The organism is Amycolatopsis camponoti (assembly GCF_902497555.1).
GTDB classification, from domain to species: Bacteria; Actinomycetota; Actinomycetes; order Mycobacteriales; family Pseudonocardiaceae; genus Amycolatopsis; species Amycolatopsis camponoti.
This window is the reverse complement of record NZ_CABVGP010000003.1, coordinates 1-56,313: the sequence shown is the minus strand read 5'-3', so window position 1 is coordinate 56,313 and position 56,313 is coordinate 1. Positions and strand designations below refer to the sequence as shown.

56 protein-coding genes and 2 tRNA genes (1 of these 58 only partly in view) are annotated in these 56,313 nt (G+C 71.8%); 38 read left to right on the top strand and 20 right to left on the bottom strand.

Annotated elements, in window-relative coordinates; all coding sequences use genetic code 11:
• The 7 genes from AA23TX_RS36595 to AA23TX_RS36565 all read left to right on the top strand — a co-directional run.
• A protein-coding gene (locus AA23TX_RS36595) for an SEFIR domain-containing protein (RefSeq protein WP_155547583.1) crosses the window boundary here: on the top strand, positions 1-458 show its 3' portion. 268 nt of this gene lie to the left of the window's left edge; only the last 458 of its 726 coding nucleotides appear in the window; its start codon lies beyond the left edge, outside the window; it ends in the stop codon at positions 456-458.
• Between the two features lie 161 nt (positions 459-619).
• Positions 620-1,435, top strand: coding sequence for a CPBP family intramembrane glutamic endopeptidase (locus AA23TX_RS36590; protein ID WP_155547582.1), 816 nt, complete (start codon positions 620-622; stop codon positions 1,433-1,435).
• Positions 1,432-2,589 carry a sensor histidine kinase gene (locus AA23TX_RS36585; protein WP_155547581.1) on the top strand — a complete coding sequence of 386 codons (1,158 nt, stop codon included), beginning with the start codon at positions 1,432-1,434 and terminating at the stop codon, positions 2,587-2,589. The genes AA23TX_RS36590 and AA23TX_RS36585 overlap by 4 nt, the downstream gene beginning before the upstream one ends.
• On the top strand, positions 2,586-3,230 hold the full coding sequence (locus AA23TX_RS36580; protein WP_155547580.1) for a response regulator: 645 nt from the start codon (positions 2,586-2,588) through the stop codon (positions 3,228-3,230). Before AA23TX_RS36585 ends, AA23TX_RS36580 begins: the two co-directional genes overlap by 4 nt.
• 258 nt (positions 3,231-3,488) lie before the next feature.
• Positions 3,489-3,560 (top strand) — tRNA-Glu (locus tag AA23TX_RS36575).
• Between the two features lie 2 nt (positions 3,561-3,562).
• Positions 3,563-3,639, top strand: a tRNA-His gene (locus AA23TX_RS36570).
• 134 nt (positions 3,640-3,773) lie between these two features.
• A complete protein-coding gene (locus tag AA23TX_RS36565) occupies positions 3,774-4,625 on the top strand; it encodes an alpha/beta fold hydrolase (RefSeq protein ID WP_155547579.1) in 852 nt (283 codons plus the stop codon).
• Positions 4,626-4,636: 11 nt separating this feature from the next.
• Here AA23TX_RS36565 and AA23TX_RS36560 read toward each other — a convergent pair whose 3' ends face one another.
• Together AA23TX_RS36560 and AA23TX_RS36555 are read right to left on the bottom strand one after the other, a co-directional pair.
• On the bottom strand, positions 4,637-4,798 hold the full coding sequence (locus tag AA23TX_RS36560) for a hypothetical protein (protein ID WP_155547578.1): 162 nt from the start codon (positions 4,796-4,798) through the stop codon (positions 4,637-4,639).
• Between the two features lie 89 nt (positions 4,799-4,887).
• A complete protein-coding gene (locus tag AA23TX_RS36555; RefSeq protein ID WP_155547577.1) occupies positions 4,888-7,128 on the bottom strand; it encodes a helix-turn-helix domain-containing protein in 2,241 nt (746 codons plus the stop codon).
• A gap of 369 nt (positions 7,129-7,497) precedes the next feature.
• Between AA23TX_RS36555 and AA23TX_RS36550 the strand changes: the two genes are divergently transcribed.
• Complete coding sequence (locus tag AA23TX_RS36550; RefSeq protein WP_155547576.1) at positions 7,498-8,478, top strand: hypothetical protein; 981 nt, start codon at positions 7,498-7,500, stop codon at positions 8,476-8,478.
• A gap of 171 nt (positions 8,479-8,649) precedes the next feature.
• Positions 8,650-9,504: an ion transporter gene (locus AA23TX_RS36545; protein WP_155547575.1), complete on the top strand. Its 855-nt coding sequence runs from the start codon at positions 8,650-8,652 to the stop codon at positions 9,502-9,504.
• Here AA23TX_RS36545 and AA23TX_RS36540 read toward each other — a convergent pair.
• The gene (locus tag AA23TX_RS36540; RefSeq protein ID WP_196425910.1) at positions 9,493-10,182 is read right to left on the bottom strand and encodes a TioE family transcriptional regulator; all 690 of its coding nucleotides are present in this window, start codon (positions 10,180-10,182) and stop codon (positions 9,493-9,495) included. The two genes, AA23TX_RS36545 and AA23TX_RS36540, sit on opposite strands and share 12 nt — an antisense overlap.
• 29 nt (positions 10,183-10,211) lie before the next feature.
• Between AA23TX_RS36540 and AA23TX_RS36535 the strand changes: the two genes are divergently transcribed.
• Positions 10,212-11,177 carry an erythromycin esterase family protein gene (locus AA23TX_RS36535; RefSeq protein ID WP_155547573.1) on the top strand — a complete coding sequence of 322 codons (966 nt, stop codon included), beginning with the start codon at positions 10,212-10,214 and terminating at the stop codon, positions 11,175-11,177.
• 57 nt (positions 11,178-11,234) lie between these two features.
• On the opposite strand, the gene AA23TX_RS36530 is transcribed toward AA23TX_RS36535, so the two are convergent.
• On the bottom strand, positions 11,235-13,562 hold the full coding sequence (locus tag AA23TX_RS36530; protein ID WP_155547572.1) for a chitobiase/beta-hexosaminidase C-terminal domain-containing protein: 2,328 nt from the start codon (positions 13,560-13,562) through the stop codon (positions 11,235-11,237).
• Positions 13,563-13,829: 267 nt separating this feature from the next.
• Between AA23TX_RS36530 and AA23TX_RS36525 the strand changes: the two genes are divergently transcribed.
• Complete coding sequence (locus tag AA23TX_RS36525) at positions 13,830-15,059, top strand: S53 family peptidase (protein WP_155547571.1); 1,230 nt, start codon at positions 13,830-13,832, stop codon at positions 15,057-15,059.
• Here AA23TX_RS36525 and AA23TX_RS36520 read toward each other — a convergent pair.
• Positions 15,048-16,205 (bottom strand): DUF2716 domain-containing protein, encoded by a 1,158-nt coding sequence (locus AA23TX_RS36520; protein ID WP_230862985.1) that lies wholly within the window; start codon positions 16,203-16,205, stop codon positions 15,048-15,050. The two genes, AA23TX_RS36525 and AA23TX_RS36520, sit on opposite strands and share 12 nt — an antisense overlap.
• A 67-nt stretch (positions 16,206-16,272) precedes the next feature.
• Here AA23TX_RS36520 and AA23TX_RS36515 point away from each other — a divergent pair, with 67 nt between their 5' ends.
• The gene (locus tag AA23TX_RS36515; protein ID WP_155547569.1) at positions 16,273-16,896 is read left to right on the top strand and encodes a hypothetical protein; all 624 of its coding nucleotides are present in this window, start codon (positions 16,273-16,275) and stop codon (positions 16,894-16,896) included.
• Here the strand turns inward: AA23TX_RS36515 and AA23TX_RS36510 are convergent.
• Positions 16,885-19,698: an alpha-L-fucosidase gene (locus AA23TX_RS36510; RefSeq protein WP_155547568.1), complete on the bottom strand. Its 2,814-nt coding sequence runs from the start codon at positions 19,696-19,698 to the stop codon at positions 16,885-16,887. The genes AA23TX_RS36515 and AA23TX_RS36510 overlap by 12 nt on opposite strands.
• Before the next feature lie 152 nt (positions 19,699-19,850).
• On the opposite strand from AA23TX_RS36510, the gene AA23TX_RS36505 reads away from it, so the two are divergent.
• A complete protein-coding gene (locus AA23TX_RS36505; protein ID WP_155547567.1) occupies positions 19,851-20,732 on the top strand; it encodes a sigma-70 family RNA polymerase sigma factor in 882 nt (293 codons plus the stop codon).
• Between the two features lie 23 nt (positions 20,733-20,755).
• Here the strand turns inward: AA23TX_RS36505 and AA23TX_RS36500 are convergent, their stop codons facing one another.
• Positions 20,756-23,887, bottom strand: coding sequence for a SpvB/TcaC N-terminal domain-containing protein (locus AA23TX_RS36500; RefSeq protein WP_155547566.1), 3,132 nt, complete (start codon positions 23,885-23,887; stop codon positions 20,756-20,758).
• A 183-nt stretch (positions 23,888-24,070) separates the two neighbouring features.
• Here AA23TX_RS36500 and AA23TX_RS36495 point away from each other — a divergent pair, with 183 nt between their 5' ends.
• From AA23TX_RS36495 to AA23TX_RS36470, 6 genes are all read left to right on the top strand, one after another.
• The gene (locus AA23TX_RS36495; RefSeq protein WP_155547565.1) at positions 24,071-25,699 is read left to right on the top strand and encodes a S8 family serine peptidase; all 1,629 of its coding nucleotides are present in this window, start codon (positions 24,071-24,073) and stop codon (positions 25,697-25,699) included.
• Positions 25,696-26,271 carry an RNA polymerase sigma factor gene (locus AA23TX_RS36490; protein WP_155547564.1) on the top strand — a complete coding sequence of 192 codons (576 nt, stop codon included), beginning with the start codon at positions 25,696-25,698 and terminating at the stop codon, positions 26,269-26,271. The genes AA23TX_RS36495 and AA23TX_RS36490 overlap by 4 nt, the downstream gene beginning before the upstream one ends.
• Positions 26,268-26,753, top strand: a complete 486-nt coding sequence (locus AA23TX_RS36485) for a hypothetical protein (protein ID WP_155547563.1) — start codon at positions 26,268-26,270, stop codon at positions 26,751-26,753. Before AA23TX_RS36490 ends, AA23TX_RS36485 begins: the two co-directional genes overlap by 4 nt.
• Positions 26,754-26,957: 204 nt before the next feature.
• On the top strand, positions 26,958-29,474 hold the full coding sequence (locus AA23TX_RS36480) for a CHAT domain-containing protein (RefSeq protein WP_230862983.1): 2,517 nt from the start codon (positions 26,958-26,960) through the stop codon (positions 29,472-29,474).
• Between the two features lie 131 nt (positions 29,475-29,605).
• Entirely contained in the window at positions 29,606-30,097 is a 492-nt protein-coding gene (locus AA23TX_RS36475; protein WP_155547561.1) for a DUF4232 domain-containing protein, read from the top strand.
• Positions 30,098-30,116: 19 nt separating this feature from the next.
• Positions 30,117-30,719 carry a DUF4232 domain-containing protein gene (locus AA23TX_RS36470; RefSeq protein WP_155547560.1) on the top strand — a complete coding sequence of 201 codons (603 nt, stop codon included), beginning with the start codon at positions 30,117-30,119 and terminating at the stop codon, positions 30,717-30,719.
• A 131-nt stretch (positions 30,720-30,850) separates the two neighbouring features.
• On the opposite strand, the gene AA23TX_RS36465 is transcribed toward AA23TX_RS36470, so the two are convergent.
• Positions 30,851-32,179, bottom strand: a complete 1,329-nt coding sequence (locus AA23TX_RS36465; protein WP_155547559.1) for a DUF2079 domain-containing protein — start codon at positions 32,177-32,179, stop codon at positions 30,851-30,853.
• A gap of 56 nt (positions 32,180-32,235) precedes the next feature.
• A complete protein-coding gene (locus tag AA23TX_RS36460; protein ID WP_155547558.1) occupies positions 32,236-33,567 on the bottom strand; it encodes a sensor histidine kinase in 1,332 nt (443 codons plus the stop codon).
• A gap of 63 nt (positions 33,568-33,630) precedes the next feature.
• Between AA23TX_RS36460 and AA23TX_RS36455 the strand changes: the two genes are divergently transcribed.
• Entirely contained in the window at positions 33,631-34,467 is an 837-nt protein-coding gene (locus AA23TX_RS36455; RefSeq protein WP_155547557.1) for a maleylpyruvate isomerase family mycothiol-dependent enzyme, read from the top strand.
• Here the strand turns inward: AA23TX_RS36455 and AA23TX_RS36450 are convergent.
• Both AA23TX_RS36450 and AA23TX_RS36445 read right to left on the bottom strand, forming a co-directional pair.
• Positions 34,464-35,036 (bottom strand): dihydrofolate reductase family protein, encoded by a 573-nt coding sequence (locus AA23TX_RS36450; protein WP_230862982.1) that lies wholly within the window; start codon positions 35,034-35,036, stop codon positions 34,464-34,466. The genes AA23TX_RS36455 and AA23TX_RS36450 overlap by 4 nt on opposite strands.
• Positions 35,033-36,007, bottom strand: coding sequence for a small ribosomal subunit Rsm22 family protein (locus AA23TX_RS36445; RefSeq protein ID WP_155547556.1), 975 nt, complete (start codon positions 36,005-36,007; stop codon positions 35,033-35,035). Before AA23TX_RS36445 ends, AA23TX_RS36450 begins: the two co-directional genes overlap by 4 nt.
• Positions 36,008-36,152: 145 nt before the next feature.
• Between AA23TX_RS36445 and AA23TX_RS36440 the strand changes: the two genes are divergently transcribed.
• From AA23TX_RS36440 to AA23TX_RS36425, 4 genes are read left to right on the top strand one after another with little or no spacing between them, the layout of a single operon-like run.
• A complete protein-coding gene (locus AA23TX_RS36440) occupies positions 36,153-36,578 on the top strand; it encodes a YciI family protein (protein WP_155547555.1) in 426 nt (141 codons plus the stop codon).
• Positions 36,578-36,928 (top strand): YciI family protein, encoded by a 351-nt coding sequence (locus tag AA23TX_RS36435; RefSeq protein ID WP_155547554.1) that lies wholly within the window; start codon positions 36,578-36,580, stop codon positions 36,926-36,928. The genes AA23TX_RS36440 and AA23TX_RS36435 overlap by 1 nt, the downstream gene beginning before the upstream one ends.
• 39 nt (positions 36,929-36,967) lie before the next feature.
• Entirely contained in the window at positions 36,968-38,233 is a 1,266-nt protein-coding gene (locus tag AA23TX_RS36430) for an RNA polymerase sigma factor (protein ID WP_155547553.1), read from the top strand.
• 4 nt (positions 38,234-38,237) lie between these two features.
• Positions 38,238-39,038: a hypothetical protein gene (locus AA23TX_RS36425; RefSeq protein WP_155547552.1), complete on the top strand. Its 801-nt coding sequence runs from the start codon at positions 38,238-38,240 to the stop codon at positions 39,036-39,038.
• Here the strand turns inward: AA23TX_RS36425 and AA23TX_RS36420 are convergent.
• From AA23TX_RS36420 to AA23TX_RS36410, 3 genes are read right to left on the bottom strand one after another with little or no spacing between them, the layout of a single operon-like run.
• Complete coding sequence (locus tag AA23TX_RS36420) at positions 39,012-39,566, bottom strand: HD domain-containing protein (protein WP_155547551.1); 555 nt, start codon at positions 39,564-39,566, stop codon at positions 39,012-39,014. The two genes, AA23TX_RS36425 and AA23TX_RS36420, sit on opposite strands and share 27 nt — an antisense overlap.
• Positions 39,567-39,575: 9 nt before the next feature.
• Positions 39,576-41,261, bottom strand: a complete 1,686-nt coding sequence (locus tag AA23TX_RS36415; RefSeq protein WP_155547550.1) for an L-lactate permease — start codon at positions 41,259-41,261, stop codon at positions 39,576-39,578.
• A complete protein-coding gene (locus tag AA23TX_RS36410) occupies positions 41,258-42,040 on the bottom strand; it encodes an IclR family transcriptional regulator (protein WP_155547549.1) in 783 nt (260 codons plus the stop codon). The genes AA23TX_RS36415 and AA23TX_RS36410 overlap by 4 nt, the downstream gene beginning before the upstream one ends.
• A 458-nt stretch (positions 42,041-42,498) precedes the next feature.
• On the opposite strand from AA23TX_RS36410, the gene AA23TX_RS36405 reads away from it, so the two are divergent.
• The 12 genes from AA23TX_RS36405 to AA23TX_RS36350 all read left to right on the top strand — a co-directional run bounded on the left by AA23TX_RS36405 (position 42,499) and on the right by AA23TX_RS36350 (position 49,960).
• Positions 42,499-43,728: a Mur ligase family protein gene (locus tag AA23TX_RS36405; RefSeq protein ID WP_196425735.1), complete on the top strand. Its 1,230-nt coding sequence runs from the start codon at positions 42,499-42,501 to the stop codon at positions 43,726-43,728.
• Positions 43,721-44,434, top strand: a complete 714-nt coding sequence (locus AA23TX_RS36400; RefSeq protein ID WP_155547548.1) for a type 1 glutamine amidotransferase — start codon at positions 43,721-43,723, stop codon at positions 44,432-44,434. The genes AA23TX_RS36405 and AA23TX_RS36400 overlap by 8 nt, the downstream gene beginning before the upstream one ends.
• Positions 44,435-44,463: 29 nt before the next feature.
• Entirely contained in the window at positions 44,464-45,852 is a 1,389-nt protein-coding gene (locus tag AA23TX_RS36395) for a sensor histidine kinase (protein ID WP_230862981.1), read from the top strand.
• Complete coding sequence (locus AA23TX_RS36390) at positions 45,852-46,532, top strand: response regulator transcription factor (RefSeq protein WP_155547547.1); 681 nt, start codon at positions 45,852-45,854, stop codon at positions 46,530-46,532. Before AA23TX_RS36395 ends, AA23TX_RS36390 begins: the two co-directional genes overlap by 1 nt.
• A gap of 183 nt (positions 46,533-46,715) precedes the next feature.
• Entirely contained in the window at positions 46,716-47,045 is a 330-nt protein-coding gene (locus AA23TX_RS36385; RefSeq protein WP_155547546.1) for a gas vesicle protein GvpO, read from the top strand.
• A gap of 8 nt (positions 47,046-47,053) precedes the next feature.
• Entirely contained in the window at positions 47,054-47,371 is a 318-nt protein-coding gene (locus AA23TX_RS36380; RefSeq protein ID WP_230862980.1) for a gas vesicle protein, read from the top strand.
• Entirely contained in the window at positions 47,368-48,099 is a 732-nt protein-coding gene (locus tag AA23TX_RS36375) for a GvpL/GvpF family gas vesicle protein (protein ID WP_155547545.1), read from the top strand. Before AA23TX_RS36380 ends, AA23TX_RS36375 begins: the two co-directional genes overlap by 4 nt.
• A complete protein-coding gene (gene gvpJ / locus AA23TX_RS36370) occupies positions 48,092-48,271 on the top strand; it encodes a gas vesicle protein GvpJ (protein ID WP_155547544.1) in 180 nt (59 codons plus the stop codon). Before AA23TX_RS36375 ends, gvpJ (AA23TX_RS36370) begins: the two co-directional genes overlap by 8 nt.
• On the top strand, positions 48,268-48,483 hold the full coding sequence (gene gvpK / locus AA23TX_RS36365; RefSeq protein ID WP_155547543.1) for a gas vesicle protein GvpK: 216 nt from the start codon (positions 48,268-48,270) through the stop codon (positions 48,481-48,483). Before gvpJ (AA23TX_RS36370) ends, gvpK begins: the two co-directional genes overlap by 4 nt.
• Positions 48,484-48,801, top strand: a complete 318-nt coding sequence (gene gvpJ, locus AA23TX_RS36360; RefSeq protein ID WP_155547542.1) for a gas vesicle protein GvpJ — start codon at positions 48,484-48,486, stop codon at positions 48,799-48,801.
• Positions 48,798-49,358, top strand: coding sequence for a GvpL/GvpF family gas vesicle protein (locus tag AA23TX_RS36355; RefSeq protein WP_155547541.1), 561 nt, complete (start codon positions 48,798-48,800; stop codon positions 49,356-49,358). The genes gvpJ (AA23TX_RS36360) and AA23TX_RS36355 overlap by 4 nt, the downstream gene beginning before the upstream one ends.
• A 74-nt stretch (positions 49,359-49,432) precedes the next feature.
• Entirely contained in the window at positions 49,433-49,960 is a 528-nt protein-coding gene (locus AA23TX_RS36350) for an NHL repeat-containing protein (RefSeq protein WP_155547540.1), read from the top strand.
• Here AA23TX_RS36350 and AA23TX_RS36345 read toward each other — a convergent pair.
• The 4 genes from AA23TX_RS36345 to AA23TX_RS36330 are packed head-to-tail and all read right to left on the bottom strand — an operon-like array spanning position 49,957 to position 52,288.
• Complete coding sequence (locus AA23TX_RS36345; RefSeq protein WP_196425734.1) at positions 49,957-50,694, bottom strand: dienelactone hydrolase family protein; 738 nt, start codon at positions 50,692-50,694, stop codon at positions 49,957-49,959. The two genes, AA23TX_RS36350 and AA23TX_RS36345, sit on opposite strands and share 4 nt — an antisense overlap.
• 36 nt (positions 50,695-50,730) lie before the next feature.
• Entirely contained in the window at positions 50,731-51,132 is a 402-nt protein-coding gene (locus AA23TX_RS36340; RefSeq protein WP_155547539.1) for a CoA-binding protein, read from the bottom strand.
• A gap of 23 nt (positions 51,133-51,155) precedes the next feature.
• A complete protein-coding gene (locus AA23TX_RS36335; protein ID WP_155547538.1) occupies positions 51,156-51,728 on the bottom strand; it encodes a hypothetical protein in 573 nt (190 codons plus the stop codon).
• A gap of 56 nt (positions 51,729-51,784) precedes the next feature.
• Entirely contained in the window at positions 51,785-52,288 is a 504-nt protein-coding gene (locus AA23TX_RS36330) for a VOC family protein (RefSeq protein WP_196425733.1), read from the bottom strand.
• A 139-nt stretch (positions 52,289-52,427) separates the two neighbouring features.
• Between AA23TX_RS36330 and AA23TX_RS36325 the strand changes: the two genes are divergently transcribed.
• Positions 52,428-53,228, top strand: a complete 801-nt coding sequence (locus tag AA23TX_RS36325) for a 2-keto-4-pentenoate hydratase (protein ID WP_155547536.1) — start codon at positions 52,428-52,430, stop codon at positions 53,226-53,228.
• Positions 53,225-53,980: a 2-keto-4-pentenoate hydratase gene (locus AA23TX_RS36320; RefSeq protein ID WP_230862979.1), complete on the top strand. Its 756-nt coding sequence runs from the start codon at positions 53,225-53,227 to the stop codon at positions 53,978-53,980. The genes AA23TX_RS36325 and AA23TX_RS36320 overlap by 4 nt, the downstream gene beginning before the upstream one ends.
• A 56-nt stretch (positions 53,981-54,036) precedes the next feature.
• Here the strand turns inward: AA23TX_RS36320 and AA23TX_RS36315 are convergent, their stop codons facing one another.
• Both AA23TX_RS36315 and AA23TX_RS36310 read right to left on the bottom strand, forming a co-directional pair.
• A complete protein-coding gene (locus AA23TX_RS36315) occupies positions 54,037-54,921 on the bottom strand; it encodes an alpha/beta fold hydrolase (RefSeq protein ID WP_155547535.1) in 885 nt (294 codons plus the stop codon).
• Positions 54,921-56,313 (bottom strand): WS/DGAT/MGAT family O-acyltransferase (locus tag AA23TX_RS36310; RefSeq protein ID WP_155547534.1); only part of this gene is annotated, 1,393 nt, incomplete at its 5' end. The genes AA23TX_RS36315 and AA23TX_RS36310, both read right to left, overlap by 1 nt.

Genomic DNA, 56,313 nt, shown 5'->3' with positions numbered 1-56,313 from the left:
TGCGCGCCGACGTGGGAATCGACGTCCGGCTCGACCAATGGGCCGACGACGGTCGCCGGGACTGGTCGCTCTGGGCGATCGATCAGCTCGCCGAAGCGGATTTCGTGCTCGTGATCGCGTCCCCGGACTACAAGCGACGGGCGGAGGGCACCGAGGAACCGCACCGGGGGCGCGGTGCGCAGTTCGAGGCCGCGATGATCCGGGACAACATCACCCAGGACCTGCCCCGCGCCACCCGGCGGATCCTGCCCGTCGTGCTGCCGGGCCGACGGGTCGACGAGATCCCGTCGTTCCTCAACGCGCATTCCACCACGCACTACGAGATCAAGGAGTTCACGCCGGACGGCGTCGCGGAACTGCTGGTCGCGATCACCGGCGTGGCTCGCTTTTCGCTGCCCGATATCGGCACCTTCCCGGGCGTGCCGCCCGAAGCGACCGGGCGAAGCGGGTCTTGCTGACTTCCGTCGGTACACGGGTTCGAGGCCCGGCCGGCGTGCGGCGTATCCCCCTCGCGAGCTACACCCGACTGTCCTCTCCACGGTGACGTTTCCCGGCGCTGAAATCCCTAGCGTTTCCCTCGACCGCAGCACTTCCGCCGCGGGAATGCGAAGGAGTCGTCGTGCGACTGTTGTTGCAGCTCGTGACCGTGGCCGCCGTGGCCATGGCCGGCAGCCTGGCCGTCAGTGCCGTGCAGTGGAACACCCTGCTCACCCTCGTCCTCGGGCTCGGCACCGCCGTCCTCGCCGTGGTCGCCTACCGGTGGATCGTGCGGAAGACCGAGGACCGCGTTCCGGTCGAGATCGCGAAGAACCGCGCCGCGCTGGGGCGGGGCCTCGTGCTCGGGACCGGGTTGTTCGTGCTCGTCATCGCGGCCATCGCCCTGAGTGGTGGCTACGAGGTGCTCGGCTGGGGCTCGCTCGCCGGTGCCCTCGCGTTGTTCGGGTTCAGCGCCGCGGCCGCCGTCACCGAAGAGCTGGTCTTCCGGGGCATCCTCTTCCGGTTCGTCGAGGGACGCATCGGTACCTGGGCCGCGCTGACGCTGACCGGGCTGCTCTTCGGCCTTTCGCACCTCTTCAACGCCCACGCCACCCTCTGGGGTGCCATCGCCATCGCCGTCGAAGCCGGGGGCATGCTCGCCGCCGCCTACGCCGCCACCCGGAACCTCTGGGTGCCGATCGGGCTGCACTTCGCGTGGAACTTCGCCGAGGGCGGCCTCTTCGGCACCCAGGTCTCCGGCACCGACGCCCCGAAGGGCCTGCTGGACGGCGTCATGTCCGGTCCCACCGCGATCAGCGGGGGCGAGTTCGGGCCGGAGGGGAGCGTCTATTCGGTGCTGGCCGGGATCGTCGTCACGACCGTGTTCATGGTGCTCGCCCGCCGGCGCGGGAACATCGTTCCGCTCCGGCGTCGCGACGCCGCTACGCTCGTCCCGTGATCGACCACTGGCGGCGGCTCGACGTCACGGTCCGGGACCTCGCGCTGGGGCTGCTCCTCGCCGGCCTGGCGCTGATCCCCGCGCTGGGCGGGCACGGGACCCAGGTCGGGGACCTGCCGACGCGGCCCATGGACGCACTGGGCTTCGTGGTCATCGCCGTCGAATGCCTGCCGCTGGCCGTGCGGCGGCGGTGGCCGGCCGCGTGCCTCGCGCTCGTGTCGCTCGGCTTCGCCGTCGACCAGCTTTGGGGCTACCACACGGTTTCCGGCACCGCGTTGCCGATCGCGCTGCTGAGCGCGGCGGCCCACCTCGGGCGCTTCCGGTGGACGACGGTGGCCGTCGCGTCCGCGGCGTACGTCCCGCTGGCCTTCGCGCTCGCCCGGCGCGGATCGACCGAGGGCGTGACCGGCTTCGTCACGTTCTACCTGGCGCTGGCCCTCGCGTGGGGCATCGGCGCCTGGCTGCGGCAGACCCGCGCAGCCGAGGCGGAGCACCGCCGCTTCGTCGCCGAGAGCACCCGCACCGCGGAACGGACGCGCATCGCCCGCGAACTGCACGACGTCGTCACCCACCACGTGACGGCGATGGTCGTGCAGACCGAGGCGGCGCGCTACCTGACCGCCGCGCCGGAGCGGCTCGACCAGGCGCTGACCGCGGTCACCGACACCGGCCGGCTGGCCATCGCGGACCTGCGGCAGCTGCTCGACCTGCTCAACCCCGACCACGGCGCCGAACGGCTTCCCGTCGGGTCCCTGCGGACCCTGGTGGAGCAGACGCGGCGGTCCGGCCAGCCGATCGAGTTCACCGAGGCCGGTACGCCGGTCGCCGACGACGTCGTCTACCGCGTCGTGCAGGAGGCGCTGACGAACGCGCTCAAGCACGCGCACGGCCGCCACACCGAGGTCCGGGTGCGCCGCGGTGATGTGGACACCTTCGTCGAGGTGGCCACCGACGGCCCGAAACTGTCGGTGCCCGCCGGTAGCGTGGAAAACGGGGGCGCCCCCGGCGGCCCGGTGTCGTTGCGGGGGAGCGGGCGCGGCTTGGCCGGGCTCCGCGAACGCGTCAGCGCGCTCGGCGGCGAGTTCACCGCGGGCGATCGTGACGGCGGCGGGTTCGTCGTCCGGGCCCGGATTCCTGCGGAAAGGTCGTCGTGATCAAGGTTCTCGTCTGCGACGACCAAGCGCTGATCCGCACCGGGTTCGCGACGATCATCGACGCACAGCCCGACCTCGAGGTCGTCGCCGAGTGCGCGGACGGGCGCGCGGCGGTCGACCTCGCCGGGTCGCTGCGGCCGGACGTCGTGGTGATGGACGTCCGGATGCCGGTGCTGGACGGCATCGAGGCGACGCGCCTGCTCGCCGGCGCCGGCGTGGCGCAGCCGGTCAAGGTGCTGGTGGTGACGACGTTCAACCTCGACGAGTACGTCTACGAGGCGTTGCGCGCGGGGGCCAGCGGGTTCCTGCTCAAGGACGCGCCGCCGGCGCAGCTGCTGCACGGCATCCGGACCGTCGCGACCGGCGCGGCGCTGCTGGACCCGGAGGTGACGCGCCGGCTGGTCGGCCAGTACGCGGCGCGGATCCGGCCCGCCGCGTCCGGCGAAGTCGCATTGGCGCCACGGGAACTGGAGGTGCTGCGGCTGATCGCGGACGGGCTGTCGAACAGCGAGATCGCCGCGGCGCTGGTGATCAGCCAGGAGACGGTCAAGACGTACGTGTCGCGCATCCTGACGAAGCTGGACCTGCGCGATCGCGTGCAGGCGGTGGTCTACGCCTATCGCACCGGGCTCGTGCGTTAATGCGTTGACCCGCCTCGGCGGGGTGGGTGATGATGTTTTCACACGATCCCGACCGAGGAGTTGTCGTGACGCATATGCGGGAACACAATCTTCAGGGGCTCCCACCTGTGACGTAAATCGTCGTCACGCCACGGGAGCCGCCCATCGGGAAACCGAGCCGGGCGGTTTTTTCGTGCATTCTTTTTTCCCGCGCTCGTCTTCGTCGTACGGATACGGCGGACGCGAGTGCCCTCCCCGGTCGGTGCGACCGGGGACCACGGCGCGTTGGTCCAGCGGTACGGATCCCCGGTTCTCACCCGGGAGACCCGGGTTCGACTCCCGGACGCGCCACGGTGGCCGAAGCCGAAGGAGACGAGGCCCCGGGCTGTGACCCCGGGCGAAACCGGTGCGAGTCCGGTCGGCCGCCCCACGCGCGCGGTTCGGCAACCAGCGGGGTCTCATACGCCCCGCCCACGTGGATCGACACCACGGCGCGCGACCACGCGAAACTGTCGGTGCCCCGGTTTACGCTGCCCCCGAGACCCGGACCAGGGGGAGGAACCCATGACCATTCATACGCTGGAAACGCCCGAGGCCGACATCGTCTACGACGTCCACGGCACCGGCGAGGGCCCGCCGCTGCTCATGGTCGGGCAACCCATGGAAGCCGGCGGGTTCAGCACGCTCGCGTCCTACTTCCCCGACCGGACCGTCGTCACCTACGACCCGCGGGGGCTCGGGCGCAGCGTCCGCAAGGACGGCCGGGAAGACCACGTGCCCGCCACCCAGGCCGGCGACCTCCACGGCGTCATCCAGGCGCTCGGCGCCGGGCCGGTCGAGGTGTTCGGCAGCAGCGGGGGCGCCGTCACCGCGCTCGCGCTCGTCACCGCCCATCCCGATGACGTCAGCACCCTCGTCGCGCACGAACCGCCGCTCGTCGGGGTGCTGCCCGACGCCGCGGCGACCGAGCGGGCCGGGAAGGCCTTCCGGGACGTCTACCAGGCACGGGGCTTCGGCGCCGGCATGGCGGCCTTCATCGCGATGACGTCGTGGAAGGGCGAGTTCACCGACGACTACTTCGCGCTGCCCGCGCCGGACCCGGCCCAGTTCGGCATGCCGTCCGAAGACGACGGCCGCCGAGACGACCCGTTGCTGAGTGATCGCTCCTTGGCCATCACGGCGTACGAGCTGGACGTCGCCGCCCTGAACGCCGCGCCGACGCGGATCGTGATCGCGGTGGGCGAGGAGTCCCTCGACGTCATGAACGGACGCGCCGCGCTCGCCACCGCCGAGCGCCTCGGCCAGGAGGCGACGGTGTTCCCCAGTCACCACGGCGGTTTCCTCGGTGGCGAGTTCGGCTACGCCGGCCAGCCCGAAGCCTTCGCGCGCAAGCTGCGGGAGGTCCTCGAAGGCTGACCCGTCGTACATCAGTGCTCGACCGGTTCGCTGGTGGAGACGGCCGGGCCGCTCTGGCCGGGCGTGCTCGCCGGGGCGGCGGGCCCCGCCAGGGACACACCGGCGACCAGAGCCACCGCGACGATGAACAGCGCGGTGCGGAGGAGGGCGGAAAAAGAACAGACGACCATCATGGCAGGCTCCTCGGAAACGGGGGTTTCGCAATTCCGCGATTTCCGCGGAATTCGGGACTGCTTCAATGGTGCGCGCCGGAAGGGTGTTGCTACAAGGCGTTTCCGTTGCCCGAAGCGGCGGGAAACCCGTTCGCTTCCGCGCCGGCGAGCCGATTTCGGTACGCGGCCTCGCCGAGCACGGTGGGATCGAGCGTGACCCGGTACGCGGCGGCCTCCGCCCACCAGCGGGCCGCCGCCGGTCGGTCGCCGCGGCCGGCTGCCGTGTTGCCCAGGCCCGTCAAGGCCCGCGCGTGCTCGTACTCGTTGCCCGCGTCGTCCGCCAGTTCGGCCGCGCGGCGGTAACCGCGCTCCGCGTCGTCCCACTGCCCGGCGCGGAAGCGCACCCACGCCTCGCCGTTGACCGACATCGCCCGGTCGACCGGCAGCTGAGCGAGCTCGACGGCCTCGCGTGCGCTGGACAGCGCTTCGGGGAACCGATCGAGCGCCGCCGAAGCGAGAGCGATGCCGCGCAGGGCGATGACCTCGTTGCGCGTCCGTCCGGTCCGGCGGTAGACGTCCAGCACCGTCGTCAAATCGGCCAGCGTCGCTTCGGCTTCGCCGCGGTACAGGCGCGCCCAGGCCAGGCTGGACAGCGCGTCGATCGCGCCGCGGTCGTCGCGGGCCTGCGCGAAACACTCCTGCGCCTGCTGGTGGAACCGGACGGCCTCGTCGACGCGGCCCGACTCGATGTGGGCCATGCCCAGGTTGTTGAGGATCATCCCGGTCGCGCTGAGGTCGCCGGCCGCCCGCGCGGCCTCGAGCGCGCGCTCGTGCGTCCGGATCCACGGCTCGAACAGCTTCTCCCGGAAGAAGAACGCGCGGAGCACGAAAGCGAGCTGCCAGCAGCGGTCGTGAAGCCCGTGCCGGAACGCGGATTCGACGATCTCGGCCAGCGCCGGCCACTGCGCGGCGAGCCAGGTGAGCGCGCCGTCCGCGTCGGTGAACGGAACGCCCGCCGGAGCGGGGAGGCCGGTGGCGGGCCGGTACCGGTAGGGCTCCGCGAGCTCGTCGGCCGCGAGCGTCGTCATGAGCGCGTGGTCGACCAGGCGGCTCATGGCGACTTCGCGGTCGCCTGGCTCGACGTCGGGAAGCGCGTGCGTGGCGGCGAACATCCGCATCAGGTCGTGGAGCTCGACGTACCCGCGCTCGTCGCGGACGACCAGGTGGGCGTCGTGCAGCCGGTCCACAAGCCGATCCGCCTCGCCGGGGCCGAGGCCCGCGAGCGCTTCGACGGCGGCGATCTCCGCGGCGGTCGCGGGGTGGAGGGCCAGCAGGCCGAGCAGCCGCCGCTGGTCGCCGGGCAGGGACTCGTACGAGACGGTGAACGCCGTGGCGACGCTTCGCTCGCCGTCGTCCAGCGTGCCGAGGCGGGTCCGTTCGTCGGCGAGCCGGTCGCGCAACCTCGCCGCCGTCCAGCCGCCGGCGACGAACCGGGCGGCCACGATGCGGATCGCGAGCGGCAGCCGTCCGCAGTGCCGGACGAGCTCGGCCGCCACGCCGTCGTCGTCCGGTGCGTGTCCGCCCGCGACGGACCGCAGGAGCCGCACGGCGTCCTCGAGCGGCAGGACGTCGACCGGGAAGTGCCAGGCGTCGTCGAGCGCGGGGAGCCGGCCCCGGCTGGTCACCAGGATCCGGGACGCCGTCTCACCGGGGACGATCGCGCGGATCTGTTCGGCGGACCGCACGTTGTCCAGCACGAGGATCATCCGCCGGCCGCGCAGCTGGTCGCGGACCAGGTTGGCCAGGCCGTCCTCGTCGGTGGGCAGCTGGTCGGCCGAGACGTCCAGCAGCCTCAGCAGCCGGCCGAGGGCTTCGCCCGGCGAAAGCTCGGTCGCGCCCGGGGTGTGCCCGCGCAGGTCGAAGAAGAGGGAACCGTCCGGGAAGGCGTGCTCGACCCGGCGGGCCGCGGCGACGGCCAGCGTCGTCTTGCCCGCTCCCGCCATTCCGTGCACCACGCCGACGCGGGCGTCGTCCGGGTCCAGCAGCAGCGCGGAAAGCGCGTCGAGCTCGGTTTCCCGGCCGACGAACCAGCGCCCGCCGTCCGGGAGCCCGGCAATGCCGCCGGCGCTGCGGCGCGCGGGCGTTCCCGGTTCCGTGGCGAGGGCGAGCAGTTCTCCTCCGGCGCCGAGTGCTTGGTCGCAGGCCTTGGCCAGGTCCCGGTTCACCCGGGCTTTGCCGTTCTCCACTTTGCTGAGATAGCCCTTGGTGAAATGCACGGCGGTCGCGAGTCCGGTCAGTGACATACCGACCGACGTCCGGCGACGTTTCAATTCCGCTCCAAAGTCCGGCATAGGTCAATCATCCTGTATTCGGTGATCGGGGGGAAGGACGGCCGGCGGCCCGGGCCCGCCGGCCTGCAGCTGATCAGCCCAGCAGGGAGACCAGCTGGCCGAGCACGATGATGAGGTGCGTGTGCATCGTGTTCACCTTTCCGGATCGAATTGCTTGTTCTCGTCGAAGGATTTCGACGACCCAAGCTTCACCCGGTGAATTCGGTGATAACAGATGTTTCCCGTTGCCCGTCGAGAGGAAACGGTGCTGACCAGTTCGACCTGCGCTGTTTCCCGATTTCGGAAACAGGCGGGAAACGGGTGACCGCACCGCGGTGGGCGGGGACGATGAGTACACTTCCCCGCAGCGACCGAGACGGAGGTGGCGGCTTGGCTCAGGAGGCGGCCGAAGCGAAGATCAACGCTCTCTCAGTGGAGCTGAAACTGCTTCGCAAAGGCGTGGGCGTCCAAGCGAAGAACTTGCCCGGTGTCGTCGGCGAAGAACTGCGCGCGGTGTGCGGTGTCCGCGAAGACGACAACCCGGGAACCGTTCGCGCCAAGGTCCTCGCCGGACTGAGAGCCTTGATCGACAAGCTGCCCGAATCGCAGCGGAAAACGGCGCGGATCGTCCTGGGTTTCGGCACCGGCGCGGACCAGCGGTACACCGCGCGCCTCGAACTGCTGGGCACCGGCGCCGATCGCAACATCCGGACGATGCAGCGCCGCGCCGACGACGTCGTCTACCTGATCGCCGAGGCCGCGTACGAGACGCCGTCGGCGTCCGCGGGTTCGCTTGTGAGCAGCGAGGGACCGTGGCACACGTCGGCGCTCGCGGTCCGGCTGACCCTCAGCGGTGCCGCGGCCGAGGTCTTCGAAACGCGGCGGATCGTCAGCCACGTCGCCGGGCTCGAGGAGATCGAGCACGGGGTCTCCCTCGCGCGGCCGGTCAGCACGACCGGTGAGCCCGACCTCGACGGCCTCGGCATCGACGTCGTCTCCGGCGGGGAGGTGCATTCCGTGCGGATGGTCTCCTCGACCCGGGTGGCGTTCCGCCTGCGGCCGCCGCGGTCGCTGGACGCCGGTGAGCAGCACGAATTCTTCTTCCGCATCCGGCTGGAGGAGCTGCCGGCGCCGTTCTACTGCTGCACGCCGGAGTTCCCGTGCGAGAGCTTCGAGCTCAATGTCCGGTTCGACCGGCAGGAGCCACCGCAGCGGATCTGGCGCATCGACGGCGACCTCTCCAAGGACGCGGGCGATCCGGTGCCGGCCCGCAAGCCGCTCTTCCTCGACAACGCGGGCGAGGTGCACACCGGTTTCCACGACCTCCAGCCCGCGAGGTCCTACGGAGTGGGCTGGCAGCCGGCTCACTGACCGGCCGTGCGGGGTGCGCGCCATGCTCCTCCTCGCGTGAGCGCCTTCTTCCAGCGTGCCGTATCCGGCCGGGGAAAGCCGCGTCGAACCCACGACAAGAACACGACAGTTCCCCGCGCCCGAGCGGAGCGGTGAATCGGCTGACCAGCACCGTGCGTGCCATGATCGGGCATGGCCACCCTTCGCGACGCCCGCGAGCCGGAGCTCAACAGCGGGATCCTGCCCGGGAATGTGCGGGCCGACGACTGGATCATGCTCGTCCTCGCCGCCGGGTCGGTCGGGTTGCTCGGGTTCATGGTGCTGAGCCCGCCGGCGCGGGACGTCGGCCTCGTGATCTTCTACGTCGACTGCGGGATCTGCTCGATCTTTCTCCTCGAGTTCCTGTGGCGGTGGCGGAAACGCCGGTGGGCCAAGAAGTTCCTGGTGCGCAACTGGTACGAGCTGTTCGCGATGATCCCCGTCGCGCACCCCGCGATGCTCGCGCACAAGTTCGTCAGCGTCGTGCTGCTGCTGGTGCGGATCGGGCGGGCCGCGGACCGGGCGCTCGGGGAGCAGTTCACCTACCGGCTCGTCGACAAGCTGTCCGAGCCGATCGTCAAGGCCATCAAGAAGCCGATCACCATCGCGGTGCTCGACGAGGTCGTCAAGGTGCTGGAAACCGGGAACTACCCGGAGAACCTCGCCAAGTCGCTCGGCGCCAACAAGGACGAGCTGCGCACGATCATCGCCGAGAAGATCGCCGCGGATCCGCAGCTCGGGAAGCTCAAGCGGCTCCCGTTCCACGACGAGATCGTGCGGACCGTCGTCGACACCTCGTTCCGCGTGCTGCTCGAAGTGCTCGTCGACCCGCGGATCGACGACTTCTTCTCCGCCGTTGTGCGCGACAACCGCGAGCAGATCCGGCAGGCCGTGCAGCTCGGGCTCAACGAAGTCGACGACGACGAGAAGGAGCAGTCCCTTCCCGTGCGCACCCAGCACTCGGCCGCGCTCGAGTACGACCGGCTGCACCCGAAGTCACGGCTGTGAGGCGAGGTATTCGCCGAGCCGGGCGGCCGCGTCGAGCATGGCGACGCCCCGCGCGGTGAGCCTTTCCTGCCACGTCCGCAGCGCGTCGGCCAGGGATTCGGTGCCGCCGGCGGTGCGGACCTGGTCGACGACCGTCGCGATGTGCTCCAGCGGGTAGCCGCCGCGCCTGAGCAGGTGGGTCAGCTCCGCGTCGCGGACGTCGGCCGCCCGGAAGACCCGGTAGCCGGTGGCGGGGTCGCGCGACGGGGTCAGGATACCGGCGCGTTCCCACGCGCGGATGGTCGCCGGCGTGACGTCGAGGCGGTGGGCCAGCTCGCCGATCGACCGTCCGGTCGCGGCCGGTTCGACGGCCCGCCCGGTCGTCAGGTGGCCGATCGCCGTGCGCACGGCGTTGAGGGTTTCGCGGTCGCGAAGCAGCTGCTCGTGGCCGCGGTCGACGAGCGTCAGGGCGCGATCCAGATTTCCGGAGTGGACCGCGTGCATGATCCCGCCCGCCGTCGCGTGCCCGTACGCCCGGACCGACGCGAGGAACGCACGCAGTGCTGCCGCGTGCACCGAGGTGTAGATCCGGTAGCCACTCGAAGTGCGCGAAGCAGGGGGTAGGAAGCCGTCCCGCTCGTAGTTGCGGACCGCTTGCGTGGAGAGGCCGTGCTCGCGAGCGAGATCAGCAGGTCTCAACTGAGTGTTCAAGGATACGATTCAACCACATGGACATCACGGACTTCACCGCCGAACTGCTCGCGTTCGGCGAGCCGACGCACTTCGAACCGGCCTTCGCGCGGATCCGCAACGACCTCTTCGCGCGGCTGGCCGGCCACGGCTTCCGGGCGATCGCGCTGGAGACCGACCGCGTCGCGGCGCTCGACGGCGAGTTCTCGCACGGCTTCGGTGAGCTGGAGGCCAACCGGCAGCTGCTCGCCTGGCTGCGTGAGTACAACGAGGCCGCCGCCGAGCCGCTGACGTTCCACGGCTTCGACGCCCCGACCGAGATGTTCAGCGCCCCCAGCCCTCGCACCTACCTGGAACACGCCGGCGACTACCTCGGCCTCGACGTCGACATCGCCGCCCTGACCGGCGACGACGAACGGTGGAGCCGCCCCGAAGCGATCCTCGACCCGGCTGAGTCGCCGGGTGCGTCCCCTGAGGCCCGCGAGCTGCGAGTCATCGCGGACGACCTGCTCATGACCCTCGACGCCCGCGTCGAGCCGGCCGCGCACGTCGCGAGAATTCACGCCATCGCCGGGCTCGACCTGCTGCGCTACCACGCGGCGTCGGCGAGGCCGGGCGACCGGGACACGCGGATCGCGCGCCTCGCGGGTGTCCGCGCGGTCATCATGGCCCGGAACCTCCTGGACATCCACGCTTCCCAACCCGGCCGGACCTTGGTGTTCGCGCACAACGCCCACCTGGGGTCCGGCGCGGGGGCGATCGTCGCGTCGCGGCTCGGCGACCGGTACGCCTTCATCGCCGGCAGCCTCGGCCACAGCGAAGCCCTCGGCCTCGGCGAACCGGCCGCGGACACCTGTGAAGGCCACCTGCAGCGTGACACCGACGGCTGGCAGCTGACCGCCGAAATCCCGGCCGGGCACACCCGGGAAGACGCCGACTACCGGTACGCGCCGCTCACCCGGGAGCTGCTCGACAGCGCGGACGCCGTGCTGCACATCGCCTGAAAAAAAGGAACCCCCGCACCGGGGTCGGGTCCGGTGCGGGGGCGCCTGTCACCCGGGTTACGGGTAGCTGACCACGTTCACCGGCACCGTGCCCGTGGGCGTCACGGCTCCGGTGTCGTTGATGACGTGCGTGATCGTGCCGCGGTAGTTGAGCGACACCGACAGCAGGCTGTGGAACTTGACGCCGCTGGTGTTCGGCACCTCGAACGCGTGGTAGCTGGAGACCGCCGGGTTCGTGTCGAAGAAGCAGTAGCTCCCGAGACCCCACGCCTCATGGGACGTCACGTTCGACGCGACCTTGTAGGCCGCGTACCCGGCGACGCCGGATGGCGCGTTCCACGAGGCCTGGTTCGGCACGTCGTAGGGCATCTCGTTCTGGAAGAAGATCGTCTTCCCGCCCTGGCCGTTCCAGATCACCTGGTACTTCTGGTAGTGCTCGACGAACAGGCCGGTGGCCAGCACGTTCGCGCCGTTCACCACGAGCCCGGTGTCGGCGGTGTTCGTGTTCCAGCCGACCGTGCCCGCGTTGCCGTGGTCGGCCCGCCACGCCCAGATGTGGTCGATGATCGTGTTGGCGCTGTTGACGATCAGGCTGTTCGTCGCCTTGCCGGCGATCGCGCCGCCGATCCGGAAGAACACGTCCTGGACCGTCGTCGGGTTCGAGGCGTGCGACGCCGACGAGCCGGACTGGCCGACGGTCAGCAGGGCCTGCGAGTTCGTCGTGCCGGCGTCGAAGAGCAGGCCCTTGAGCCGGACGCCGTCCACATCGGACACCTGCATGGCGTTGACACCGTTGTCCGGCACCAGTGTCGGGTAGCCGATGCCGAGGATGGTGGTACCGGCCTTGGTCACGTTGAGCGTCTGGTTGAGGTGGTAGATGCCCGGCGTGAAGAACAGGTTGCAGCCTGCCGCGAGCGCGTTGTTGATCGACGAGGCCGTGTCACCGGACTTGACGACGTAGAACTGGCTCATCGGCGCCGACGTGCCAGGGGTGCTGCCGTTCGCCCAGCTCGGGCCGGACGCGTTGGTGCGCAGCGAAGGCAGGAACACGCGGTACTTGCCCGTGCCGTCGACGTACAGGTAGGGCACGTCGCGCGAGACCGGGGTCGTCGCGAGCGTGGTCTCGGGCGGGTTCGGGAACGTGTTCGCCGGCGCGCCGCTGGTGCCGGAGAAGACCATGTTCCAGACGCCGCCGTTCCAGCTGCCGAGCTGCGAGTCGCGGGTGTACCACTGCTGCTGCGAGACCGACGCGGCCTGGCCGGCCACCTTGGTGTCGGCGATGTAGCCGCCGCTCGCGTAGCCGTAGCTCGCCGGGTACAGCTGCAGTCCACCGCGGACGTCCATCCGGCGGAACGGCGCGGCCTGCGCGACCGCCCAGCGCTCCTGGCCACCGGAGGGGTTGACCGCCATGTTCTCCGCCGAGCGCCAGAAGTTCTGCAGCGCGACGCCGTTGTCGGAGGCGTTGAAGGCGTCGACCGTGACGTCACCGTTGATCAGGACGTCGCCGGGGTTCTGGCCGAGGCCGGCGACCGAGGTGTAGAAGCCGACGTTGTCGTGCACGTTGTTGTACGTGCCCGGCTTGAACAGGTGGGCGACGCGCCGGTCCGCCATCTGCGCGGTGAGCGTGTCCTTCTGGTTGTTGAAGTCGGTGTCGAGCTGGGCCTGGATCGTCGCCGCCGACATGCTCGGGTCGAAGATCCGCACGTTCGAGCCGAAGTTCGGCGTGTCCGACTGGGTCGGGCAGCCCGCCTGGGTGCCGATCGTGTAGCTCGCGCTCGACACCGGGGACGTCGTCGAGCCGGACTTGAGCGCGATCGCGTTGACCGTGCGGGAGTTCGGGACGCTGATCGGTCCACTGTAGAGCGTCGAGGACGCGGTCGGCGTCGAGCCGTCCACCGTGTACCGGATGGTCGCGCCGGAGGTGGCGCTGCTGATCGTCACGGTCTGGGCGGACGAGTACGTGCCACCGGGCGGGCTGAACGTCGGCGCCGCGACCGTCGTCGTGCCCCCGCCGCCGACGGTGTAGGTGAAGTGCGGGGTGTCGTACTGCGGCCCGCTCTTCTCGTAGGTGAACCAGTAGTCGAGCGTGTTCCCGGTGCTCAGGCCGTTGACGGTGGTCTGCCAGGTGCCCGAGCCGTTGGTCATCCGCACGTTCTGCTGGCCGACGCCGGGGACGCCGGTGTAGTGGACGTCCACGTACAGCGCGGGGGTCGTCGGGGTGAAGTTGAGCTGCAGCTGCGTCGAGCTGAGCTGGGTGACGCTCTGGGTGTAGTCGTCCGCGGCGAGCGCGGCGGGGGCGGTGAGCCCGGCGCCGAGCAGCAGAGCCGCGGTGAAGGCGACGACGCCGCGCCGGCGCCGTCGAAGCTTGTCAAAGGTCCGGTTCACGCCGTGACACCTCCGCCGTTGGGGATCCACGAGCATTCGTTGTGAGTCACAACAAATTAGCTCCCACTGAGCGGTGCTTCGGTCTCGTTTCGGTAACACTTGTCTGGACCAATGCGCGAACGGGTGAAGCGGTTCGTGGCCCTTCGTCGGGTTGACGGCGGGGTGGGCGAATGACTGAACCGAGAAACCTTCTTCCGTCGGGTGACCCCGAACGAGTGACATGCGACGATCCCGTGCCACACCTCGTCCCCTACCGAGGAGTAGGCCATGGCGCCTCGACGGTTGTTCCGGTCCCTCGTCGTCCTCTCCCTGATCGCGGCCCCGCTGACGGTCGCCACCTCGACGGCCGAAGCCGCACCGCTGCAGAGCGGCGGCATCGTGAACTTCGGCTGCGCCACCTCCGGCAAGATGCACTGCCTCGGCAAGGCGATCCGGTCGCCGAAGGGCAGCGGGCCGCTGATCGTCTCGACCCCGGTCGGCTACGGGCCGGCGGAGATCCAGGCCGCGTACAACCTCGGCGGCCTGCACGCGAACGGCCGCACCGTGGCCATCGTCGACGCGCAGGACGCGCCCACGGCGGAGACCGACCTGGCGAAGTTCCGGTCCGCACGCGGACTTTCCGCGTGCACGACGGCCAACGGCTGCTTCAAGAAGGTCAACCAGAACGGCGCGGCGAGCCCGCTGCCGGCGCCCGACTACGGCTGGGCCGAAGAGATCAGCCTCGACCTCGACGCGGTCTCGGCGACCTGCCCGGACTGCAAGATCCTGTTGGTGGAGGCCAACTCCCCGGACACCGACCCGCTGATGACGGCGGTCGACACGGCCGCGGCGACGCCCGGCGTGGTGGCGATCTCCAACAGCTACGGCGGCACCGAGGACTCGACGATCCTGGCCGCGGACGCCCACCTGAACCACCCGGGCATCGCCGTCACGGCGTCGTCCGGTGACTCCGGGTACGGCGTCAGCTGGCCGGCGTCCTCGCCGTACGTCACGGCGGTGGGCGGCACGACGTTGAAGAAGTCCACGACCACCACCCGCGGCTGGACCGAGACGACGTGGAGCGGCAGCGGCAGCGGCTGCTCGGCACTGGAAGCGAAGCCGGCGTGGCAGCACGACACCGGGTGCGCCAAGAGGACGGTCGCGGACGTCTCGGCGGTCGCGGACCCGGCCACCGGACTCGGCGTCTACGACACGTACAACAGCTGCGGCACCTCGTCGTGGTGCGACTTCCTGTTGGCGCTGGGCCTGGCCCAGGGCGCCGACGGCTGGGTGCAGGTCGGCGGCACCAGCCTGTCTTCGCCGGTGATCGCGAGCGTGTACGCGCTGGCGGGCAACTCGGTGACGTCCGGGTCCTACCCGTACGCGCACACCGGCGGGCTGAACGACGTGACGTCCGGCTCGAACGGCAGCTGTGGCGGGACCTACCTCTGCACGGCGGGCGCCGGGTACGACGGGCCCACCGGGCTGGGCACGCCGAACGGGACGTCAGGCTTCTGACCGCCGGAGCGGCTCGCCGAGCGCGGCGGTCAGCTCGGCGTCGATCCGCGTGAGGAGCTCGCCCCACACGCAGACCGTCTCCTCCCACGGGTGCCCGAAGGTGCCCAGGCGGAGGTCGTGGGTCAGGTAGAGGTGGTAGTCGCCGTCCGGGAAGACGGCGCCGGGCCAGCGCGGTCCGGCGCCGTCGACCCTGGCCGGGTCGAAGCGGAACCCCGCGTGGTGCCAGTCGAGCCAGTACAGCTCTTCGCCGGCGGCACGCAGTCCCTTGTGGACGATGTCGGACAGGGCGTCCAGCTGGGTGTCGTCCAGCTCGCCGACGTGCCAGGTCGCCGAGCCCACCGGTTCGGTGATGCCGGGGAACGCCCTCATGTCGGGCCGGAAGGCGAACTCTTCGTAGAAGCGGGCCCAGATCTCGTCTTGCTCCGGCTCGGCGAACAGCCGGCGGACCGGCCGGGTCCGTGCGGGCTCGCCGGGGGACGGCAGGCGGTACCGGGTGACGGTGGTGGTCTCGCGCATCCCGGCCGCCTCGAAGGCTTCGCGCAGATCGCCGTCGGCTTCCGCGAGCAGCGACCGCACGCCCGGATGGGCCCCGCCGACGCGGGGCATCGCCCGCCAGTCGTGGCCGGCGAGCGTGGCGGCGAAACCGGGATCGGTGACCCCACCGACGACCATGACGTCATCCATTTCTTCGAGCCACGCGGCCCGATCGCCGTCGAGGACGACCTCGGAAGACTGGCCCAGGTGGGCCGAATCGGCGAGAAACTCGGTGTAGGGACGGCGGTGCGGGCCGGCCCTGGCGGCCAGTTCGGCGATGCGCTGGTGCCCGGGCCAGTCAGCGCCGACTCGAGGGAGCCCGGTGGTGTCCGTCCCGATCGGACAGACCAGCACCGAGCGTTCCGGATCGGGAGTGAAGCCCGCGGCGAGCAGGACTCCGGCGAGCGGGCCGTCGCCGTACACCGGCCACACCACCGGCTCGTTCCGGCGCGCGAACGCCTCGACCTGCCGGGCGACGAGCGCGTCGAGGTCGCCGTCCGGCAGCGGACCGTGGCTCGCCTCGCCGTGGGTGCCGTAGTGCGTCCGGACGATCGGCCCGTCCCGCTCGATCACCGCGCCCACCGGCGGGAGCCGGGGCAAGTCGTTCAGCATGCTGTCCATTTTCCACGGACGGGTGACCTTCGTGTACGGGCTCTCGGTGCGGGGTAAGGATCACTGCATGCTGGACACGGAAGTCCTGTCACGGACATCCCCGCGGGCGCTCGACGTCGTCACTCCGCTCGGTGACGTGCGGTTCGCCGTCCGCATCGGCGGGTGGGACGTGCCCGCGAAACCCGAACACACCTGGGGGCTCGGCTCGGGTGCGCGGCTGTGCCGGTGGCGGCACCGGTCCGTGCGCCTCGACGTGCTCTCCGGGACCACCGAGCCCGAACAGCCCCACGTCACCCGGGAGACGGCGATCTTCCGCGTGCTGGCCAGGGAACCGCTCAGCGAGTTCGTCGTGCAGGCCGAGCTGGACGCACCACCCGAGGACGTCCGGGCCGGTGACGGCGCCTTCACCGCCGGGACCGCCGACGCCGTGGTGAGCGTCGGCGGCCCCGCCACCGAGATGCTGCGGCACTGCTCGCGGGCCGGGCAGCACGTGCCGCCGTACTGGTCCGCCGCGCTGCCCGACGACGCCGTCGAGCTCGACGGCGCGCGGCTCACCTGGCAGCTGCCCGGCGTCGAGCGCGGGGACTACGCCGAGCTGTGGGTGTCCGTCGCCTGGAGTGAGTCGGGCGACGGTCCGGCCCGCGCCGTCGACATCGACCCGGCCCGCGTGCTGCGCGAGCTAACCCAGTGAAATCCGGTCCAGATCCGGAGCCCCCGCCCGGTCGTTGCCGATCCGGATCGAGTTGGCGCCCGCGTTCAGCGTCACCGGGACCGAAGTGGTGTACGGCGTGCTGTTGCCGGCGCCGCTGACCTTCACCTCCACCGGCGCACCGCCGTTGACCGACACGAAGTACGACCGGTCGCCGTTGACGGTGAAGTCGAGGTAGAGGGTGTACTGCCCGGCCGCGGCCACCGTCACGCCCGGGAACGTCACCGCCGCGCCCGCGCCGCCGCCGATGTTGCGCACCTTCTGGCCGCCCGAGCACGGCGAGCAGCTCGTGACGCCGGCGTCCCCGATGTCGTTGGCCGAGTCTTCCGCCTCGCGCATGAACACGCGGTCGGCCGGACGCTGCTTCACCTGTACCGGCTTGCTCACCGACTTCGCACGGCCGAGCGTCGTGAACGACGCCGTCACCGGGATGGTCACGTCCTGCGCGACCGGGGACGTCACGGTCCACGACCCGCTCAGCACCTGGCCGAGCCGGAGGTTCGCCGCGGTCACCGGGGCGCCCTGGAGCGTCCAGCCCGCCGGGACGACCGGGGCGAGCGTCACCTGGTCGAGCGGGTCGTCGACGTCGAGCCGCAGGGAAGCGGTGATCTTCAGGGCCTGCTGACCCGGCGAAACCCACTGCGCACCGGCGGGTTGCACGGTCAACGTCGTCTTCGGCGTGTACGACTCGGGCGGCAGCGGCGCCACGGCGATCCGGTCGAGGCCCACGGTCCCGGAAACCTTGATGGTGTTGGCTCCCGCGTTCAGCGGCACGGCGATCGCCGCCGGGGCATGGACGGTGATCGGCGCGGCGCCGTTCACGCTCACCGCGAGCGAGCCCGGCCCGGTGGTGTCCAGCTGCAGCCGGGAGGGGCCCGTGGCCTGGACGTTCCGGAAGGTGACGGCGCCGCGGTCGAGACCGGTGACCGCGGCCGTGCCCGAGCACGCCTCGCACCACACCGGCGACGCCTTGCCGTCGAAGCCGTTGCGGGGTGACTCCGCCTCCAGCGGCACCTCGCCGCGGGGATCGGGGTAGCCGTAGGCGACGTCGATCTCGTCGAGCGCGAGCTGGTGGAAGAACGGCTTGGCCTGCGGGCCGGACCACGTGTTCAGCACCTCGAGCTTGAGGTAGCGCGCGTGCACCTCGCCGACGTCGACGAACTGCACGCCGCGCGTGCTCGGCAGGGCGCCGGTGCGCACCGGCTGTCCCCAGTTCGTGCCGTCGTCACTGGCGTAGACGCGGTAGTCCTTGATCCGCGCGGAATCCTCGGCGCGGCCGAACGACTCGCGTGCGGCGGTCGGCGACGACTCGCGCTCGTGCACGGCCAGGTAGGCCGTCGACCGCTTCTTGCCCAGGTCCAGCGTCACGGACACCGGCTGCTGCCCGCCCGCGTCCCAGTAGTTCAGGTAGCTGCCGTCGGTGAGGTTCGCCGCCGGGTGCCCGGGCGCCGAGGCCGACGCGGTCGCCTTGATCGTGCTCTTGTCGTAGAAGTACTGCTGCCCGGCGGTGTCCACTTCGAACACCGTGTCGAAGGTGTCCCAGTCCGTGATGTCCAGAATGGACAGATAGCCGCCGGACTGGGCGAACCGCATCGGCTTTCCGGTACGCACATCGGACACCCGCGTGACGCGGTAGCCGTTGTCGCGCAGGCGGACCAGGTTCGTCGACGGCCGCGTGACGACGTGCACGTACTGCGTCCTGGCCCCCGGCTTCACGGTGATGACGCCGTGCGCGCCGTCGTTCCAGAAGCCCGGTTGCATGCCGCCGTACATGTAGCCGCCGCCTTCGGTGCCCTCCAGCGTTTTCTTGATCGGCTGCGTCCACGACGCCATGAAGTTGTTGAACGCCTCCTGCTGCGGCGGGAACTTCCCGTTCAGCATGGCGGTTTCGGCCATCAGCGACTTGATCGACGAGCCCGCGTTCGTGATGTAGCGGCCGGTCGAGAGCCGGACGTCGACGGCCTGGTCGCCGCCGCTGTACCACCAGTCGCCGTTGGTCGGCAGCTTGTAGTCGGCCTCGGTGAGCCGCGGCATCGGCGTGTAGATCGCCTGCGGGTAGTCGTACGACGGCGTCATGCCGGTCTTCTGCTCGTTGCTGACCGTGTCCATGATCGGCGTGTCCTCGTTGTTGTTGCTCAGCAACCAGGACGGCCGCTTCTCGCGGATGTGCTCGTAGAGCCCGTGCTGCTCCCAGTACTCGTTGTCGTTGTCGATCCAGAACCCGGCGAGGCCGGCGTAGCGGTCCATGACCTCGTCGAACAGGTCGTAGCTGTACTCGCCGAAGCCGGGGCGCGTCGTCAAGTCGACTTGGTGGCCCTTGTACGCCGAATAGGCGGCCGAGTCGAGCGACTCGTGGCCGGTTTCGTTGTGCCACTGGGGGTCGTCGGTCATGTAGAGCATCACGCGGACGCCCTTGGCCTGGCCCGCGGCGATCAGCTCGCCGAGGAAGTCGCGCTGCGTCGAGCAGCTGCCCGGGATCTTCGACGGCCACGGCCGCGCGTAGCCCAGCCGGCTGTGGAAGGTGGTGAGGACGACGTAGGACGCGCCGAGCTTCTTCGCCTCGTCGATCCAGTAGTCCGGCGTCCAGCCGCCGGCGGTGACGTCGTGCTCCCAGGCGGCGCAGTCGGTGTGCCGCGGCGCGGTGAACATGCCCCAGTGCAGGAACAACCCGGCCGTCGAGGCCCGCAGCCAGTCCTGGCGCGGGTTGAACAGCTCGGCGCTCGCGGGGGTGACCAGGCTCGCCAGCAGCACGATGACCGCGGCGAGGCAGGCTCGGACTCTCATGGCCGCTCCTTTGTCCAGAGAGATCCGATGATTATGCGGTCATATATCGTACGTCAAGGGAGGATACCGCTCAGCGGTACCCAGTCGTCCGATCTGTCACATCTTCACCGCCGGACACGTCAAGGTGATGACGCCCCGCGAAAGGACGGCCCGTGAACGACGACCTGCTGGCTGACAGCTTCGAGACCCACCGCGCCCACCTGCGGTCCGTCGCCTACCGGATGCTGGGTTCGCTGACCGAGGCCGAGGACGCCGTCCAGGAGTCGTGGCTGCGGCTGAGCCGGAGCGACTCGGCCGCCGTCGAGAACCTGGGCGGCTGGCTGACCACGGTCGTCGGGCGCGTCTGCCTCGACATGCTGCGCTCGCGCAAGGCCCGGCGCGAGGAGCCGTGGGACGTCCTCGTGCCCGACCCGATCGTCAGCCGCGACGACGCCGGGCCCGAGCACGAGGCGCTGATGGCGGACTCGGTCGGCCTCGCGCTGCTGGTCGTGCTCGACACGCTCACCCCGGGCGAGCGGCTGGCGTTCGTGCTGCGGGACATGTTCGCGATGCCGTTCGACGAGATCGCGCCGATCGTCGGGCGGTCCGAAGCGGCGACCCGGCAGCTGGCGAGCCGCGCCCGGCGACGGGTCCAGGGCGCCCCGGTCGCGCCGGACCCGGACCTGTCCCGGCAGCGCGAGGTCGTCGACGCCTTCCTGGCCGCGGCCCGCGGCGGTGACTTCGAGGCGCTGGTCTCGGTCCTCGACCCGGAGGTCGTGCTGCGCGCCGACCGCGGCGCGGCGCTGGGCGGGTCGATCGAGGTGCGCGGCCCGTCGGCGGTGGCCGACCAGGCACTGACGTTCTCCCGGCTCGGCGCGGGCGGCGGCGTGGTCCACCGCGCACTGGTCAACGGCGCGGCGGGCGTGGTCGGCACCCGCGACGGGCGGCCGTTCTCGGTGCTGGGCTTCACGGTCGCCGGTGGGCGGATCGTGGAGATCGACATCCTCGCCGACCCCGCACGCCTCGATCGGCTCGACTTGGCGGTGCTCGACTGAGGTCGTGAGTGGGAAACCGTGTTCTAACCCTGTTTCTCACTCACGACCGCGCCGGTCTCGTCGGTGACCAGGGCGACGTTGTCGGCCGCGTCGAAGTGCAGGTGGTGGCGGCGGCCGTCCGCGTAGCGGCGGACCGTGCCCGCCACCACGACCACCAGCTCGCCGTCCTCGACCGCGTACAGGTCGTCCGGGGTCAGGATCTCGTGGATGCGCGTGCCGTCCGTGATCAGCGTGCGGACGCGGCGGCCGGTGTGGTCGTAGCCGTACAGCGCGTTGACGCCGTCGTCGCCGTGGACCCCGCGCAGCCGGCCGAACGCGTCGCGGATCTCGCTGCCCGACGGCGGTTCCGCGGGCTCCCGCGGCACCACCTCGTGCAGCAGGCCGCCCGGGCCCGTGATGACGTGCACCGGGGTGAAGAGCTCGCTGACGCCGTTCGCGTGGTGCACCGCGGTGCGGCGGCCGTGCAGGTCGTACTGGACGGCGTCGACGAAGCCGGGCACGCTCACCAGCCGTCCGACCTCGTCGTACTGGTGGCGGACGGTCAGCCGCCCGTCGCCGGCGTCGGGGTAGACCACTTCGGACAGTCGCCCGTCCGCGCGGCGCACGACGTCCAGCCGGTACTCGACGGCCACGTGCGCCGGCCGCCAGCGCCGGTCGGCCGGGTGGCCGAGCGCGTCGTAGCCGAACAGCGTCACGCCGGATTCGTCGGCGACGCGCACCAGCCGCCCGCAGCTGTGCGGCCCCGCTTCGGGCGGCACCGGGAGGCCGCCGTCGTGGTAGGTGAACGTCGTGACCGGGGTGCCACCCGGGTCGTCGACCAGCACCGCCACCACGCGATCGGCGGCGTCGTGCACGCGGTACACCGTGTGGCCGTCCGCGGTCCGCGTCTCGACCGGGTTGCCGGCGGCGTCCCGCGCGTGCACGACGCCGTCCGCGTCGCGGATCTCCCGTCCGAGCAAGTCGCGGACGCCCGCGATCGGAGAGTCCGATGTGGACTCTCCGAGGAGCCGGCCCAGCGCGTCGTAGCGGAACTCTTCGCGGGCGAACGGGGGCTCGCCGTCGCGGAACGCGCGGCTCGTGCGGCACACCAGGCCGCGTGCGCAGTACTCGTGCTGCTCGTCGACGACGTCGCCGAGCAGCTCGGCGTGCCGGCGCTGCAGCAGCCGGCCCGCGCCGTCACGCAGCTCCGACGTCACGAGCACCTCCGCCTCACCGGACACCGCCCGCTGCTCGGTGGTGACCCGCGCGCCTTCGTAGCGGTAGCGGACGGTCGGCAGGTCCGCCGAGTCGCCCGGCCGCACGACGGTTTCCGGGCGTCCCAACGGGTCGAGCGTCACCGTCGTCACCGCGCCCGCCGGGTCGGTCACCTCGCACACCCGCGCCGTGCGGACGTCGTAGCGGGTCGACGTCACGTTCCCCAGCGGGTCCGAGGCGACCTCCGGGAAGCACCGGTCCGCGGAGTAGCGCACCTCGTGGGTGTGGCCGTGCGGCCCGGTCGTCGTGGTGCGCAGCCCGGCGACCGTGTCGAGCCGGCCGTGGAACGTCGTCGTCCACCAGCCGTCCTCGCCGGGACGCCGGTGGTAGCCGTGGTGGCGGAAGTCCGGCGGGACCGGGCCGTAGACGTCGGCGACGAGCGCGTCGGTGAGCACCAGCTCCTCCCGCGAGGTGAGCAGGCCGTGGGACCCGGCGTGGCCGTCAGGCCGCTCGTCGTAGCGGAACACCCTGTCGGACAGCACTTTCCCGCCGGCGTCCAGCTCGCGCACGCGGGCGGGCAGCGCGCCGAACCGGCGTTCGGGGGCGGTCGCGTACGTCGTGCGCGTCTCGCGGACCACCGGCTCGTGGCCGGGCCGCTTGGTCGTCTCCACCTCCCGGACCGGGTTGCCGGCGGCGTCGAAGGCCGTCTCCGTCGTGGTGACCGAGACGGGCCGGTCCCGGCGCTCGAACACGGTCGCCACCGACCGTGTCCACTGGGGACGGCGCGAGTGCTCCACGCGGCGGTACGGCCGGTCTTCTTCGACGGAGCCGTCGAGGCCGTAGGTCTCTTCCTTGTCGAGCAGGCCGTCGACGCCGAACCAGCGCACGGTCCGCAGCGTGGGCGCGTACTCGTCGCCGAGCTCGTCCTGGACGACGCGCCCGAAGCCGGCGGTGCGGCTGTCGTGGTACTCGAACTTCGTCACGCCGGTCTGCCCGGTGGCCGCTTCGCGCCGCGTGACGCGCCGGACCACCGGCACGGCCTCGACGGTCGCGTACTCGACCGACGTGTGCAGCCCGATCCCGTTGTCGATCTCGCTCAGCCGCCCGGTGCGCGGCAGGCCCGCGGACTCCAGGGAGAAGTGGGGCACCGAGTCGTCGAGGAGCATTACGCCGCCGCCGGTCCGCGCCTTCGCGGCGAGCTGGAGCCGCCGCGGAGCCGGCGGTTCCGAGAGGGCGTAGGCCAGGCGCAGCACCGGCGCGGCCGCCTCGGCGCCGTGGGCGTCGAACCCGGTGAGCGTGACCGACGTCAGCAGCGACGAGCCGGTGACGTCGTCTTCGTCGTAGCCGAAGCGCCACCGCCGGACCAGCGGCCGCGCGTCCGCGGGCACCCGCAGGTCGACCCGGGCACACCGCAGCGCCGTCGTGACGAGCGTGCCGCCGCGGCCCCAGCGCAGGACGTCCGGCCGCGGTTCGTACGTGAAGTCCACTTCGTACGGTCCGTAGGACACGCGCGCGAGGTACGCCTGGCCGCTGTGGTGGACCCAGCCGAACGCGACGGCGTTGCCGAACGCGTCCTCGGTCCGTTCGAGGTACCAGGCCGAGCCCGCGGACCGGCCGCCGTCGGTCGTGCCGAGCAGGTGCCGGACCCCCGACCGGGTGGTCAGCACGAAGCCGTCGCCCCGGCGGCTGAGCCGGCCGTCGGCGGCGGAGCGCGCGTCGCCGCCGGCCAGCCGGACCTGCGGCAGCGGCAACGCGAACCCGCCGCCGAAGGCGCCGTTCGGCGCGCCGGTGGTGTGGCGCAGCGCCAGGACGGGCGCGATGCCGCCGGGCCCCGGCGGGAGGTCGAGCGGCACCGCGAAGCTGCCCCCGCCGGTCGCGGGGTCCGGGGTGAACGCGCCGCCCAGCCCCCGCACCGGCGCGGGCCGGCTTGCCTCCTGCGCGCTCACCCGGAGCGGAACCATGCTGATCTCCCCGACTCGATCCGTGACGTACGGACGGCCAAGTGGGTGAGCAGAGCCCGCCAGATACGTCGTCACCCGTTTGCCGCGTCCGTTACCCATTCGTGATGTCCGTGTCGTATCCCGGTGGCGGCTCACCGGTCTTTCCCGGGTGCCATCAGTGATCAATGGCGGAGGGTGGACCCGATGGTCGTCAAGTTCGTGCGGGACGAGACCGTGGAAGCAGCAGCGGAGGACGCGAGCACGCTCAACGAGCTCCCGACCCCGCCCCGGCAGTTGCTCGACCGCCACGGCGCGCGGGTGCTCGACCCGGCGACCGCGGTCGTCGTCGCCGGGCAGCCGGTCCCGCGCACCACCGTCTACCGGCCGGGCACCTTCCTGCTCCCCAACCGGTACCTGCGCGACCAGGAGTCCCTGGCCGCGATCAACCGCGTCCTCGCCCGCATCGGCATCCTGGCCGAGCCGGCCGACCGCGGCGGCGACAGCAAGGGCTACGGCCGCGTCCGGCAGCTCGACGACCTGCCCGTCCGCGCCCTGCTGCGGGTCCGCGAGGACTCCGACCCCGTCGTCGTCGACTGCTGGAAGGCGCTGCAGCTGCTGCGGTCGGCCGCCTCGGGCGAGAAGCCCGAAATCGACCCGGAGATTGTCCGGAACATCTCCGTCGAGCACCTGCTCTTCACCTCGCCGGTGTTCGGCGGGGTGCCGTGGGAGACCAGCGGCCTCGGCGGCACGCCGTGGGAGACCAGCGGGTTCGGCGCGGGCAGCTCCTACGGGCGCACCCACGGGGCCAACCGGATCCCGGTGACGCTCGCCGCGGACCCGCCCTACCGCAGCAAGAAGCCCGCGCACCGGCGGCCGGTCGTCGCGGTGCTCGACACCGGCATCGGGCCGCACCGCTGGTTCGGGATGACCGACCGCAGCGGCCCGCCGCCCGCCGGCTCCGGCCTCACCGTCGCCCCCGGTATCCAGGCCGCGATCCTGCAGGCCGAGCAGGATTCCGGCACCACGCTGCCGACCCAGTTCCTCGAGGACTACTGGGACGCGCCGACGACCGGCCAGCCGCTGATCGGCGACGTCGACACCGACACCGGGCACGGCCTGTTCATCGCCGGCATCATCCGGCAGGCCTGCCCCGAAGCCGACACCCTCGCGATCCGCGTCGTGCACAGCGGCGGCGTCGCGTACGAAGGCGACGTGCTGCTGGCGCTGCACCTGCTCGCCGACCGCGTCCGGAACGCGCAGGCGAACAACCGGCCCCAGGACATGGTCGACGTCGTCTCGCTCTCGATGGGCTACTACGTCGAAGACCCGGCCGACGTCGCCTTCACCGGCCAGTTCGCCGCGGCCATCGCGGACCTGCTCGGCCTGGGCGTGCTCGTCGTCGCGGCCGCGGGCAACGACGCCACCACCCGCCGCTTCTACCCGGCGGCCTTCGCCGACCAGCCGCTCGGCAGCGGCTGCGGCCCGCAGGTGATCAGCGTCGGGGCGCTCAACCCCGACGTCGGCACCAGCAAGGCGCTGTTCTCCAACGAAGGCCCGTGGGTGCGCTGCTGGGCGACCGGTGCCGGCGTGGTCAGCACGTACCCGACCGACGTCCGCGGCAGCGCGGCCGCCGACCACGAGCTGCCCGGCCGGAACTCCTTCGACCCGGACGACTACAGCGCCGGCTTCGCGGTGTGGGACGGGACGTCGTTCGCCGCGCCGCTCGCCGCCGCCGAGATCGCCAAGGCGCTCGTCCTGTTCGGGTCGGACCTGGCCACGGTCGACCGCGACACCGTCGTCAAGCGCGCTTGGACCGCGCTGGGCTCGCTGTGACCGTGGCCAAGACCGACCACAGCCGGGTAGCGGCACTGTTCGACGCCGCGCGGGAGGGCGACCGCGCGGCGCTGGACGAACTGGTTTCCCTGCTCACGCCGCTGCTCTGGCAGGTCGCGCGTGATCAGGGTCTGGACGCCGATCAGGCCGCCGACGTCGTGCAGACGACGTGGCTGCGCCTGCTCGGTTCGTTCGCGGAGATCCGCTCGCCGGTCGCGCTGACCGGCTGGCTGATCACCGTCACGAAGAGGGAAGCCTGGCGCACTGGGGAAAAGCGCCAGGTCGAACGGCCGCTTCCGGAGCTTCCGGAGCGGCTGTCCGAAGCGTCACCGGCACCCGAGGAGGGGGTGCTGCGCGACGACCAGCGCGTGCGGTTGTGGCGCGCGGTCGACGCTTTGCCCGAACGCTGCCGCAGCTTGCTGCGGATCGTGGCGTTCGTGCACCGGCCGGACTACGCCGAAGTGGGCGCCCGGCTGGGAATGCCGAGGGGGAGTATCGGCCCGACAAGGGGACGTTGCCTCGCGCGCCTGCGCGAGCAGCTACTCGCCAACGGCGAAGGAGATTGGCTGTGACCACCGTCGAACCACCCGGCGCGAACGAGCCCTTGGACGAGCTCGACTTCCGGCTGCTGACCGGATTGCGCGAGCTGTGGGAAGACGCCGACCCGATGCCCGCCACGCTCGTGGAGCAGATCCGCTTCGCGATCCAGCTGGAGGACGTCGACTTGGAAGTGATGCGCATCCGGGAACAGGAGGGGATCGCCGTCACGCGCAGCGCGGCGGAGCAGGGCCGGCTCATCACGTTCGACAGCGAGAGCTTGACGATCATGGTGAACGTGAGCCCCGAGCCGGGAGGGACGATCCGCCTGGACGGCTGGCTGACGCCCCCGGCCGAGCACCCGATCGAGGTCCGCACGGCAACCGGCCCGCTGACGACCACATCGGACGCCGAAGGGCGGTTCGCGGTGAGCGGGGTGCCGCACGGGATGGTCCAGGTGCTGGTGCGGACGCTGGGCCGGTCGAGGACGGTGAGCACGCCGGCCATCGAACTCTGAGTCTCCCGCGGCTGGTCGTGAGTGAGAAACAGGGTTAGAACACTGTTTCTCACTCACGACCAGCCGCGGCAGTCTGCCCACCCGGCAGGAACTCCCGGACCACCCGGACCCGGAGGTACGATCCGGGGCGTCCTTCTCGGCCGAGGGGGACGGCCCCGGCCGGAAGGGCAGCCTGTGGTCGCGTCGCCGAGGGCGGAAGACCGGGTGCGCGACCTGCATCGGCGTGCGGTCGCGGCGACCAACAACGGCCAGCCCGTCGTCGGCGGCCGCCTGATCCGGTCCGCCGCGCGGCTTCTCGGGCTGCCCGCGAAACAGCCGCCGCCGGAATGGCCGTCGTGGCCTGATCTCGCCACGCGCGTGCTCGGCACCTACGCCGCCGTCGAAACCGCGCTGGGCAACAGCACCCGCGGGCTCGCGCTGCTCGACGAAGCCGACGTCCTCGTGTCCGACGCCGGGCGCGGGATCCTGCGCCAGCAACGGGGTCTCGTCTTCATCCTGATCGGCCGGATGGACGAAGCCCTCGCGTGCTTCGACGAAGCGATCCCCCTGCTGCGGCAGGCCGGCGAGTTCGTCGTGCTCGCCCGGACCCTGCTCAACCGCGCCATGCTGCACCAGTACGCCGGCCGCGTCCGGCTCGCGCTCGCCGATCTCGACCAGTGCGAGCAGATCGGGGCCGGCCAGCCCGAAGAAGAGGGCCTGGCCCGGATCTTCGCCAAAGCCGCGCACGGCCGCGGCCAGGCGCGTGTGCTCACCGGTGACATCCCGGGCGCCCTGCGGGACTTCGACGCGGCGAGCGGGTTCTACGCCGCGCAGAGCGTCGGGATGCTGCCCGTGCTGGCCGTCGACAAGGCGCGGGCGCTGCTCGCGGCCGGGCTGCCGCAGGAAGCCGCCGCGGAACTGGACGCGGCCCTGGAACAGTTCCCGCGCCTGCGGATGAACCAGGAACACGCCGAAGCCGAGCTGACCCGGGCCCTGGCCGCCTTGGCGAGTGGCGAGCCGTCGACCGCGCGGAGCTGGGCCGGCCGCGCCGAACGCCGGTTTCGCCGCCGTGGCAACGAAACCTGGGCGGCGGTCGCGCAGCTGACCGCGCTGCGCGCCGACTTCGCCGCCGGACGGCGGATCGCGCGCGTCGCCACCGAGGCGACCGCGCTGGCCGGCCGGCTCACCGAGCTGGGCCTGCGCAACGACGCCGAAATCGCCGCGTTGCTCGCCGCCCGCGCGCGCATCGCGCTGGGCGATCTCGACGGCGCCCGCGCCGGCATCGCCCCGCGCGACCGCCGCGCCGCCCCGCTGGAGAACCGCCTCGTCCGGCGGCTCGCGCTGGCCGAGCTCGGCGCCGCCAGCGGCGACCGGCGCATCACCTTCGCGAACGCGCGCGCCGGCCTGACGCAGCTGGAGCGCCACCGGGGCCGGTTCGGGAGCATCGACCTGCAGACCGCGACGACGTCGCTGGGCCGGGAGCTCGCCGACGCCGGCCTCGCCGCCGCGCTGGCCCAGCGTTCGCCCGGCGTCGTGTTCCGGTGGCTCGACCGCTCGCGCGCGCAGGCGTTCCGCTTCCGGCCGGTGCGCCCACCCTCGCACCCGGAGACCGTCGACGCCGTCGCCGAGCTGCGGTACCTCTCGATGCAGATCCGCGCGGGCGAGCTGTCCGGGAAGCCGGACACCCAGGCCGCGAAGCGCTGTGCCGCGCTGGAACGCGAGATCCGCGCCAAGGGCTGGCAGGCCGAAGGCACCGACGTCGACCACCCGGAAGCCAAGCTGCGCGAGGTCGGCGACGAGCTCGCCGCGACCGGCAGCGCGATGGTCTGCTTCCTCGCCGACCGCGGCGCGCTGTGCGCGCAGGTGATCGCGAACCACCGGGTCGCGCTGATCGAGCTCGGCCCGGCGTCGGCCGTCGCCGAACCGGTCGCCCGGCTGCACAGCGACCTCGACGCGTTGTGCGGGCGCCAGCTCCCCGCCCAGCTCGACCACGTCATCCGCCGCTCGGTGCGGACGCAGGTCACGGCACTGGACGGGATCCTGCTGGCCCCGCTGGCTTCCCGGCTCGGCGACCTCGACGTCGTCGTGGTGCCGACCGGTGCGCTGTCGGCGATCCCGTGGGGCCTGCTGCCGACGTTGCGCGGGCGCCCGGTGACGGTCACGCCGTCGTCGTCGGCCTGGCTGGACGCGGGCCGGCGGCCGCGCCGGGCGGCCGGGGCGCCGCTGCTGGTGGCGGGTTCGGACCTGACGCACGCGGAAACCGAGGTCTCGCTGCTGGCGCCGTTCTACCCGGAAGCCGAGGTGCTGACCGGGCCGGACGCGACGGTGGCGGCGACGCTCAAGGCGTTCGACGGCTGCCGCCTCGCGCACTTCGCCGCGCACGGCCACCACGAACAGGAGAATGTCCTGTTCTCCCGGCTCAACCTGGCCGACGGGCCGCTGATGGCCTACGACGTCCAGCAGCTTTCGACCGCACCCGAGCAGGTGGTGCTGTCGTCGTGCGACGTCGGCCAGGCGGTGGTCCGCGACGGCGACGAGGTCCTCGGCTTCACGGCGGCGTTGCTCTACGGCGGCAGCCGCACGGTCGTCTCCAGCGTGGCGCGGGTCGACGACCGGACGGCCGGCGGGGTGATGCTGGCCTACCACCGGGCGCTCTCGGCGGGCACGCCCCCTGCGCGTGCCCTGGCCGATGCGGCCCAGGCGGAACCGCTGATGCCGTTCGTCTGCTTCGGCCGTAGCTGACTCTCTTTTCGACGCCTGGGCAGCTCCGAGGTTGCTTTCCGGTGATCGACCCCATCGCGGCGCATCCCCGGGCGGCCCCCGGGCATCTCTCACTGTGAGTCCAGTTGATCACGGAACGAGGGAGGATGACCATGAAGCGAACCGCAACCGCGCTGATCGTCGGGGGTCTGGCGGCCGGCGGCCTGGTCCTGGCGGCCGGGGCCGCGAACGCCATGCCGAGCGACACGCCGTGCGGTGCTTCGGACGTCCGGGTGTCCGTCGCGCCGGACCCGTCGCACGCCGCCGGGCACGAGGCCTACGTCCTCACCTACACCGCGGCTTCGCCGACGACGAACTGCAAGCTCGAGGGCGCGCCGACGGCGTTGACCTTCATCGCCGGCGGGCAGCGGCTGCCGGTCACCGCGACCCCGGACGGCAGCGAGTCCGTGCCGGTGAACCTGCGTGACGGCCACCCGGCCGTGTCGCGGATCGTGCAGCGCTCGGCCGCGACGCCGTCCGCCGTGCCGTCGTTCGTGACGTTCGACCTGCCGACCGGCCCGTACGGCCAGCCGGTGAGCGTCGAGTGGCCCGCGGGCGCGCCGCTGAAGGGCGGCACCGTGCAGGTCACGCCGGTCAGCAACTGATTTCGGGAGGGGAACTCACATGAAGCGCATCTTGGTGGGGATCGGGACCGCCGCGGGGGCTTTCGCGCTGGCGGCTTGCGGGACTTCGACGGCGGCGGCTCCGGCTCCGGCTGCCGCGGCTCCGGTGGCTCAGGCCCCGGCGCGGGGGGCGTCCGGTGGCGGGGTGGCCCCGGCGTCGGCGGGCACGCCGCGGTGCACCACCGCCGACCTCGAGGTCCTGCTGGGCAAGCCGGCCGAGAAGAACGACGCGCCGGGCCAGTTCGACATCCCGCTGACCTACCGCAACACCACGAACCACACGTGCGGCCTGTACGGCGTGCCGGGCGTCGACCTGGCCGGCCCGGACGACGCGACGTTCGGCCCGGTGTACCACCTGCCGCGCGTCGACAACGGCGTGAAGTACAACGAGGTCCCCGCGGGGACGACGGCGTCGGCGACGATCACGGTGCTCACGCCGGCCGAGGGTGGCGCGTCGTGGACGCCGACCAAGCTGACCACGATCCCGCCGGGCCAGACTTCGGCGCTGACGGTGAAGTGGCCGTCGGACCTGCCGGTGCTCCGCCAGGACGCGGCGACCCACCCGGGTTCGTACGTGAACGGCATCCTGGCCGACCCGGCCTGAAAATCTCTTCGTCACTCGATCGGGTGAAGCGGGGAGCCACGCGTCATTCCTGGCGTGGGGCTCCCTCTTTCTCGGTGCGGCGGTAACCGGCCGGCACGCCCCCCGACTGGCCGGTTACCGCTGCGGCCTTTCTACGCACGGTGGAGCAGCACGACGGAGTCCGTCTCCGCGACGCGCAGGTATCCCGTGCTCTCCAGCTCTTCCGCCGCGAACGCCTTCGTGGCCAGCGTCGTCGGCCAGGACTGCTCCGGCCTCGCCACCGCCACCCACTCCGGCCGCTCCGCCGACACGCCGTCGAAGAACAGCACCGTGCAGCGGGACGTCAGCCGCGGGGCCAGCCGGTTCGACGCCAGGACGTCCGCGCCGTCCGGGATCCGGGCGAGCACCGCGTCGATGCCGGCCCGTTGCGACGGCGTCCAGACGCCGTCGCTCAGGTGCGCCGCCTGCAATCCCAGCGAGCCCAGCCCGGCCACCAGCGCGCACGCCGGGAGCAGCGTCCGGAAGCGCGGTCCGCAGCGCCGGACGCCGTCCGCCGCCGCGAGGAACACGATCGGCATCAGGACCGCGCTGTAGTGGTAGCCCATGCCCCAGTAGCGGTCGTTCGCCGAGACCAGCCGCCACAGCAGCGTCGGGACCGCCAGCAGCAGCACCGGCGATCGCAGCGCCGTGAACGCCGTCGGCGCCACCAGGGCCAGCAGCATCGACACCTTGACGATCGACCCGCCGAAGGGGTTGAAGCCGCCGCTGTGCGCGTAGGCGCCGGCCGGGTTCAACGCCGGCAGCACGACCGTCACCAGCAGAACCGTGGTGGCCACGCCGAAGCCGATGACCGCCCAGCCGAGGCGGCGCTGCCGGTTGAGCACCAGGACGACGCCGACCGCGGCGAGCGTCATCGGCAGGTCCTCCTTGACCAGCACCAGCGGCAGCGCGCACCACACCGCCGCCCGCCACCGTTCGCGCAGCAGGTGCTCCGCGGTGAACGCCACCATCGGGACGGCGAAGCAGACCTCGTGGAAGTCGAAGTTCACCGCGGAAAGCAGCCCCCACGAGAGCACGTACCCCACGGCCACGACCGCGCCCCGGCGAGCGCCCAGCACGCGGGACGCGCAGCGCGTCACGGGCACGACCGACAGCGCGAACAGGAAAGCCTGCGCGACCAGCAGGCACGCCGGGGACGGCCAGAGCCGGTAGAACGGCGCGAGCAGCGCCAGGATCGGGTGGAAGTGGTCGCCGAGCGTCGGCGCGCCGGGGCCGAGGAGGTCCGACACCGGCCAGTGCCCGTGCGCGTAGGACCGCACCGCCTGTTCGAAGATCCCGAGGTCGAACCCGCTCGCGTCGAACGTCCGGAGCCGTTCCGACGACCAGCCGGCGTACCCGGCGAAGGCGACCGCGGCGACGACGTAGGGGGCCGTGCGGGTGGCGCGCTTGCGCGCCGGAGCCGGCGCGAGGTCGATCAGCATGGCGGGATGCTCTTGAGACCATGCTGAACCGGAGCTTAAGCGAGCTGAAGACGTCTTCAGGCAAGCGGAAGGCGCAGCTCTAGACGCGCACCGGGCTCGCTGTTGGCGACGCGGAGGGTGCCGCCGTGCGTGCGCGCGATCTCCGCGGCGATCGCCAGGCCCAGCCCGGAACCGCCGTCGTCTTCGCGGGCGCGGTCCTCGTCGAGCCGCACGAACCGGTCGAAGACGCGCTCGCGCTGCTCGGCCGGAATGCCGGGCCCGTCGTCTTCGACCGTCAGCACGCTCTCGCCGCCGGACGCGGTGAGCGTGATCGTCACGCGGCTCTTCGCGTGGCGCTGGGCGTTGTCGACGAGGTTGCGCAGCACGCGCTCCAGGCGTCCGGCGTGGCCGCGCACCACCGGAGACGCTTCGAGCTGCACCTCGACGCCGTCGTGCGGGACCCGCGCGGCGACGTGCGCGGCCACCAGGTCCGCCAGCGCGACCGGCTCGGTCCCGGCCGGCTGGTCCGCGTCCAGCTTGCTGAGCAGCAGCAGGTCCGCGGCCAGCGTCTCCATCCGCGTCACGTCGAGCACGGCGTTTTCGCAGCTGCGGCGCCAGTCGAGCCGGTCGGGGTGGGCGAGCTGCACCTCGAGCTGGGTGCGCAGCGACGCCAGCGGCGTGCGCAGCTCGTGCGACGCGTCCGCGGTGAACTGGCTCTGCCGCCGCACCGACCGGTCGAGCCGGGCCAGCATCTCGTTCATCGTCACGGCGAGCTCGGTGATCTCGTCGCCGGAGTCCGGCACCGGCACCCGGCGGCCGAGGTCGCCCGCGCGCACACCGTCGACCTCGGCGCGGAGGCCGCCCACCGCGCGCAGCGACCGCCGCACGGCGAACCAGGCGACGCCGCCGACGAGCAGTGCGGCCGCGGGCACGCCGCCCCAGAGGATCCGCTGCGCGGTGGTCACGGTTTCGAGCCCGATGGGGTCGATCGGCACCGACGCCCGGACGAAGTGCTTCTGGTCGAGGGTCCCGGACTGCGACACGACGGTGTTGCCGCCGCCGAAAGGCCGGCTCAGCACGCAGTCCGGTCCGTAGACGATGGCCTTCCCGGCGGTCGTGCCGGTGGTGCCGGGGTCGTTCGGGCAGCCGGTGTCGCCCGACTTGTCGCGGCTGATCCAGTAGCCGGTGTAGTCGAGCTGCTTGGCGATGTCGACGGGCTTGACCCCGGCGTCGAGCAGCGAGCCGACCGCTCGGGCCTTCTCGCTGGCGAGCTGGCTCGCGGAGCTTTCCAGGCCGCCGCGCAGCGCCTGCACGAACCAGTACGACCCGAGGCCGAGGACGAGTGCCGAAGCGAGCGCGGCGAAGAGGGCGACCCGCCACCGGGTCGACCGGGGCAGGAGCCGGATCATGAGCAGAAGATAACCGCACCTGGGGAGACCCGGGACGCCGTCCGGCCTCCTACCGTCGAATCCGTGACGCTCGAGAAGTGGCAGGCGGTGCGCGCCGCGCTGCCGGAGACCGGTGCCCGGTTCGCGGACCTGGTGGCCGGCGTGGGGAACGGGCACGTGACGTCGCTCGGGGAGTGGACGATCGCCGAAACGGCGTCGCACGTCGGGATGATCGCGCTGATGTACACGTCGATGATCCGCGGCGACGGCGGTCCGCTGCCGCTGCCGGGTCTCGAAGAGCCGATCGACACGGCCAGCGTGGACACGATCTCGCGGATGAACGCGCTCGCGCTCGAGCTGTACCCGGAACGCGACCCCGCCCGGCTGGCCGAGCGCCTCCGCGCGGACATCGCCGAGGTGCTGCTCGTCAGCGCGGACCTGGACCCGGAGAAACCGGTGTGGTGGCTGGGCGGCTCGCGCGTGCCGGTGGCCGGCCTGCTCGCGCACCTGGTCAACGAGATGCTGCTGCACGGCCTCGACATCGCCCGCGCGATCCGGCGGCCGTGGCCGATCCCGGCGGCGCACGAGGCGTTGTTCCTGGAGCTGTTCCTGTTCGGCATGGTGCGCAACGACATGGGCCGCCTCCTCGACGACGCGACGCCGTCCCCGCGCCGGATCGCGGTCGAGTTCCGGTCGGCGCACACGAAACCCGCAGTGCTGGCGCTCCGGCACGGCGAATTGCGCTTCGAGGAACCGGACGGCGGCGCCGACGTGCGGCTGACGTTCGACCCGGCGGTCCTGGTGCCGATGATGTTCGGCCGGATCTCCAAGGCGCGAGCCGTACTGGGTGGCGGCGTCCGGATCGGCGGGCCGCGGCCGTGGCTGCTGCCCGCGTTCCTGAAGACCGTGCGGATGCCCTAGTTCAAGACGCGGTAGGTCAGGTGCGTCGCGTTCGGCGTCTCCTCGACGGCGGTGCGCTCGAGCTTCACGTGCGCGCCGGTCTCGGCGTCGAACAGGCGGACCCCGGCGCCGAACAGCAGCGGGACGACGTGCAGGCGCAGCTCGTCGACCAGCCCCGCCAGCAGGTACTGACGCAGGGTCGTGCCGCCGCCCATCAGCAGGACGTTCTCCTCGCCCGCCGCCGCTTTCGCCTGCCGCAGCGCGCTTTCCGGGCCGTCGGTGACGAACGTGAACGTTGTCGGCCCCTTCACCACGGGCTCGTGCGGGCGGTTGGTGACGACGAAGACGGGCTTCTTGAAGGTGCCGTCGTCGCCCCAGGGATCGACGCCGACGTCGAACATCGTGCGGCCGACGACGAACGCGCCCGTGCCGTCGAAGAGCCGCTTGCCGATGCCGGCCTCGGCGTCCGTTCCCTCGAACAGCCACTGGTGCAGGAGATCGCCGTCCTTGCCGAGGGGGTGCTCGGTGCTGGTGTCCGGCCCGGCGACGATCCCGTCCGCCGACACGCTGATCTCCGCGATCACCTTCACCAGCCGTCGCCCCATTCCGCGTCGCGGGCCGCGCGGTACCGCGGGCCCTGCTTCTTCGAGACTGCCACGCCGGGCTTGAGCCCGTCCGACGAAGTGCACAGATCGAGCGCGACCCAGCCCTTGTGCTTCTTCGGGTGGCGGATGATCCGCGCGTCCGGCCGCTCCGGCGCCGACCGCGACGCGACGACGTAGGCGAACTTCTCGTCCTCGAACCCGAGCGTGCCCGCCTTGAGCCGCCGGTGCAGCCCCGACCGCGGCAGCCGCGCGGAGAAGTGGCACCAGTCCGCGCCGGGCACGATCGGGCAGACGTCGTCGTGCGGGCACGGCGCGACGACGTGCAGGCCCAGCTCGACCAGCTGCGCGCGGGCGGCGCGGATCCGCTCGTAGCCCGCGGGGGTGCCCGGCTCGATCAGCGCGACCGCGCCGGCCTTCCCCGCCAGCCAGCGCACGACGTCGGCGCGGCTGGCGTCCGGCAGCTCGCCGAGGACGTAGGACAGCGTCACGAGGTCGGCTTCCGGCGACGGCGCGGCCGGGTCGACGAGCCCGCGCCGCCACTCGGCGTCCCGGACCGCCGCGTTCCTCGCTCCCGCGGCGAGCCGCTTGCCGAGCCCGATGGCCCCGGCGACCTGCTCGACGACCGTGCATTTCACGAGCGACGGCCAGACGCCGGCGGCCGCCCAGACCGCGGCGCCGGTGCCGCCACCGACGTCGACCTGCGTCCGCGGCTCGAAGCCGGGCGCGCGCGAAGCGGCCTCGGCGAGCACAGCGTGGACGGCGGCGTAGGTGGCCGGCATCCGGTAGCCGGCGTACGCGGCGACGTCGGCTTCGGAGCTGAGGATGGGTGAGGTCGCCGCGTCACCCTGGCGGTAGCGCGTGCTGAGCCGGTCGACGGACTGCGTCAGCCGCGGCACGGGGTGCCGGGCCAGCTCGTCGTCGAGCGCGGAGGAGAGGTCGTCGGGGAGTACCGCCACGACCGGAGATTCTCCCCTGTCCGAATTGCCCCGCCGAAGCGGCCCTGAGCTGCTAGTTTTCCGTCGCGAAAGTTTTTTGGCGGAAGCTGTCGATCCGGGACGCGGCCGTTCGACGCGTAGGCAGACCGAGCGAGAGGAGACCGCGATGCGGTTCATGGTGATCGTCAAGACGAACGAGGCCACCGACGGCAAGGCCCCGAGCGCCGAGCTGCTGGCCGAGATGGGGAAGTTCAACGAGGAGATGGTCAAGGCCGGCATCCTGCTGGCCGGCGAGGGCCTCGCGCCGAGCTCGGAAGGCGCCCGGGTCGTCTTCGACGGCAAGGAGACCCCGAAGGTCGTCGACGGCCCGTTCACCGAGTCGAAGGAGCTCGTCGGCGGGTTCTGGATCCTGCAGGTCCGCGACCGCGAGGAAGCGATCGAGTGGATCAAGCGGATGCCGAACCCCGACGGCGAGCCCGGCGAGGTCGAGATCCGGCGCGTCGCGGAGGCGTCCGACTTCGAGAACATGACGCCCGAGGTCGAGGAGCTGGAGGGACGTCTGCGCGCGCAGAGCGCCGCCCGGGAGGCCTGATGCGGTTCCTGGTGATGGTGAAGGCCAGTCCCGAGTCCGAGGCGGCCGGGTACCAGCCCGGCGCCGCGGAGCTGGCCGAGATGTCGAAGTTCAACGAGCGCCTGCTGAACGAGGGCCGGATCGTGCTCGCCGAGGGCCTCACGTCGAGCGCGGAAGGCGTGCGCGTCGTCTTCGACGGCGATGTCGAGCCGAAGGTCATCGACGGGCCGTTCGCGGAGACGAAGGAGCTGGTCGCCGGGTTCTGGGTGCTGAACGGCGAATCGCTCGAGGACGTCGTCGAGCTGATGCGGCAGGCACCGAATCCGGAGGAGCGGGGTGGCGTGATCGAGATCCGCACGATCAGCGAATAGCGGGTTGCACCGCGCCGGATCACCCTGTCTGATGGCCGGGTGACGGTTGCGGACACCCGGAGCACGGTGGAGACGGTTTGGCGGATCGAGTCGCCGCGGCTCATCGCGGGTCTGGCCCGCATGGCCCGCGGTGACGTCGGTCTGGCCGAGGAGCTGGCGCAGGACGCGCTCGTCGCGGCGCTGGAGCAGTGGCCGGAGTCCGGCGTGCCCCGCAATCCCGGCGCGTGGCTGATGACCATCGCCAAGCGCCGCGCGGTCGACCAGTTCCGCCGCAACGAGCGGTACGCGGAGAAGCTCGAAGAGGTCGGGCGCGACCAGCAGCTCGGCGAGGGCGTCCTGCCCGACTTCGACGCGGCGCTCGACGACCACATCGAAGACGACCTGCTGCGCCTGCTGTTCGTCGCCTGCCACCCGGTGCTGAACACACAGGCCCGCGTCGCGCTGACACTGCGCATGCTCGGCGGGCTGACCACCGACGAGATCGCGCGCGCCTTCCTGGTCCGCGAATCGACGATCGCGCAGCGGATCGTGCGGGCGAAGAAGGCCCTCGCCGAAGCGAAGGTGCCGTTCGAGGTACCGGAGGGCGACGAGCGCGTCGCCCGGCTGTCGTCGGTGCTCGAGGTCATCTACCTGGTCTTCAACGAGGGTTACTCGGCCACCCGCGGCGACGACTGGATGCGGCCGGCGCTGTGCGAGGAGGCGATGCGCCTCGGCCGCGTCCTGGCCGGGCTGATCCCGGGCGAGTCCGAAGTCCACGGTCTGGTCGCGCTGATGGAGCTGCAGTCGTCGCGCTCGAAGGCCCGCACCGGCCCGAACGGCGAGCCGGTGCTCCTGCTGGAGCAGGACCGAGCCCGCTGGGACCGCCTCCTGATCCAGCACGGCCTGGCGGCCCTGACCCTGTCGGAGCAGATCGCCGACGGCGCGTACGGCCCGTATTCCGCGCAGGCGGCGATCGCGGCGTGCCACGCCAGAGCCCGGACGGCGGACGAGACGGACTGGTCGCGGATCGCGGCGTTGTACGAGGGTCTGGGCAAGCTCCAGCCGTCCCCGGTGATCGAGCTGAACCGCGGAGTGGCGGTGGCGATGGCGTACGGCCCGGAGGCGGGCCTGGGGATCGTGGACGGGGTAGCCGACGAGCCGGCGTTGAAGGACTACCACCTGCTCCCCAGCGTCCGCGGCGATCTGCTGGAGAAGCTGGGCCGGCTGGCAGAGGCGGAGAAGGAGTTCAGGCGGGCGGCGGAGATGACGGAGAACGCCCGCGAGCGCGCGTTGCTCCTGGACCGCGCGACGGCGGTGGGTCGCTGACTCCGTGCTGGCCTCGCTGTTGCCCGGCTTCCGGGACGTCCGCAGTGCACTGGTCGCGGGCTACATGTGGTTCTGCGCCGGCTGGCTGCTGATCGGCCACTACCACCCGCCGTCGGCGGGATTGCTGGGGAAACCGGCACTGGAGCTGCTGGAGCTGTTCGGCACCGGCGGCCGGCTCGCCGCGATCAGCGTGCTGTGCCTGCTGATCGGCGAGGTGACGGGCACCCTGGTGCAGTCGGTGTTCTTCCAGCTGAGCGTCGCCTACCTGCGGCGGCTCACCCCCGAACGCCTCGATCCGCGGCCGCGCGGGCCGCTCACGGTGTTCCGCCCGCTCAGTTCGCGGGCCCTTTCGCGCGTGCGTGACCGGATGCGCCGGGAGCACCGGCGCCACCAGGACAGCACGACGTCCGATGCGACGCCGCGCGGCGAGGATCAGCACGAGGTCGACCGGCGCACCCTCGACGCGGTGCGGGAGGTGCTGTACATGTCACCGCGGCTGATCGTCGCGAAGCCCGAGCTGTACGCCGAATTCAGCCGCATCAAGGGGGAAAGCGAGTTCCGCGACGCCATCCTGCTGCCGTTGCCGGTCCTCGCGGTGGCGGTGTGCGCCGACCTGTCCGCGCCCGGGTGGGTCAAGGCGCTGCTCCTGGCGGGGACCGTGATCGCCGACGGCTACCTGTTCGCGCAGGCTCGCCAGCGGTTCCGCCAGGCGCACAGCCTGATCTCGCACAGCATCGCCGACGGGACGATCAGGTCGGCGGCGATCGCCGACTGGGAGTCATCGATCGCGCCAGGAGAGCGGTGACAAGGTCAGTGCCGCTTCGGCGATCTTCCGCGCCGTTTCCGTCGTGAGGCCCTTCTGTGCCGACTCGATCCACTCGTCGACGGGCCGCACCCCGATGTCCCGGTACTCGAGCGCCTGCAACAGCATCTCCAGCTTGTCCGCGTCCTTGGCGCACAACGCTTCCGCCGACTCGCGGGTCTCGTACTCGTCCACGGCCTCCCGCACCAGCGAGCGCGAACTGTCCGGCAGGGACGCCGTCTGGTCGGCCGTGATCTGCCGCGGCGACGGCTTCCGCAGGTAGTCGACGGCCGTCAGCGGAAGATCACCCGTCCGGGTTTCCTGCGTGTCGTGCCACAGCGCCAGGAACGCCGCTCGCTCCGCCGACGCCCCTTCCTCCGCCGCGATCAGCGCCGCCAGCTGGGCCGCCCGCAGGCTGTGCTCGCCGACCGACTCCGGGTCGCGGACCCCCGCGTGCCACCAGCCCGACCGCCGGACGCGCTTCAGGAGTCCCAGCTCGTACCCGAACGACGCCAGACCATCAGAGCTCATCCGCCCAGCCTAGGGCGTCGGGATCATCGCCGTGAGGATCGTCGCCTGCAGCAGGGAGATCACGCCGACCACCGCGGTCAGCAGCAGCGACCACAGGAACGTCTGGCGCAGCAGCGATCCCTCCTTGCCGCTCTGCCCGATCGCCGTCGCGCCGATCGACAGGTTCTGCGGCGAGATCATCTTGCCCATCACGCCGCCCGAGGTGTTCGTCGCGCCCGCGAGGATCGGGTTCAGGTTCAGCTGCTGGGCCGAGATCACCTGCATCGGGCCGAACAGGCTGTTCGTCGACGCGTCCGAGCCGGTCAGGAACACGCCCAGCCAGCCGATGTACGCCGAGAACAGCGGGAAGACCGCGCCCGTCGTCGCCAGGGCCAGGCCCAGCGTCTGCGTCGCGCCCGAGTAGTTCATGACGAACGCGATCGCCAGGATCATGAAGATCGTCGCGAGCGCCCAGCGCATCTGGACCAGCGTCTGCCGGTACGTCTTGACCAGCAGTCCGGCCCGTCCGCCCATCGCGAAGCCGGCGATGACCGCGGCGATCAGGGCCACCGTGCCGGGTGAGTACAGGAAGTCGACCGTGAACGTCGCCGCGTACGGCGCGTTCTTCGCGGTGATCGGTGGGTGCTGGACGACGTGGTTGTGCAGCCCCGGCCAGGCGAAGATCCAGTCCGCCTTGTGCAGCAGCTTCGTCAAGTCGAGCCAAGCGGGCAGGTTCTTGAAGATCGTGCCGATCCGCGACAGGAAGATCGCCAGGATCAGGATGACGTAGGGCATCCACGCGTAGAGCGCGCCGCGTTCGGACTGCGCCGCACCCAGGCTCTTGACAGCGCTTTCTTCGCCCTCGAAACGCCACACCGACGCCGGCTGCCAGAACCGCGTCAGGATCCACAGCGCGGCCATCGCGGTGAGCGCGGCGAGGACGTCGACCAGGCTGGCGCTGATGTAGTTGGACGCGACGAACTGCATGGCCGCGAACGCGAGCCCGGCGGTCAGCACCGCCGGCCACACCTCGAGCATGCGCTTCCAGCCGGCCAGGACCACGATCAGGAACGCCGGGATGATCAGCGCCAGCACCGGCACCTGGCGGCCCACCGCCGCCGAGAACAGCTCGGTCGCCTGGTCCGGCTTGAGGTGCATGATCGGCGCGGTCAGCCGGCCGAGCACGATCAGCGGGTTGCCGAGGCCGCCGAACGCGACCGGCGCGGTGTTCGCCAGCAGCGCCAGCACGACGGCCTTCACCGGCGGGAACCCGAGCGCGGCCATCATCGCCGCGGTGATCGCGATCGGCGACCCGCCGCCGGCGACGCCTTCGAGGAGCGCGCCGAAGCCGAACGCGATGAGCAGTGCCTGCAGCCGCCGGTCCTCGCTGAACCCCGCGAGCACGCGCTTGATCGCGTCGAACCGGCCGGTGGCGACCGTGACGTTGTGGAAGTACACGGCGTGGAAAGCGATCCAGGCCACCGACCACACGCCGAAGAGCACGCCCATCGCCGCGGAGTCGAACGCCAGCGCGGCCGGCATCCGGTACAGCAGCAGGGCGACGCCGAGCGCGGTGACCAGCGCGAGCGCGGCCGAGAGGTGCGCGGAGAAGCGGATCACGCCGAGCGCGACCAGCAGCACGATGATCGGGAGCGCGGCGAGCAGCGCGGAGACCCACAGCCCGCCCGCCGGCTGGTAGTCCTGGATCCAGGTCATCCCCGCTGCCCCCGAACGTATCCGAGCCGCAGCGAAAGGGCGGCGGCGGTTCCGGCCACGGAGGCACCGAGCTCGTCGAGGCGGCGCAGCACGCGCGGCGCCGGCCCGGCGATGCTGATGGCGGCGATCGGCCGGCCGGAGTGGTCGCGCACGGCGGCGGCGACGCACCCGACGTCCGGCTCGTTCTCGACTTCGTCGATCGCCCAGCCGCGCCGGCTGGTGCGCGCGAGGTCGTCGAGCAGCCGGAGCGGGTCGTTGATCGTCTTGAGCGTCAGGGAATCGAGCTTCATCCGCCGGACGCGCTCGGCCCGGTCGGCTTCGGGCAGCGCGGCGAGCCAGGCTTTCCCGAGCGACGTGGCGTGCTGCGGCCGCCGGGTGCCGAGGCGGCAGGCGAGGGTGACGGCGCTGGCACTGCGTTCGGTGGCGACGTAGACCATGGTGTCGTTGTCGGGCACGGCGAGGTAGGTGGTCTCCCCGGACCGTTCGGCGAGCGACGCGAGATACCGCGGCGCACACCGGTGCAGATCGGTGGCGGCCATGGCCCGCGCGCCGAGCTCCACGAGCCGGGTCCCCAGCCGGACGCGGCCGGTGACCTGGTCGGCTTCGAGGTATTCGAGACTCTTCAGGGTGCCGACGATGCGGTAGGCGGCACTGCGGGAAAGCCCCAGTTGCCGCGCGATCGCATTGGTGGAAATCTCCTGGTGCCGACCCACGTGCTCGAGCACCGCGAGTCCGCGTTCGAGAGTTCCGCTGTTCTCCAGTGCGCGCTCCGGTCCCACGATGCCCTCCGTTGGACGTTCCCGGTTTCCGTTCAGCGGTACGCATTTCCGCTGGGTGGGGTTGGACGGTAACACCTCCGATGTATGTGGGGAAGATCTTGAAACGTCTCAGCAGAATGCGGTTACTTGCACGGGCTAATTGGTACAACCTCCGATGGTTAAGTTTCCTACCTATGGCGGTTGTGGAGGCGTTGAAGGCCTCGTTCGACAAGTTCGACCGAGGGTGGTTCATATTCGTGAATGGGCCGTGAAGGGAGTAGAGGGTTGTCAACAGGCCAGCCGTGATGTGGATGGGCCGGGTTGCGGAGAAGTTTTCGGGGCTTTTCTGTCGGAGGAGGGCGATACGCTGGAGCGGGGACGCCCCCCAAGGGAAGGGCGGGGGCTGTGCTCGCGGCCCGCCGGTGGCCCGGGTCACGGACTCAGCAAACTCACAGCGCCCACCGAGCACCATCCAGCCGATGACCGCCCGAAATCCCTTCCGTACCCGCGCGTCCGTGGCCGCCGGGCGGGTCAGTGCCTGGCTCTCCCGGCACGCCGGCCTCGGCCAAGGCGGGGTCATCGGCGGCCGCGTCACGCTCGCCCTCGATCCCACAGCACTGAAGACCCTCGGCCGGGAACGCACCGTCGTCCTCGTCACCGGCACCAACGGCAAGACCACCACGGCCCTGATGATCACCCGGGCACTCGAAGCGCTCGCCGAGGTCGCCGCCAACAGCGACGGGGCCAACATGCCCGACGGCATCCTCGCCGCCCTGGCCGCGCGCCCCGACGCTCCCTATGCCGTCCTCGAAGTCGACGAGACCTACCTGCCCTGGGTTGCCGAACAGCTGCGCCCCGCCGTTCTCGTCCTGCTCAACCTCAGCCGGGACCAGCTCGACCGCGTCGGCGAGGTGCGGTCGACCGAACGCGATCTGCGCGCCGCGATCGCCTGCCATCCTGAAACCACGATTGTCGCCAATTGCGACGACGTTCTCGTCGCCTCCGCCGCGACCGCGGCCGCCAAGCCGCTCTGGGTCGGCACCGGCCGCCGGTGGACCGGGGACTCGACCTCCTGCCCGCGCTGCGACGGCCTGATCGTCCACGAAAAAGACCACTGGAGCTGCGCCTGCGGCCTGGCCCGCCCCGAACCCGCCTGGACCCTCGACGGCGACCTCGTCCGCACGCCCGGGGGGCATCAAGTCGACCTGGACCTGCGCCTGCCCGGGGACGCGAACCGGGCCAACGCCGCCTTCGCGCTCGCCGCCGCGCACCGGCTGGGCGTGCCGCCGCACACCGCCGCCGCGCGGCTGCGGACCATCACCGACATCGGCGGCCGCTACCGGACCATCCGGCGGTCGCGGCACTCCGTGCGGCTGATGCTGGCCAAGAACCCGGCCGGCTGGGTCGAAACGCTGCGCGTGCTCGACGAAGACACCCCGGTCGTCGTCGCCGTCAACGCCCAGGAAGCCGACGGCCGCGACCTGTCCTGGCTCTGGGACGTGCACTTCGAACGGCTGCGCGGCCGCCAGGTCGTCGTCACCGGCGAGCGCGGCGCCGACCTCGCCGTCCGGCTCTGCTACGCCGAGGTCGCGCACTGGGCCGAGCCCGACCCGGTCGCCGCCATCGACGCGCTGCCGCCCGGCGGGGTCGAGCTCGTCGCCAACTACACCGCGTTCCGCGACCTCGTGGGCAGGCTGCCCGGTGCGTGACTCGATCGTCCACATCGGACTCCTGTTGCCCGAGGTGCTCGGCACCTACGGCGACACCGGCAACGCGCAGGTCCTCTGCCAGCGGCTGCGCTGGCGCGGGCTCGACGCCGAGGTCGTGCCGGTCGGGCTCGGCGAGCCGGTACCGTCCACTTTGGACCTCTACCTGCTCGGCGGCGGCGAGGACGGCGCGCAGGCGCTGGCCGCGGCCCACCTGCGGAAGTACCGGCGATCCCTGACACCCGAATCGGTGGTCTTCGGCGTCTGCGCCGGCCTGCAGGTGCTCGGCACCCGCTTCCGCGGCCTCGACGGCGTCGACCACGACGGTCTCGGCCTGCTCGACGTCGCCACCGAGCCCGGCGAGCGCCGCGCGGTGTCCGAGCTCGTCGCCACGGCGACCGAACTCCTGGACAAAGCCCCGCTCACGGGGTTCGAAAACCATCTCGGCCTCAGCAAGCTCGGCGCCGGCAGCGAGCCGCTCGGCCAGGTCGTGCGCGGCGCCGGCAACGGCGACGGCACCGAAGGCGCGGTGACCGGCCACGTCGTCGGCACCTACCTGCACGGCCCGGCGCTCGCCCGCAACCCCGCGCTGGCGGACCTGCTGCTGACCTGGACGGCCGGGTACCCGCTGCCGCCGCTCGAGCTGCCCGAGGTCGACCGCCTGCGCGTGGAACGGCTCACCGCCACGCGCCGGCGGCGGACGTCGTGACCGCGGCGTTCCGTGGTTACGCTGAGTTGGTGAAACTGGGCAGCGTGATCGCCGCGACCGGCGTGCGGATGCGGACCACCGCGGTGGCCGTCTTCGCGCTCGCGCTGGCCATCGCGGCCGCGCTCGCCGTGGTCGTGGTGCTGCTCGAAGAGTCGCTCGACCGCAGCGTCACCGAGAGTGCCCGCAGCACCGGCCGCCAGGTCGCCATCCAGCTGGTCCGCGAGGGCGCACGTGACCTCAGCGCCTCCGACGTCGCCAGCACCGGCGACACCGAGGCCGTCACCCAGGTGCTGAACGCCCGCGGCGTGCCGATCGCGAGTGACCCGGCGATCGTCGGGCACCCGCCGCTGACCACCGCCCGCCCGCCCGTCGGGCAGGAAGCCATCGAGACGCTCCCGCTCGGGCTCAACGGCGACAGCGACGACTACCGCGTCGTCTCGCAGCAGGTCAACGGGCCGGGTGGGCCGTACACGGTGGTCTCGGCGCGCTCGCTGGAGCCGGTGACCGAGGCGTCGACCCGGCTGACGCTGCTGCTCGGGCTGATCGCGATCCCGCTGCTGGCGATCGCCGGGCTCGCGGTCTACCGCGCGGTCGGCTCGGCGCTGCGGCCGGTCGAGCGGATGCGCCGGACCGTCGCCGAGATCTCGACGCGCGACCTCGCCGCCCGCGTCCCGCTGCCGCCGGGTGGCGACGAGGTGCACCGCCTCGCCGTGACACTCAACGGGATGCTCGGCCGGCTCGCGTCGGCGCAGGCCGCGCAACGCCGGTTCGTCGCCGACGCGAGTCATGAGCTGCGCTCGCCGCTGTCCACGATCAGCACCGCGCTCGACGTCTCCGGGCGGCACCCGGAGAGCGCGCAAGACCTGGTGCCGGTGATCGCCAGGGAGACCGCGCGGCTGCGCGAGCTCGTCGACGACCTGCTCATGCTCGCCCGCACCGACGACACGACCGACCGGCCGTCGCGCACCGAGGTCGACCTCGACGACATCGTGCGCGCCGAGGCCGAGCGGGTCCGCGGCGAGTGCGCGCTGGACGTCGAGGTCCGCGCCGGGCCCGCGAAGGTGCGCGGCAGCGAGGCCCAGCTGCGGCGGGCGGTGCGGAACCTGGTCGACAACGCCCGCGGGCACGCGCGCTCGCGCATCCGCGTCGCCAGCTCGGTGCGCGGCGATCTCGCTGTCGTCGAGGTGAGCGACGACGGGCCGGGCGTCGGGGAGGCCGACCGCGACCGGATCTTCGAGCGGTTCGTCCGGCTCGACGCGTCACGGCAGCGCGGGCACGGCGGCACCGGGCTGGGCCTGCCGATCGTCGCGGGTATCGCGGCACGCCACGGCGGCCGGGCGCGCTACAGCGCGTCGGACGAGCAGGGCGCGCGGTTCGTGCTCGAGCTGCCGGTGCTCGAACTGCCGGAGGAGGAGTAGTGCGCCTGCTGATCGTGGAGGACGAGCGCGAGTTCGCGGAGACGCTGCGGCGCGGGTTGGTCGCCGAGGGGTTCACCGTCGACGTCGCGCACACCGGCCGGGAAGGGCTCTGGCGGGCGACCGAGCAGGAGTACGACGTCGTCGTGCTCGACATCATGCTCCCCGAGCTGTCCGGCTACGAGGTGCTCAAACGCCTGCGGGCGGCCGAGAACTGGACGCCGGTGCTGATGCTCACCGCGAAGGACGGCGAGTACGACGAAGCCGACGCGTTCGACCTCGGCGCCGACGACTACCTGTCGAAGCCGTTCTCCTTCGTCGTCCTGATCGCCCGGCTGCGCGCGCTGCTGCGCCGCGGCGCCCCGGCCCGCCCCGCCGTGCTGGAGGCGGGCGACCTGCGGCTCGACCCCTCCGCGCGGACAGTCCACAGAGGACAGCAGCGGATCGAGCTGACCGCGCGGGAGTTCGGGCTGCTGGAGTTCCTCCTGCGGCGGCCGGGGACCGCGCTGACGAAGAACGAGATCCTCGGCCACGTCTGGGACGCGCACTACGACGGCGACGAGAACGTCGTCGAGGTCTACATCGGCTACCTGCGGCGCAAGATCGACGTGCCGTTCGGCACTCGCACCATCGAGACGGTCCGGGGCGTCGGCTACCGGCTGGTAGACGTTACTCGATCGTGATATTCGGGGCGGAATCCGGGAATTGGTTCCGCTGGCCGTCCGGTGCTGGGCCGTTTGCCGCCGCCGGTTGCCGCAGATCGCCCAGCCGTTCCCGCGAACCGGTGAAAAATACCGTGTCCCAGGTCATCTGCGGATGGTTGTGCCCGTTGCTACGGTGGGCACCCACCCGAGACCAGGAAAGCGATGACGCAATCGCCGAAGCCGTTCCTTGCCCAAAACAACAATGTCTCCGAAAGCTCTGAGAAATCCGTTTCCCGGCTTCGCGCCGCCGATGCCATCCGGGAAGCGACGGCCCAGTTCGGCGTGGTCACGGGGCTGGCCCCGCACGCCGTGACCGGGCTCCGGACCCGCGCCGAAGGGGGCTGGTCCGTGCTGGTCGACGTCGTCGAGCTGGCCCGGATCCCGGACTCCACCAGCGTGATGGCCACCTACCGGGTGGACCTCGACGCCGACGGCGAGCTCACCGCGTGCGAACGGCTCCGGCGGTTCACGCGGGGTGCCACCGATTCCTGAAAGGAAGAGTGACACGATTGGCCGCTTCGTCCGATTCATTGGCGGACATTCTGGAACGCGTGCTCGACAAGGGTGTCGTGATAGCCGGTGACATCGGCGTCAGCGTGGTCGACGTCGAATTGCTGACGCTGCGGATCCGGCTCTTCATCGCCTCGGCCCAGACCGCCCGGGAAATGGGCATGGACTGGTGGACGAACGACCCGTTCTTCTCGCCGAACGCCGTGCGCGAAGAGCTGGCGGACAGTGCCGGTCAAAAGCTGGACTTGGCGGCGCGCGTCGCCGCACTGGAGGCCCGGGTTCCGGGCGGAAGGGACGCACAGCGGTGAGCACCCGCGAATGGCTCTGCGCGTACGCGATCACCCGCAACCGGGACGGGCTGGACCTCGGCCCGGCACCCCGGCTCGTCGGCTACCGCGATCTGGGCGTCGTCGTCTCGGAAGTGACGCCGGCGCGCTTCGACCGCCTGGACACGCTCGACCCGGTCGACGGCGCGCTCGCCGAGCTGGCCCGCGAACACGATGCCGTCGTCCGCGCGGTCTTCCGCCACGAACCCGTGCTGCCGCTGCGGTTCGGCACGGTCCTCGACGGCGAAGCTTCCGTGCGGCGGCTCCTGGAGGTCGCCTACGACCAGGCCCGCGACTGCCTCGACGAGGTCGAGGGCCACCGCGAGTGGGGGGTGCGCGTGCGGCACGTCGAGCCGGCCGCGACCACCCGCCCGGACCCCGCGGGGCTTTCGGGCACGCAGTACCTCGTGCGCCGCCGGGAGCGGCTGAAGGCGATCCAGCAGGCCCGCGAAGACGTCGTGGGCGTGGCCGGACGGCTCGAGGAGGCCTTGCGGCGGCACGCCGCCGACAGCATGGGGCGAGCCCGGCCGCACGGCGTGCTGGTCAACACCGCCTACCTCGTCGCCGAGGGCCGGGAGGCCGCGTTCCACGCCGAGTTCGAGTGGTTCGCCCGCGAGCTGCGGGAGGCCGGGGCGACGGTGGAGACCACCGGCCCGTGGCCGCCGTACTCGTTCACCGACGTGGAGCTGGGCGTGCTGGCCGATGGCTGACACCGAAGTCGTGGCCATCGGCACCGGTTCGGCCGCCGAGGCCGTCGCCGACCTGCTCGACCGCGTGGTGCACCGCGGCGCCGTCGTGACCGGCGACGTGATCATCTCGCTCGCCGGCATCGACCTGGTGCGGCTCGATCTCCGGCTGCTGCTGCTCGGGCTCGAAGAATGAGCGAACCCCTCCGCATCCCCGCCGACACCGGGCGCGGGCTCGGCCACCTCGTCGTCACCGTGCTCGACATCCTCCGCGAGGTGCTGGAACGGCAGGCGCTGCGCCGCATGGACTCGCTCACCCCCGCCCAGGTCGAAGACCTCGGCCAGGCCCTCATCGCGCTGGAACTGCGGTTCGCCGAGATCCGCGCGGCCCTCGACGAAAGGTCCTAAGTGACCAGACCGGGACAGACCGGCGGCGGCCTCGCCGACACGCTCGACATCCTGCTCGACAAGGGACTCGTCATCGACGCTTCGGTGCGGGTGTCGGTGATCGGGATCGAGCTGCTGGCCATCGAGGCGCGGATCGTGATCGCCAGCGTCGACACGTTCATCCGGTACCTCGAAGCGATGCAGCGGCTGCAGAACACGACCGTGCCCGGGCAGATCTCGCAGGGGCTCGGGCAGACGACCGGGCTGATCCCGCCCCCGCCGCCGACGCCCGCGGTGGCGGTGCCGGTGGACCCGGTGATGCCGGTCGAACAGCCGTGACACTGCAGCTCTACGGCGTCGTGCGCGCCGGGCACCCGCGGGCGCCGCGGACGGTGTGCTGGGACGACCTGGCGATGGTCGTCGGCGAGCCCGAGCCCGATCCGGCGGTGCACCTGGCGGTGGTTTCCGCGCTCGTCGAGGGCGGGCCGGTGCTGCCGGTCCGGTTCGGCACCGTCGCCGACGACGAGGAGGCCGTCCGGGACGAGGTGCTCGCGCCCGCGGCCGAGGAGTACCGCGCCGACCTCGACCGGCTCGACGGCCTGGCCGAGGTGCACGTCTGCCTGCGGTTCACCGAGCCCGGCTCGGCCTGGCGTTCGGCGCGTTCCGACGTGCTGCTGAGCGAGGTCGCCGAACGCGCCCGCGATTCGGTGGCGCTGCCGGCGGGCGAGTCGGCGGACGAGCGGTGGGCGTTCCTGGTCGGGATGGGCGACCTGCTCGTCGTGCGTGACGCGGTCAGCGGGCTGGCCCGCGGTGGCGGCGTCCAGGCGGACTGGGTCGGGCCGCTGCCCGCGTACAGCTTCCTGGAGCGGCGGACGTGCACGCGGTGGAGCTGGTGAGCGACGGCGGAACAGTCGCTGAACACTCTTTTCGGTACTGGCCGCCGTGGCTCGCGGTCGGCGATCCTGGCGTCGTGGCCACCAGTGAAGTCGCGGCGCTTCCCCGCGCTTTCGGCGGGCCCGGCTCGGGGCCGGGCCAGTTCCGCGCGCCGTCCGGGATCGCCGTCGACGTCCGTGGCCGCGTGTGGGTGGCGGACACCGGCAACGACCGCGTGCAGGCGTTCACCCACGACGGCGCGCTCGTGCGCGTGCTGGCCGGGCGGCTCAAGGCGCCGGAAGGGGTCGCGGTCGACGCCGCGGGCAACGTCTACGTCGCCGACACCGGCAACCGCCGCGTGGTGCAGTTTTCGTGGTGGGGCGGGTTCGTGCGCGAGTTCGGCGGCCTGGACCGGCCGCGCGGGCTGGCGCTGGACCACGCCGGCCGGTTGCTGGTCGATGACACCGGGCGCGTGGCCCGGTTCGACACGCGCACGGGAGCGGCGCTGTCCGACACGACCGAGCCGATCGGCTCACCGCGCGGCATGGTCGATGACGGCGTCGGCGGGGTTTGGGTGGCCGAGACCGGGAACCACCGCATCGTCCACTTCGGAGCGTCGGCCTAGGTGGATTCGGCCAGCAGCGCCAGCAGGCGATCCCAGTGCAGCCGCAGAGCGGCGGGGTCGAAGGCGTCGGTGTCGGACATCGTGAAGCCGTGGACGGTGCCGGGGTAGATCTCGGACGTGTGGTCGATACCCGCTGCGTCCAGGGTCCGGTTGAGCTCGCCGAGCGCCTCGGGCGTCAGGTCGGTTTCGGCGTGGCCGAAGTGAACCCGGGCGGTGAGCCGGTGCAGGTCGGGTCCGGCGGCCTGCACCGGGGCGTGGAACGCGGCGAGGGCGGCCACCTGGCCGGGGTGGGCCGCGGCGGTGCGTGTCGCGAGGAGGCCACCGATGCAGTAGCCGGTCACCGCGACCGGTCCGGCGCCGACCTCGGGCCGGGTGCGGAGGAACCGGAGAAAGGCGTCGGCGTCACACAGGACGCGTTCGGTGGTGTGCGCCTCGATCATGGGCATCAGCTCGGCGAAGATCGCCGGCCGGGCTTCTTCGCCGATGTGCTCGGGAAGGTCGAGCACCGGTGCCGGGCCGGTGCGGTAGAAGAAGTTGGGGACGAGCACGTAGTAGCCGTGGCCGGCCAGTTCTCGGGCCATGTCCCGCAGGACGGGACGGATGCCGAAGCCGTCCGGGTACATCAGCACCCCCGGGTGCCGTCCGTGGCCGGGGAAGGTGGCGAAGGCGTCGGCCACGCCGTCGAGGGTGGGGATCCGCAGTGGCGTCGTGAACAGGTTCGTCTCGGTGGTCATCGCCTCGGAGCATAGGCGCCGGGCGGGCGGCGCCGCCTAGTTTTTCGAGATCGCGTTCGTCGCGCGGACCACGGCGGTGCAGCGGTTCTCGACGTACTCCAGCCCGCCCTCTTCGGCGATGCGGCGCGCCTCGGCGGAGACGATGCCCTGCTGCAGCCACAGCGCCTTCGCGCCGATCTCGACGGCGTCGCGGGCGATGCCGGGTGCCTCGGGAGACGGCCGGAACACGTCGACCAGGTCGACCGGCTCCGGGATGTCCTTCAGCGACCGGTAGACCTTCTCGCCGAGCAGCTCGGTCGCGGTCGGGTGCACCGGGATGATCCGGAAGCCGTGCGCCTGCAGGACCGCCGGCACGCCGTGCGCGGCCTTGGCCGGGTCGCGGCTCAAGCCGACGACGGCGATCGTCTTCGCGCCTTCGAGGATTTCCTCTGCTTTCATACCGGGGGAACGCGCGGCGGGTGTCAAAGCTTCCAGAGCCGCAGGCCGCGGACGCGGTAGACGGGCCAGATCACATGCCACGGCTTGCGGCGGGCGAAGGTCGCGGCACACGTCAGGATGTTGCGGGCGGACGTCACCGCGACCTCGTGCTGGTCCGGCCAGACCGCACCCTTGGCGCCGACGGCGATGCGGAAGACCGTCAGCAGCCCGCGGCCCTGGAGGTCGTACTTCGCGCCGGTGTCACCGGAGTCCGGGGCCAGCTCGGCGATCTCGGCGCCGAACGCGCGGGCGGCCTGCGGTGCGACCTCGGCGGGCACGACACCGACACTGCGCGTGATCGCCTTGCCGTGAAGGCGCCGCGCGTACCGTAACAGCAGCGCGCGTTCCCACCACGGGAGCAGGCGGCGGTGCGCCAGCAGCGTGGCGCACTCGCCGTGCCCGATCGCGAAGATGCTCGTCAGCTCGTCGTAGGCGCCGTTCGTCATCGGCTCGTTGAGGTGCAGCCGGACCTCGAACCGCGTGCGCGCGGTGAGCTCGTCGAGCAGCTCGCGGTGATCGAGGCGCGCCTTCGCGCGAGAGAGCGTCCAATCGGACATGGGACCTCCAGGCGTCGCGCACAGGCTAAACGGCCCGCGCCGCCCGGAACACGGTTTCAGCCGATCTTCTCGCCGTACATCTCGCCCAGCGGGTCGGAGATCAGCTCGACGCGGGCACCGTCCGGATCGGACAGGTAGATGGAGGTCTCGCTCTCCAGCAGGTACTTCACGCCGGCTTCGTCGAGCTTGTCCTTGATCACGCTCCACCGTTCGGGCGTGACGGACAGGGCCAGGTGGTGCAGTCCACCGAGGACTTCCGCGTACGGGCCGAGGTCCAGACCGGGCAGGTCGAAGAAGGCGACCGCGTTGCCGTTGCCGACGTCGAAGAAGAAGTGGCTGGAGCCGGGGTAGTCGCGGTTCTCGATCAGCTCGGTGAGCGGGAAGCCCAGGATGTCCTGGTAGAACCCGATGGTCCGCTCGACGTCGCTGGAGATCAGCGCGGTGTGGTGGATGCCGCGCCCGTTCGTCGCCGGGCGATCGGCGGCGGGGTGCAGGTGGCGCTCGCGCAGCTCGTCGCGGATCTCGGCGAGCTTGGTGACCTCGGCCTGGGTCGGTGCCATGTCCCTCACGTCCCTTCCTGGTGGTGTCGTTCACGCTACGCTCCATTTATCTCGCGAGCAAGAGGTTGCCTAGCGAGAGTTCCGTTGAGTGGAACGTCGAGGCTTGTGTGCGGGGTGCGCTCACGGCAGAGTCCCCGGAGTGGACGACAGCTTGGTGCAGGAGGCCGCCGCCGTACTGGCGCGGGCCTACGCGACGCGCGAACCGATCGAGCCGCTGATCAAGACCTACCCGGAAGCGGGGGTCGAAGACGCGTACCGGATCCAGCAGGAGCAGGTGCGGCACTGGGTCGACGGCGGCGACGCCGTCCGCGGGCACAAGGTCGGGCTCGCGTCCGCCGCGATGCAGCGGCAGATGGGCGTCGACCAGCCCGACTACGGGCACCTGACCGGCAGCATGTTCCACCTGGAGCACCAGGCGATCCCGACGTCGGCGTTCCTGCAGCCGCGGATCGAGCCGGAGATCGCGTTCGTGCTCGGCTCGGCGCTGCGCGGCCCCGGCGTCACGGTCGCCGACGCGGTGCGCGCGGTCGACTTCGTCCTGCCGTCGCTGGAGATCGTCGACTCGCGGATCCAGGACTGGAAGATCTCGCTGTTCGACACGATCGCGGACAACGCGTCGTCCGGTGGTGTCGTGCTGGGCAGCAGCCCGACGGCGCTGGGTTCCGTGGACCTGCGGCTGGCCGGCTGCGTCCTCTACCAGAACGGTGCGGTGGCGGCGACGGGCGCGGGCGGCGCGGTGCTCGGCTCGCCGCTGAACTCGCTGGTGTGGCTGGCGAACACGGTCGGACCGCTGGGCGTCACCCTGGAGCCGGGGCACGTCGTGCTGCCGGGGTCGATGACCCGGGCGATCCCGGTGTCGCCGGGCGACACGGTCGTCGCGACCATGGCCGGCCTGGGCAGTGTCACCGCGGTCTTCGCTCCCGCTACGGAGGAATCGTGAACGTGCGCGAGGCGGCCGCTGCGCTGCTGGGAACGGTTTCGGAGCGTTCGCCGCTCTCGGAGGAGTGGCCCGGGTTGGACATCGACACGGCGTACGCGATCCAGGACGAGGCCCTGCGGCTGCGGCGGGCCCGCGGCGAGACGCTCGTCGGGCTGAAGCTGGGCCTGACGTCCCGGGCGAAGCAGCAGCGGATGGGCATCGATTCGCCGTTGCTGGCCTGGCTGACGGACGCGATGGTCCTGCCGGCGGGTGTTCCCGTGCCTTCGCTGATCCACCCTCGCGCCGAGCCGGAGCTGGTCTTCGTGCTGGGGCGCCGGCTGGCGGGTCCCGGCGTCACCGCGGCGACGGCGCTGGCCGCGGTCGACCGCGTGTACGGCGGCATCGAGATCATCGACAGCCGGTACACCGACTACCGCTTCACGCTCCCGGACGCGGTCGCGGACAACGGCTCGTCGGCGTACTTCAGCGTGGGCCCGGTCGGCCTGCCGCCCGCTTCGCTTGATCTTTCGCTGGAAGCGACGCTGCTGGAGGTCGACGGCCAGATCGTCGACACGGCGACCGGCGCGGCGGTCCAGGGTCACCCGGCGGAAGCCCTGGCCTTGGCGGCGAACGCCCTCGGCGCGCGCGGCCTGGCTTTGGAACCGGGCTGGCTGGTCCTGACCGGCGGCATGACGGACGCGGTTCCGGTCCGCCCCGGCTCCCGCATCGCGGCCCACTTCTCCCACCTGGGCTCGATCACCCTCGCCGGCTGAGCCGTGTCGTCCTCCCCATCACGCGTGATGCCCCTCCAATCACGCGTGATGCCCGCTCAATCACGCGTGTGCGCCACTTCCGCACGGTCGGCGATGCGCGTGATGCCCTTGACCACCCGCGGCCAGACCGCACGGGGCAGGTCGTGGCCCATGCCGGGGACGACGTCGAGGTCCGCGCCCGGGATCGCGCGGGCCGTCGCACGGCCGCCGGAGACGTGGACCAGCGGGTCACGGGCGCCGTGCACCACCAACGCCGGCACGCGCACCTTGCGCAGCCGGGGCCCGCGGTCGCGTTCGGCCATGATCGCCGCGAGCTGACGGACCGTCCCGCCCGGGTGGACGCCGCGGTCGAACGTGCGCTCGGCGCGGTCCCGCATGCGCGCTTCGTCGAACGGGTAGCCCGGCGAGCCGATCAGCCGGAACGTCCGCACGAGCAGCTCGACGTAGTCCGCGCGGTTGCGCGGCGGCGCGCTGAGCAGCATCGACATGGCCTTCGGGCTCGGCCGGCCGACGAGCCGGCCGCCGGTGCTGGACATGATCGACGTCAGCGACAGCACCCGCTCGGGGTGCCGGATGGCCAGGGTCTGCGCGATCATCCCGCCCATCGACGCGCCCGCGACGTGCGCGGCGGGAATGCCCAGGACGTCCAGCAGACCGGCGGCGTCGGCGGCCATGTCCGCGAGCGAGTACGGCGCGCGGTGCAGCAGGTACGCCTCCGCGAGGTTGGCCCTGCCCCGCATCCGGCTCGACCGCCCGGCGTCCCGGTTGTCGAACCGGATGACGTGGAACCCTTGCGCGGCAAGGGTTTCGCAGAACTCCTCGTCCCACCAGATCATCGGCGCGCCGAGTCCCATGACGAGCAGCAGTGGCCGGCCGCCCGCGTCGCCGAACGTCTCGTGGCACAGCTCGACGCCGTTGACCGCCGTGACCTGCTCCGCCATCAAGCCTCCCGGGTGTGCTCGGCGGCCAGCTTGGTGAGCTCGGCCAGCGCGTCGTGCAGGTGGTCGATCAGGTCCCAGACGTCCGGGATCAGCTCGCGGCAGGCGACGAGCCCGAAGTCCAGCTTGCCGTCGTAGGACATCACGGTGATGTTCAGCCCGCCACTCGCGTCGGTGATCGCCGACACCGGGTAGTTCGCGAGCAGCCGCGCGCCGGCCAGGTACAGCGGGCTCTGCGACCCGGGCACGTTCGACACGACGAGGTTCACGACCGGCGCGGTGGCCCCGAGGAACTTCATCGTGGCGCGGGCGGCGAGCCCGCCGAGCGCGGCCGGGAGCATGCCGCTGAAGTCGACCAGCCACGACGCCGGCAGCGGCTGGTACCGCTGCTTCGCGGCGACCATCGCCGTGGTGACCTCGGCCAGCCGCGCGGCGGGGTCGGCGAGGTGCGTCGGCAGCGGCGCGAGCATGACCGACACCTGGTTGCCGGCGTCCTTCGCCTGCTCGGGCGTGCGTACGGACAGGGGGACGAGCGTGACGAGCGGCTGGTCGGGCAGGGCGTCGTGGTCGACGAGCCACCGGCGCATCACGCTCGCGCACAACGCCATCACGACGTCGTTCACCGTGACGCCGAAGGTGTTCTTGACGTGCTTGACCTCGTCGAGGGGCAGCGAGCCGTACGCGAAGCGGCGGTGCGGGCTGATCGGGCCGTTGAACGGAGTGTCGGGCGCGACGAGCCGCGGCCGGTCGGCTTCGTGGCGCCCGGAGCCCTGGCGGGTGACGCGGTTGAGCACGCTGCCGGCCTTCGCGAGCAGCCCGACGCCGGGGTAGCGGCCGAGGCCGGGGACCTCGTCGAGGTGCTGCAGCAGTTTCGGCACCTGCAGCGCGGCTTTGACGGGGTGCAGCGCGAGGCGTTTCACGCCGTTGAAAGCGAGTTCCGCGCCGCTGGGAACGGGTTCTTTTTGCGGCGTCTTGGGCGGTTTTCGCGTGGGGGGCTCGGCGGTGGTGTCCATGAGGACGCCGATGAGCTCGGCCCCGGAGACGCCGTCGATGGCGCTGTGGTGGACCTTCGTGTAGACGGCTTTGGTCCCGCCGCGCAGGCCGTGGATCAGGTAGGCCTCCCAGAGCGGCCGCCGCCGGTCGAGCGGCCGCGCGGTGAGGCGGGAGATCTGCTCCGCGAGCTGGCGTTCGTCGCCCGGCGCGGGGAGGGCGATCTCGCGGACGTGGTACTCGAGGTCGAACTCGGGATCGTCGATCCAGTAGGGGTGGTCGAGCCCGAGCGGCACGGGCAGCAGCCGCCAGCGGAGCGGTTTCGCGAGGTGCAGCCGCGAACCGATGTGCTCGCGGAGGTCGTCGAGGGTGAGGGTCTGGTTCGGAGCGGTCGCGGGATCGAGG

Bases quoted from the DNA above. Each gene is read 5' to 3' on its own strand.
- AA23TX_RS36515 (WP_155547569.1), top strand. From the start codon at position 16,273: ATGCTGGACACGGAAGTCCTGTCACGGACATCCCCGCGGGCGCTCGAC.
- AA23TX_RS36440 (WP_155547555.1), top strand. From the start codon at position 36,153: ATGCGGTTCATGGTGATCGTCAAGACGAACGAGGCCACCGACGGCAAG.
- AA23TX_RS36385 (WP_155547546.1), top strand. From the start codon at position 46,716: ATGACGCAATCGCCGAAGCCGTTCCTTGCCCAAAACAACAATGTCTCC.
- gvpK (WP_155547543.1), top strand. From the start codon at position 48,268: ATGAGCGAACCCCTCCGCATCCCCGCCGACACCGGGCGCGGGCTCGGC.
- AA23TX_RS36545 (WP_155547575.1), top strand. From the start codon at position 8,650: ATGGCCACCCTTCGCGACGCCCGCGAGCCGGAGCTCAACAGCGGGATC.
- gvpJ (WP_155547544.1), top strand. From the start codon at position 48,092: ATGGCTGACACCGAAGTCGTGGCCATCGGCACCGGTTCGGCCGCCGAG.
- AA23TX_RS36535 (WP_155547573.1), top strand. From the start codon at position 10,212: ATGGACATCACGGACTTCACCGCCGAACTGCTCGCGTTCGGCGAGCCG.
- AA23TX_RS36510 (WP_155547568.1), bottom strand. From the start codon at position 19,698: ATGAGAGTCCGAGCCTGCCTCGCCGCGGTCATCGTGCTGCTGGCGAGC.
- AA23TX_RS36525 (WP_155547571.1), top strand. From the start codon at position 13,830: ATGGCGCCTCGACGGTTGTTCCGGTCCCTCGTCGTCCTCTCCCTGATC.
- AA23TX_RS36460 (WP_155547558.1), bottom strand. From the start codon at position 33,567: ATGATCCGGCTCCTGCCCCGGTCGACCCGGTGGCGGGTCGCCCTCTTC.
- AA23TX_RS36345 (WP_196425734.1), bottom strand. From the start codon at position 50,694: ATGACCACCGAGACGAACCTGTTCACGACGCCACTGCGGATCCCCACC.
- AA23TX_RS36560 (WP_155547578.1), bottom strand. From the start codon at position 4,798: ATGATGGTCGTCTGTTCTTTTTCCGCCCTCCTCCGCACCGCGCTGTTC.
- AA23TX_RS36415 (WP_155547550.1), bottom strand. From the start codon at position 41,261: ATGACCTGGATCCAGGACTACCAGCCGGCGGGCGGGCTGTGGGTCTCC.
- AA23TX_RS36500 (WP_155547566.1), bottom strand. From the start codon at position 23,887: ATGGTTCCGCTCCGGGTGAGCGCGCAGGAGGCAAGCCGGCCCGCGCCG.
- AA23TX_RS36405 (WP_196425735.1), top strand. From the start codon at position 42,499: ATGACCGCCCGAAATCCCTTCCGTACCCGCGCGTCCGTGGCCGCCGGG.
- AA23TX_RS36335 (WP_155547538.1), bottom strand. From the start codon at position 51,728: ATGTCCGATTGGACGCTCTCTCGCGCGAAGGCGCGCCTCGATCACCGC.
- AA23TX_RS36495 (WP_155547565.1), top strand. From the start codon at position 24,071: ATGGTCGTCAAGTTCGTGCGGGACGAGACCGTGGAAGCAGCAGCGGAG.
- AA23TX_RS36465 (WP_155547559.1), bottom strand. From the start codon at position 32,179: ATGCTGATCGACCTCGCGCCGGCTCCGGCGCGCAAGCGCGCCACCCGC.
- AA23TX_RS36555 (WP_155547577.1), bottom strand. From the start codon at position 7,128: ATGCCGGACTTTGGAGCGGAATTGAAACGTCGCCGGACGTCGGTCGGT.
- AA23TX_RS36475 (WP_155547561.1), top strand. From the start codon at position 29,606: ATGAAGCGAACCGCAACCGCGCTGATCGTCGGGGGTCTGGCGGCCGGC.
- AA23TX_RS36420 (WP_155547551.1), bottom strand. From the start codon at position 39,566: ATGAGCTCTGATGGTCTGGCGTCGTTCGGGTACGAGCTGGGACTCCTG.
- AA23TX_RS36315 (WP_155547535.1), bottom strand. From the start codon at position 54,921: ATGGCGGAGCAGGTCACGGCGGTCAACGGCGTCGAGCTGTGCCACGAG.
- AA23TX_RS36330 (WP_196425733.1), bottom strand. From the start codon at position 52,288: ATGGCACCGACCCAGGCCGAGGTCACCAAGCTCGCCGAGATCCGCGAC.
- AA23TX_RS36435 (WP_155547554.1), top strand. From the start codon at position 36,578: ATGCGGTTCCTGGTGATGGTGAAGGCCAGTCCCGAGTCCGAGGCGGCC.
- AA23TX_RS36520 (WP_230862985.1), bottom strand. From the start codon at position 16,205: ATGCTGAACGACTTGCCCCGGCTCCCGCCGGTGGGCGCGGTGATCGAG.
- AA23TX_RS36470 (WP_155547560.1), top strand. From the start codon at position 30,117: ATGAAGCGCATCTTGGTGGGGATCGGGACCGCCGCGGGGGCTTTCGCG.
- AA23TX_RS36565 (WP_155547579.1), top strand. From the start codon at position 3,774: ATGACCATTCATACGCTGGAAACGCCCGAGGCCGACATCGTCTACGAC.
- AA23TX_RS36340 (WP_155547539.1), bottom strand. From the start codon at position 51,132: ATGAAAGCAGAGGAAATCCTCGAAGGCGCGAAGACGATCGCCGTCGTC.